Source organism: Pseudolactococcus insecticola (genome assembly GCF_011170065.1).
GTDB lineage: Bacteria > Bacillota > Bacilli > Lactobacillales > Streptococcaceae > Pseudolactococcus > Pseudolactococcus insecticola.
The window spans coordinates 1-57,671 of record NZ_BLLH01000007.1 but is presented as its reverse complement, the minus strand read 5'-3'; the positions used below and the strand labels follow the sequence as shown (position 1 = coordinate 57,671).

Annotated in this window: 52 protein-coding genes (1 of these 52 running past the window's edge); 38 read left to right on the top strand and 14 right to left on the bottom strand. The window is 43.3% G+C overall.

All coding sequences use genetic code 11. The features are described 5' to 3' along the window. The 4 genes in view from Hs20B_RS06885 to Hs20B_RS06870 are tightly spaced (at most 28 nt apart) and all read left to right on the top strand, a layout consistent with a single transcriptional unit that may run on beyond the window. Positions 1-753 carry the 3' portion of a metallophosphoesterase family protein gene (locus Hs20B_RS06885; protein WP_172356939.1) on the top strand. The gene continues 408 nt to the left of window position 1, outside the view, so only the last 753 of its 1,161 coding nucleotides appear in the window; its start codon lies beyond the left edge, outside the window; the stop codon is at positions 751-753. Further along, entirely contained in the window at positions 743-2,899 is a 2,157-nt protein-coding gene (locus Hs20B_RS06880) for an ATP-binding protein (RefSeq protein WP_172356937.1), read from the top strand. The genes Hs20B_RS06885 and Hs20B_RS06880 overlap by 11 nt, the downstream gene beginning before the upstream one ends. Further along, positions 2,896-3,837, top strand: coding sequence for a 3'-5' exoribonuclease YhaM family protein (locus Hs20B_RS06875; RefSeq protein ID WP_172356935.1), 942 nt, complete (start codon positions 2,896-2,898; stop codon positions 3,835-3,837). Before Hs20B_RS06880 ends, Hs20B_RS06875 begins: the two co-directional genes overlap by 4 nt. A 28-nt stretch (positions 3,838-3,865) precedes the next feature. Next, entirely contained in the window at positions 3,866-5,155 is a 1,290-nt protein-coding gene (locus tag Hs20B_RS06870) for an XcbB/CpsF family capsular polysaccharide biosynthesis protein (protein ID WP_172356933.1), read from the top strand. A gap of 37 nt (positions 5,156-5,192) precedes the next feature. Here Hs20B_RS06870 and Hs20B_RS06865 read toward each other — a convergent pair whose 3' ends face one another. Next, positions 5,193-5,759 carry a TetR/AcrR family transcriptional regulator gene (locus Hs20B_RS06865; protein ID WP_172356931.1) on the bottom strand — a complete coding sequence of 189 codons (567 nt, stop codon included), beginning with the start codon at positions 5,757-5,759 and terminating at the stop codon, positions 5,193-5,195. Between the two features lie 145 nt (positions 5,760-5,904). Between Hs20B_RS06865 and Hs20B_RS06860 the strand changes: the two genes are divergently transcribed. The 6 genes from Hs20B_RS06860 (at position 5,905) to Hs20B_RS06835 (ending at position 12,284) form a co-directional block, all read left to right on the top strand. Beyond that, a complete protein-coding gene (locus Hs20B_RS06860; protein ID WP_172356929.1) occupies positions 5,905-6,777 on the top strand; it encodes an aldose 1-epimerase family protein in 873 nt (290 codons plus the stop codon). Between the two features lie 151 nt (positions 6,778-6,928). Continuing rightward, positions 6,929-8,026: a cystathionine gamma-synthase gene (locus tag Hs20B_RS06855; protein ID WP_172356927.1), complete on the top strand. Its 1,098-nt coding sequence runs from the start codon at positions 6,929-6,931 to the stop codon at positions 8,024-8,026. Positions 8,027-8,033: 7 nt separating this feature from the next. Further along, on the top strand, positions 8,034-9,197 hold the full coding sequence (locus tag Hs20B_RS06850; RefSeq protein ID WP_172356925.1) for a MalY/PatB family protein: 1,164 nt from the start codon (positions 8,034-8,036) through the stop codon (positions 9,195-9,197). A 78-nt stretch (positions 9,198-9,275) separates the two neighbouring features. Further along, complete coding sequence (gene upp, locus Hs20B_RS06845) at positions 9,276-9,905, top strand: uracil phosphoribosyltransferase (RefSeq protein ID WP_172356924.1); 630 nt, start codon at positions 9,276-9,278, stop codon at positions 9,903-9,905. Continuing rightward, a complete protein-coding gene (locus tag Hs20B_RS06840; protein WP_172356922.1) occupies positions 9,905-10,228 on the top strand; it encodes a hypothetical protein in 324 nt (107 codons plus the stop codon). The genes upp and Hs20B_RS06840 overlap by 1 nt, the downstream gene beginning before the upstream one ends. Before the next feature lie 220 nt (positions 10,229-10,448). After that, complete coding sequence (locus Hs20B_RS06835; RefSeq protein WP_172357024.1) at positions 10,449-12,284, top strand: APC family permease; 1,836 nt, start codon at positions 10,449-10,451, stop codon at positions 12,282-12,284. A gap of 35 nt (positions 12,285-12,319) precedes the next feature. Here the strand turns inward: Hs20B_RS06835 and zwf are convergent, their stop codons facing one another. From zwf to Hs20B_RS06815, 4 genes are all read right to left on the bottom strand, one after another. Further along, positions 12,320-13,804 carry a glucose-6-phosphate dehydrogenase gene (zwf, locus tag Hs20B_RS06830; RefSeq protein WP_172356920.1) on the bottom strand — a complete coding sequence of 495 codons (1,485 nt, stop codon included), beginning with the start codon at positions 13,802-13,804 and terminating at the stop codon, positions 12,320-12,322. A gap of 63 nt (positions 13,805-13,867) precedes the next feature. Continuing rightward, positions 13,868-14,674, bottom strand: coding sequence for a TIGR03943 family putative permease subunit (locus Hs20B_RS06825; RefSeq protein ID WP_172356918.1), 807 nt, complete (start codon positions 14,672-14,674; stop codon positions 13,868-13,870). Further along, positions 14,671-15,579 (bottom strand): permease, encoded by a 909-nt coding sequence (locus Hs20B_RS06820; protein ID WP_172356917.1) that lies wholly within the window; start codon positions 15,577-15,579, stop codon positions 14,671-14,673. Before Hs20B_RS06820 ends, Hs20B_RS06825 begins: the two co-directional genes overlap by 4 nt. Next, positions 15,569-15,766: an SPJ_0845 family protein gene (locus Hs20B_RS06815; RefSeq protein WP_172356848.1), complete on the bottom strand. Its 198-nt coding sequence runs from the start codon at positions 15,764-15,766 to the stop codon at positions 15,569-15,571. Before Hs20B_RS06815 ends, Hs20B_RS06820 begins: the two co-directional genes overlap by 11 nt. Before the next feature lie 196 nt (positions 15,767-15,962). Here Hs20B_RS06815 and tuf point away from each other — a divergent pair, with 196 nt between their 5' ends. Further along, positions 15,963-17,159: an elongation factor Tu gene (gene tuf / locus Hs20B_RS06810; protein ID WP_172356915.1), complete on the top strand. Its 1,197-nt coding sequence runs from the start codon at positions 15,963-15,965 to the stop codon at positions 17,157-17,159. A gap of 140 nt (positions 17,160-17,299) precedes the next feature. On the opposite strand, the gene Hs20B_RS06805 is transcribed toward tuf, so the two are convergent. The 3 genes from Hs20B_RS06805 to Hs20B_RS06795 are packed head-to-tail and all read right to left on the bottom strand — an operon-like array spanning position 17,300 to position 19,774. Beyond that, positions 17,300-17,641, bottom strand: a complete 342-nt coding sequence (locus Hs20B_RS06805; RefSeq protein ID WP_172356913.1) for a DUF1831 domain-containing protein — start codon at positions 17,639-17,641, stop codon at positions 17,300-17,302. A gap of 15 nt (positions 17,642-17,656) precedes the next feature. After that, complete coding sequence (locus Hs20B_RS06800) at positions 17,657-18,778, bottom strand: cysteine desulfurase family protein (protein ID WP_172356911.1); 1,122 nt, start codon at positions 18,776-18,778, stop codon at positions 17,657-17,659. Positions 18,779-18,808: 30 nt separating this feature from the next. After that, on the bottom strand, positions 18,809-19,774 hold the full coding sequence (locus tag Hs20B_RS06795) for a ribose-phosphate diphosphokinase (protein ID WP_172356909.1): 966 nt from the start codon (positions 19,772-19,774) through the stop codon (positions 18,809-18,811). A 239-nt stretch (positions 19,775-20,013) separates the two neighbouring features. Here Hs20B_RS06795 and Hs20B_RS06790 point away from each other — a divergent pair, with 239 nt between their 5' ends. From Hs20B_RS06790 to Hs20B_RS06755, 8 genes are all read left to right on the top strand, one after another. After that, positions 20,014-21,147, top strand: coding sequence for a hypothetical protein (locus tag Hs20B_RS06790; RefSeq protein ID WP_172356907.1), 1,134 nt, complete (start codon positions 20,014-20,016; stop codon positions 21,145-21,147). Positions 21,148-21,270: 123 nt separating this feature from the next. Next, positions 21,271-22,035: an SseB family protein gene (locus tag Hs20B_RS06785; RefSeq protein ID WP_172356905.1), complete on the top strand. Its 765-nt coding sequence runs from the start codon at positions 21,271-21,273 to the stop codon at positions 22,033-22,035. Between the two features lie 43 nt (positions 22,036-22,078). Then, positions 22,079-22,672 (top strand): serine O-acetyltransferase, encoded by a 594-nt coding sequence (gene cysE, locus Hs20B_RS06780; RefSeq protein ID WP_172356903.1) that lies wholly within the window; start codon positions 22,079-22,081, stop codon positions 22,670-22,672. 50 nt (positions 22,673-22,722) lie between these two features. Further along, the gene (gene cysS / locus Hs20B_RS06775; protein WP_172356901.1) at positions 22,723-24,111 is read left to right on the top strand and encodes a cysteine--tRNA ligase; all 1,389 of its coding nucleotides are present in this window, start codon (positions 22,723-22,725) and stop codon (positions 24,109-24,111) included. After that, the gene (locus Hs20B_RS06770) at positions 24,104-24,505 is read left to right on the top strand and encodes a Mini-ribonuclease 3 (protein ID WP_172356899.1); all 402 of its coding nucleotides are present in this window, start codon (positions 24,104-24,106) and stop codon (positions 24,503-24,505) included. The genes cysS and Hs20B_RS06770 overlap by 8 nt, the downstream gene beginning before the upstream one ends. 50 nt (positions 24,506-24,555) lie before the next feature. Continuing rightward, positions 24,556-24,927 carry a DUF1033 family protein gene (locus Hs20B_RS06765; protein WP_172356897.1) on the top strand — a complete coding sequence of 124 codons (372 nt, stop codon included), beginning with the start codon at positions 24,556-24,558 and terminating at the stop codon, positions 24,925-24,927. Positions 24,928-25,023: 96 nt separating this feature from the next. Further along, entirely contained in the window at positions 25,024-26,028 is a 1,005-nt protein-coding gene (locus tag Hs20B_RS06760; RefSeq protein WP_172356895.1) for a SpaA isopeptide-forming pilin-related protein, read from the top strand. A 220-nt stretch (positions 26,029-26,248) separates the two neighbouring features. Continuing rightward, positions 26,249-26,857 carry a nitroreductase family protein gene (locus Hs20B_RS06755; RefSeq protein WP_172356893.1) on the top strand — a complete coding sequence of 203 codons (609 nt, stop codon included), beginning with the start codon at positions 26,249-26,251 and terminating at the stop codon, positions 26,855-26,857. A 66-nt stretch (positions 26,858-26,923) separates the two neighbouring features. Here the strand turns inward: Hs20B_RS06755 and Hs20B_RS06750 are convergent, their stop codons facing one another. Further along, positions 26,924-27,229 carry a metal-sulfur cluster assembly factor gene (locus Hs20B_RS06750; protein WP_172356891.1) on the bottom strand — a complete coding sequence of 102 codons (306 nt, stop codon included), beginning with the start codon at positions 27,227-27,229 and terminating at the stop codon, positions 26,924-26,926. A gap of 171 nt (positions 27,230-27,400) precedes the next feature. Here Hs20B_RS06750 and Hs20B_RS06745 point away from each other — a divergent pair, with 171 nt between their 5' ends. The 7 genes from Hs20B_RS06745 (at position 27,401) to Hs20B_RS06715 (ending at position 44,939) form a co-directional block, all read left to right on the top strand. Then, positions 27,401-28,072 (top strand): metal-dependent transcriptional regulator, encoded by a 672-nt coding sequence (locus Hs20B_RS06745; protein ID WP_172356889.1) that lies wholly within the window; start codon positions 27,401-27,403, stop codon positions 28,070-28,072. A gap of 33 nt (positions 28,073-28,105) precedes the next feature. After that, positions 28,106-29,446: an Nramp family divalent metal transporter gene (locus Hs20B_RS06740; protein ID WP_172356887.1), complete on the top strand. Its 1,341-nt coding sequence runs from the start codon at positions 28,106-28,108 to the stop codon at positions 29,444-29,446. 333 nt (positions 29,447-29,779) lie between these two features. Beyond that, positions 29,780-31,735, top strand: coding sequence for a threonine--tRNA ligase (thrS, locus tag Hs20B_RS06735; RefSeq protein ID WP_172356885.1), 1,956 nt, complete (start codon positions 29,780-29,782; stop codon positions 31,733-31,735). Positions 31,736-31,911: 176 nt separating this feature from the next. Beyond that, positions 31,912-32,697: a trypsin-like serine protease gene (locus Hs20B_RS06730; RefSeq protein ID WP_172356883.1), complete on the top strand. Its 786-nt coding sequence runs from the start codon at positions 31,912-31,914 to the stop codon at positions 32,695-32,697. Positions 32,698-32,854: 157 nt separating this feature from the next. Then, positions 32,855-42,616 carry a KxYKxGKxW signal peptide domain-containing protein gene (locus tag Hs20B_RS06725; RefSeq protein WP_172356846.1) on the top strand — a complete coding sequence of 3,254 codons (9,762 nt, stop codon included), beginning with the start codon at positions 32,855-32,857 and terminating at the stop codon, positions 42,614-42,616. A 140-nt stretch (positions 42,617-42,756) separates the two neighbouring features. After that, positions 42,757-43,638 carry a class II fructose-bisphosphate aldolase gene (locus Hs20B_RS06720; protein ID WP_172356881.1) on the top strand — a complete coding sequence of 294 codons (882 nt, stop codon included), beginning with the start codon at positions 42,757-42,759 and terminating at the stop codon, positions 43,636-43,638. 116 nt (positions 43,639-43,754) lie between these two features. Further along, complete coding sequence (locus tag Hs20B_RS06715; RefSeq protein WP_228407523.1) at positions 43,755-44,939, top strand: MFS transporter; 1,185 nt, start codon at positions 43,755-43,757, stop codon at positions 44,937-44,939. 69 nt (positions 44,940-45,008) lie between these two features. On the opposite strand, the gene Hs20B_RS06710 is transcribed toward Hs20B_RS06715, so the two are convergent. Both Hs20B_RS06710 and Hs20B_RS06705 read right to left on the bottom strand, forming a co-directional pair. Further along, complete coding sequence (locus Hs20B_RS06710; RefSeq protein ID WP_267130154.1) at positions 45,009-45,299, bottom strand: GNAT family N-acetyltransferase; 291 nt, start codon at positions 45,297-45,299, stop codon at positions 45,009-45,011. Between the two features lie 8 nt (positions 45,300-45,307). Beyond that, complete coding sequence (locus tag Hs20B_RS06705) at positions 45,308-45,622, bottom strand: (4Fe-4S)-binding protein (protein WP_172356877.1); 315 nt, start codon at positions 45,620-45,622, stop codon at positions 45,308-45,310. A gap of 116 nt (positions 45,623-45,738) precedes the next feature. Here Hs20B_RS06705 and Hs20B_RS06700 point away from each other — a divergent pair, with 116 nt between their 5' ends. Next, entirely contained in the window at positions 45,739-45,858 is a 120-nt protein-coding gene (locus tag Hs20B_RS06700; RefSeq protein WP_172356875.1) for a DUF4044 domain-containing protein, read from the top strand. A gap of 37 nt (positions 45,859-45,895) precedes the next feature. Here Hs20B_RS06700 and Hs20B_RS06695 read toward each other — a convergent pair whose 3' ends face one another. From Hs20B_RS06695 to yycF, 3 genes are read right to left on the bottom strand one after another with little or no spacing between them, the layout of a single operon-like run. Beyond that, positions 45,896-46,717 (bottom strand): MBL fold metallo-hydrolase, encoded by an 822-nt coding sequence (locus Hs20B_RS06695; RefSeq protein WP_172356873.1) that lies wholly within the window; start codon positions 46,715-46,717, stop codon positions 45,896-45,898. 18 nt (positions 46,718-46,735) lie between these two features. Then, on the bottom strand, positions 46,736-48,178 hold the full coding sequence (locus Hs20B_RS06690) for an ATP-binding protein (protein WP_172356871.1): 1,443 nt from the start codon (positions 48,176-48,178) through the stop codon (positions 46,736-46,738). Further along, positions 48,168-48,872, bottom strand: a complete 705-nt coding sequence (gene yycF, locus Hs20B_RS06685) for a response regulator YycF (RefSeq protein ID WP_172356869.1) — start codon at positions 48,870-48,872, stop codon at positions 48,168-48,170. The genes Hs20B_RS06690 and yycF overlap by 11 nt, the downstream gene beginning before the upstream one ends. A 184-nt stretch (positions 48,873-49,056) precedes the next feature. On the opposite strand from yycF, the gene Hs20B_RS06680 reads away from it, so the two are divergent. From Hs20B_RS06680 to Hs20B_RS06630, 11 genes are all read left to right on the top strand, one after another. Continuing rightward, complete coding sequence (locus tag Hs20B_RS06680; protein WP_172356867.1) at positions 49,057-49,797, top strand: amino acid ABC transporter ATP-binding protein; 741 nt, start codon at positions 49,057-49,059, stop codon at positions 49,795-49,797. Between the two features lie 26 nt (positions 49,798-49,823). Beyond that, the gene (locus tag Hs20B_RS06675) at positions 49,824-50,630 is read left to right on the top strand and encodes a transporter substrate-binding domain-containing protein (RefSeq protein ID WP_172356865.1); all 807 of its coding nucleotides are present in this window, start codon (positions 49,824-49,826) and stop codon (positions 50,628-50,630) included. A gap of 39 nt (positions 50,631-50,669) precedes the next feature. Next, complete coding sequence (locus Hs20B_RS06670; protein ID WP_172356863.1) at positions 50,670-51,353, top strand: amino acid ABC transporter permease; 684 nt, start codon at positions 50,670-50,672, stop codon at positions 51,351-51,353. A 12-nt stretch (positions 51,354-51,365) separates the two neighbouring features. Next, positions 51,366-52,034, top strand: coding sequence for an amino acid ABC transporter permease (locus Hs20B_RS06665; protein WP_172356861.1), 669 nt, complete (start codon positions 51,366-51,368; stop codon positions 52,032-52,034). A gap of 69 nt (positions 52,035-52,103) precedes the next feature. Further along, positions 52,104-52,793: a CBS domain-containing protein gene (locus tag Hs20B_RS06660; protein ID WP_172356860.1), complete on the top strand. Its 690-nt coding sequence runs from the start codon at positions 52,104-52,106 to the stop codon at positions 52,791-52,793. A gap of 48 nt (positions 52,794-52,841) precedes the next feature. After that, entirely contained in the window at positions 52,842-53,489 is a 648-nt protein-coding gene (gene tmk, locus Hs20B_RS06655; RefSeq protein ID WP_172356858.1) for a dTMP kinase, read from the top strand. Next, positions 53,489-54,349 carry a DNA polymerase III subunit delta' gene (locus Hs20B_RS06650; RefSeq protein WP_172356856.1) on the top strand — a complete coding sequence of 287 codons (861 nt, stop codon included), beginning with the start codon at positions 53,489-53,491 and terminating at the stop codon, positions 54,347-54,349. The genes tmk and Hs20B_RS06650 overlap by 1 nt, the downstream gene beginning before the upstream one ends. A gap of 15 nt (positions 54,350-54,364) precedes the next feature. Further along, the gene (ricT, locus tag Hs20B_RS06645; protein WP_172356854.1) at positions 54,365-55,135 is read left to right on the top strand and encodes a PSP1 domain-containing protein; all 771 of its coding nucleotides are present in this window, start codon (positions 54,365-54,367) and stop codon (positions 55,133-55,135) included. After that, positions 55,135-55,494: an initiation control protein YabA gene (locus Hs20B_RS06640; RefSeq protein ID WP_172356852.1), complete on the top strand. Its 360-nt coding sequence runs from the start codon at positions 55,135-55,137 to the stop codon at positions 55,492-55,494. Before ricT ends, Hs20B_RS06640 begins: the two co-directional genes overlap by 1 nt. A gap of 11 nt (positions 55,495-55,505) precedes the next feature. After that, complete coding sequence (rsmI, locus tag Hs20B_RS06635; RefSeq protein ID WP_172357020.1) at positions 55,506-56,375, top strand: 16S rRNA (cytidine(1402)-2'-O)-methyltransferase; 870 nt, start codon at positions 55,506-55,508, stop codon at positions 56,373-56,375. Between the two features lie 120 nt (positions 56,376-56,495). Then, positions 56,496-57,332 (top strand): transporter substrate-binding domain-containing protein, encoded by an 837-nt coding sequence (locus tag Hs20B_RS06630; RefSeq protein ID WP_172356850.1) that lies wholly within the window; start codon positions 56,496-56,498, stop codon positions 57,330-57,332. Positions 57,333-57,671: the final 339 nt, after the last annotated feature.

Below are 57,671 nucleotides of genomic sequence, written 5' to 3'. Positions count from 1 at the left end.
GAGGATAAGGTTAGTGACTATCCTGCAAGAAATTTCGCCTGTGACTATCATATTGGCGTTTTCCACGGTGAGATGTCAGGGAGCCAATATGCGCCAGCTAGCTTGACTGATATGTTATCAAAAGACTATGATTACTGGGCTTTGGGGCATATTCATCTGGCGAGTCAACTATCAGAGCGTGTGATTTATCCAGGGACACCGCAAGGGCGGACAAAAAAAGAAATCACGAATTTTGTTGTGCTAGGCACACTTACGAAAACGACATTTGAGACGGATTTTCATGACTTGGCAGATGTGCATTTTGAGACGTTGATGCTTGATTTATCAGATTGTCAGAACCTGTCTCAGGCCTTGCGATTTATCAGAGAAAACTTAGACGCAACACAGCAGATTTTTTACAGTTTGATTTTTGAAAATTATGACAAGATTGCAACTGCCCTGACTGAAGTTGTGGCAAATGACGAACTGATTGAAGAACTCAGACAGGACCATGTGATTGTCAAGATAAAACTCGCACGGCTCAATACTGACACAGATTTACCTCGTCTTGTTGTGCCTGATTTTCAGGCGCCAGCAGTTGATTTTACAGCTATTTTTGAGATGTTGCCGCGGCAAGAAGTCCTGCAGGAGATTTTAGAAGATCCTGATTTTCATAGTGATGTGCTTGCGCAAGTCGCACTTTTTGAAAGTGAACAGTTTGTTTTTGATAATTCAAATGACTCAAAAGAGGAAGGCAACTCTGATGAAAATTAACCAACTCAAAATTGAGGGCTTTGGTAAACTTGTCAATAAGACCTATGATCTAACAGATCTGACGATAGTTATCGGGGAAAATGAGGCAGGAAAATCGACGATTTTAGCCTTTATCAAATACATGCTTTTTGGCTTTGAAAACGCAACAACAAGTAATCGAAATTTCAATCCGTTGGCAGTTAAAACCTACGGCGGTCAGATTAATCTGACGCATGACGGCAAGTCGATCGACATTGAACGGCTAAAGATTTTGCGTAGTGGCAAGCCAAGTTTTTCTTGTCAGATCGATGGAAAAGATACGAATGAAGCAGAGTGGCTAGCCTTTATCAAACCGATGACGGCGACGCTTTTTGATGAGATTTATTCAGTGACGCAGGAAAATCTGCAGATTGCATCCGTCAAGGATTATAATGCGGAAAAACTAGATGCCGAATGGCGTTTGTCCGCGACAACAGGCTCAGTCATCTTGTTTGACCAGATTCAATCACTTACGAAATCGCGCGATGCCCTGTTTACAACAACTCGAGCTAGTAAAAAACCGATTAACCAAGTGTTGAGCGAGATTGACAGGCTAAAGGCAGATATTGCAGTAAAAACAGCAGAAGAGTCTGCCTTGCTGCCACTTATTTCAGAAAATGATCAGCTGAAAACGCAGATAGAGACGCTTAGAGATGAGCAAGAGCAGCTTGATTTGGCACTAGCTGACACCAAGCAAAAACTCAGCTTTTTGCCAGAATATCAAGAATACCGTGCGTTACTTCAAAAAGAATCGCGTAATATGCTGACAAATGATGAGGCAGATCGCTTGCGGGACAATCACGATAAGCATGAAGACTATGCCCGTGAAATCACAAGCTTAACGCAAAAAATAGCGGAAAATCAAGCGGCGCTTGCAAAACTTGCAACACCTAGAAATGATTTTTTGAAAGCGACAGAAACGCTAAAAAATCTGCGTCAAATCAAGTCGGATTCAGCTCAGGCACTAGTTGCAGAGCAAAAAATCAAGCAGATGCAAGCGCCGAAAAGATTTCTTTTTGTAGCGATAGCAAGCTTTGCGCTGATGCTTATAACAGCAGTTTTTGTCAATCCGTTAGTTGCTATGATTTTCATGGTTATAGGCGTTGTGATGAGCTATTTACAGCTGAGAAGTACACGTCAAACGAAGTTGGCGCTTGAAGATAGTCAGGAAATTCTGACGGCATTTGAAGCAGAACTTCAGTATTTTTCAGATTGGTTAGCACTTGGCAATAACAGCTTATCAGAAAAGTTAGCAGGCATTTCACAGCTTGAAGACGAGGCGCAAACTTTGCAAGTAACGCTCGCACGCCTTGATCAGGGTGTAGATAGTGCGCGTCTTGCAGAGATAAAGGTATTTGATGAGGCGATTTTTGCAGAAACTCCCGATGTTGATACGGCGCCAGAACTTTTGGCAAAATGGGTGCAGCAATCGCGTGACATGCAGCGTTTAACAAGACTCAAAGAGCAGCTCTCAGGCATTTTTGACTTATCAAAACCATTTGATGAAGTTGCAGCACAAGTCAGCCTCAATCAAAAAACGTCAGAAAAAATCCAGCGCAGCTCAGAGCTGACACGCCTGATTGACACGCATTCACAAAGGTTAGCCCGCATCAATCAGAAAAAAACAGATGGCAGTCTGTTAAGGTTGAATGCAGCATTGGCACGACAAAAAGAGAGTTTACGAGATTATTTGATAGCGTTCACAGCTCAATCAGCGCAGATTACGTTGACTGAGCAAGTAATGGCTGCGCTTTCGTCAGAAACATTGCCAGATATTCTAAGCCGTGCAAGCGATAGCTTGCGTTTGCTGACGAATGGCGCTTGGCAGGAGATATATCTTGATAAGGACATCCTGTGGGTGTCAAATGAAGAGAAACAACATTTGCGGTTGCTTGATTTGTCAACAGGTACACGTGATCAGCTGCAGTTTGCGCTTCGAATGGCATTTATCCAGTCAAAAAAACTTGATTTTCCGCTATTTCTAGATGATAATTTTCTGCGCTTTGACAAAAGTCGTCGGAAAAATTTTGGTCAACTGCTTGCTGAAATTGCGAAAAATCGGCAAGTTATCCTACTCACGAGTGACCCGTCGCTCATTATTGAAAATGAAGGAGTCATTACATTATGACGCAGTTAAAAGAATTACAGGTTGGCGATTCGTTTGAAGGGCTCTACCTGATTAAACAAGCAGATTTACGACAAACTCGGGCAGGAAAACCGTTTTTAGCCATGATTTTCCAAGATCGAACAGGACAAATCGCAGGAAATCTCTGGGATGCTGACGAACATATGGTTGAAACCTTTACAAAAGGAAAAGTCGTCTATATGCGGGCAACAAAAGAACTGTACCAAGGTACACCGCAGGTTAATAAAATTTTTCTGCGCCTACCTGAAAATACAGAGCCAAATAATCCGAAAGATTTCAAACCAAAATCCCCAGCAAATGAGCAGGATTTGCGCGATTACATCTCAAAAATCATGTTCAAGATTGAAAATGCGACTTGGCAGCGAATTGTTCGCTATATTTTCAAAAAATATGACAAGGAATTTTTTGAGTACCCAGCAGCTAAAACGAATCATCATGCCTTTGAAGGTGGTTTGAGTTATCATACGGCAACCATGGCGCAACTTGCTGAAAAAATCTGTGAAGTCTATCCAGCGCTCAATGAAAGCCTGATGTTAGCGGGTATTTTGCTACACGATATGGCAAAAGTCATCGAGTTTTCGGGCTCTGAAAATACGACCTATACACTGCGTGGAAATCTCATCGGTCACATTGTCTTGATTGATGAAGAGGTGTCTGAGGCTGTCCGTGAGCTCGAGATTGATAATAGCAAAGAAGATGTGACACTTTTACGCCATGTGTTGTTAGCTCACCACGGTTTGCTTGACTATGGTAGTCCCGTTAGACCGCAAATCATGGAGGCAGAAGTCATTCATCAGATTGATATGATGGATGCAAGCGTCATGATGATGCAAACGGCGCTCAATCAGGTTGCACCGGGCGAAATGACACCACGCATTTTCCCGCTTGATAATCGTAATTTTTATAAACCTAATGTTTGAGAAATTTTTAGATAGAAAGGAGAATATTGTGACACAAGGTCAAGAGGCTTCGTTTTGGGAGACATTTCCTGATGATAAAAAGGGTTTGAGGACGTTTACACGTCAAAATAATCTGACGAACTATCAAAAGCTAAAAGGCTACGCAAGAAAGGGCTATACATTAAATGGTTATGCTGGTAGAGGTAAATATCAGTTTACTAAGATAGCGAGTTTGGATTTTGGCTATGAACGTTTTGGCAATATTCAGTATCGCCTGACGCCACCGAAAAAAGAAATTGATTTTTTTAATAAAAAGTTAGTTGTCATTTTTAATTCACTTGGCCTTTCGGCCGTTAAAGCTAGTACCAGAATGTTTTCTGATGGCGCTGAATTTCACATTGGTGAATCGGTGTTTGCGCGAAATACCTATATTTTAAGGCTGGCTGATAGTAATATGACAGTTGGATCAATGTATCTCAATACGCCAAATTACCCAACATTTATCGAAGAAACGGATTTACTAATCAAAAAAGTGATGCGTGACTTGGCGCTTTCAATAGATGATGTCGTTTTGATTGGGTCAAGTCGCGGCGGTTTTGGTGCTATTCTACATGCTTTTGTGGGTGGCTATAGAGCAGTTGTGACAGATCCAATCGTTTCGCTCGTTTATGACTATAACTTGGATGACCGCTTTTTTCTGCGCGATGATATTGAGCCCGACTTGATTAACTACATCAAGCCTTACTTTAAGGCAACTGACTCAAATCGGAAAATTACGATTGTGACAAATTCTGAGGTGCCCATCACCTATCCTTATTTGACACGGCTTCCCAACGATCGCCTGGATATTATCGACTTAGATGCTAAACTTTTTAGTGAGATGAAACATGGTGAGTTGATTGCTGGAAGTATTCCTTATTATAATAGCGAGATTAATCAAGCGCTGCTTGAGATTGATCGTGGTGAGATTGCCAAAAATACAGGCAAGTTATCTGATGATTTTGATATTGAGTACCCGATTGATACCCGATATTTTAGATTTTCAGCCGAAAATGGTCAATTAGTTATTGAAAAAAAACAAGATGTTGCAGAAAATAAATCGTCATTTTTGGTACTCAAAAGCGCCATCTCAAATGCCGATAAGATCGAACTTCAATCGGATAGTCCAGTTAAAATTAGCGTTACAAATGGTCGAAAAGCGGATATTGGTCTCAATTTTTCTGATCAAGGCATTGCTGAGCTTGGCATTGGCGGTATTTGGTTTATGTTAAAAATCAATACATCAGATTATGAAGTCGGAAAAAAATATCGTATTTCAAAATTAAGAATTACAAAATAAAAGAATCCAATCAAAATTGGATTCTTTTGTTTAGACATCAAGGCTTAATAATCCGCATCTTTAAAACATCATGGATGGCATCTTGTAGGAATGAGACGATTTCAGATTGGCTGGGGTTAATGGTATCGCTTGCAATGAGATTTGCAAAGCCGGTTGAGACGATCCAAGTGCCAGTAAGGAGACTGTTAATCTGTTGTTCTGGCAAATTTGCATAGCTTGGCGTGTCTTTGATGAGACTACGAAAAATGTTATAAGAAAATTCATTGATGGAGTTGTCTTCACCGCCATGTTTTTCCAGATAGATGGCTCGAAACAGCTTAGGATTTTCCTGAGCAAAATTGATATAATTCAAAGATAAATTGATAATTGGATCATCGTGTGTTTTTTTATTAAAAACTTCTGTTTGCAAACGGTAATAAATATGAGAAAATAACTCATTTTTGAGTTCTGCCATATTTTCAAACTCAGCATATAGAGGTTGTGTTGAAATCTTCATATATTTGGATAAAGCACGAGCTGTTAGTTCACGTGGACTTTTTTCGAGAATGAAGCGCTCAGCCGCATTTAAAATATCTTCCTTAAAAATTGTTTTATTTCTTGCCATTTTTCTCTCCAGGTATTTGTTATTTATTATACAATAAAATAACGAATAAAGCAAGTTTTTACAAGACATTTTTAAAAGACAATGACTGATAATAAGTGTTATAATAGACTTAAATCACTTACAACATCACAAAAGGAGCATTTTTATGACCACTAGTAAACTTTCAAATGACAGCTTAACGCTCGCCATAGACACCTTTGGCGCAGAATTACACTCAATCAAAAAAGACAATGTCGAATACCTCTGGCAGGGAAATCCTGAGTTTTGGGGACGTCAAGCACCTGTCCTATTTCCAATTGTTGGCAAGCTAAAAAACGGGACCTACACGCTAGATAAAAAATCCTATCAGCTATCAGGGCACGGTTTTGCACGTGATAACGAGTTTGAATTGATTGACAGCGATAAGGATGAGCTAGTCTACGAACTCAAAGACAGCAAAGAAACAAAACGAGTCTATCCCTATGATTTTCGTTTGCGTGTTAGCTATAAACTCACAAAAAATCGCTTGAGCGTTAAATGGGAGGTCAAAAATCAAGATGATAAAGACTTGTATTTCGGGATTGGTGCGCATCCAGCTTTTAATGTGCCGCTTGAAAATGGCAGTTTTGAAGACTATAAATTAACCATTAGTCCAGCTCAAAAACGGGAATTTATCCCACTTGATGCCGCAGCGGGCACGATTAAACTCGATGAAAAGCACACAGTGACAGCAAGTGAGTTTCCGCTGACACGTGAGTTGTTTAAGGATGACGCCCTGATTTTTGAGACGCCCGGTGCCACGCAAGTGACTTTATCAAACTCTGTTAATAGCCGATCAGTTAAGATTTCGTGGGAAAACATGCCTTTTGTCGGTCTCTGGAGCCCTTATCCGAGAGAAGCGCCATTTGTCTGCATCGAGCCTTGGTGTGGCATTGCTGATGATGAAAATACCGACGGTGAGTTATCAACGAAATTTGGGATTAACACCCTTGCGCCAGGTAAAAAATTCAAAGCGGGCTACACGATTGAAATCAATTAAATCAAATCAATAAGAGTAAGTTTGTCGCAAGATGGGCTTGCTTTTAATATTCTAAAGTTGGCCATAATTTTTTTTTATGACGAGCCTATTTATTGCCACCTAAAAAGTGGTAAAATATAACGATAACAAAGGTTAGAACACGAGGTAAATCATGACAACAACTCCTAAAAAAATAGATACGATTTTGTCCCACATCGGTATTAACCATGATGAAGCGACAGGTTCCTTGATCTCACCCATCCATTTTTCAACAACCTATCAGCATCCAGAGTTTGGGAAATCAACCGGCTTTGACTACACGCGGACAAAAAATCCGACACGTGCGACTTTAGAAGAAGCGCTTGCTGCGATTGAGGCAGGTAATTTTGCCATTGCCACAAGCTCAGGTATGTCAGCTATCGTGCTCGCACTTGAAATCTTTCCTGTTGGCTCGAAAATCGTTGCATCACGTGACCTCTATGGTGGCTCTTTTCGTTGGTTCAATGATCAGCAAAAACGTGGTATTTACAGCTTTGACTATGTCGTGACAGAAGCTGAAATGCTTGCTGCAATCACACCTGAAACAGATGTTGTCTATATTGAGACACCGACAAATCCGCTCATGATCGAAGTTGATATTGAAAAAGTAGCCAAAAAAGCACATGAAAATGGTGCAAAAGTCATTGTTGACAATACTTTTTACACGCCGATTTATCAGCAGCCACTTGTTTTAGGGGCAGATATTGTTGTACATTCGGCGACAAAATACCTGTCTGGTCACAATGATGTACTGGCTGGAGCGGTCATCGTCAAGGACGAAACGCTCTATGAGAAGCTCATCTATAACCTCAATACGACGGGTCCTGTTCTCTCACCTTTTGATAGCTACCTCGTCATGCGCGGTCTCAAAACATTGTCCTTGAGAATGAAGCGCGCGACTGAAAATGCTAGTAAAATCGCTGATTTTCTTGCGCACAACGCAGCCGTAAAGGAAGTGCTGTTTACCGGACGTGGCGGGATGATTTCGTTTAAGGTGGTTGATGAAAGTAGGATTCCGGCTATTATCAACGGCCTTTCTGTCATCACTTTTGCCGAAAGTTTAGGTGGTGTTGAATCGCTGATCACCTATCCGACGACGCAAACTCACGCCGATATCCCTGCTGATGTGCGTGCAAGCTATGGTTTGACGGATGATTTGCTGCGCCTATCGATTGGGATAGAGGATGCAGATGACTTGATTCAGGACTTGGCGAACGCCTTGAAAGGATAGCAGATATATGAGCAACTACGACTTTACAACATCGCCCAACCGTCTGGGCAACCATTCGGTAAAATGGCGAGAAACTGAGGCTGATAGTGAGATATTGCCGATGTGGATAGCCGATATGGACTTCAAAACTTTTCCAGAGATGACCGAAGCCTTTGAAAAATTTGCAGACTATGGTGTTTATGGCTATGCCTATCCGTCAGAAAGCATTTTTGACGCAATCATCGACTGGGAAAAAACACAGCATGGTTATGCCGTTGGCAAGGATGCAATCGTCTTGATAGAAGGTGTTGTGCCTGCGATTTCGGTAAGTGTGCAGGCTTTCACGCAGGAAAATGATGCCGTACTCATCAACACACCTGTCTATCCACCATTTGCCCGAACAGTTAAGCTCAATAACCGCAAACTCGTGACGAATTCTTTGGTCGTTTCTGACGGCCTATTTACCCTTGATTTTGATCAGATTGAGCGTGATATTGTGGACAATCAGGTCAAACTTTATGTTTTTTGTAGCCCCCACAATCCTGGAGGCCGTATTTGGACGTCTGACGAACTCACAAAAGTTGCTGAGATTTGTCGGAAACATGACGTTATCTTGGTTTCTGACGAAATTCATCAAGATTTGGCTTTGTTTGACAATCAACAACACAGTATTAACACGGTCGGTGATTTCAGCGATTTTACAGTGATTTTGACTAGTGCGACAAAAACGTTCAACATTGCTGGGACGAAAAATTCCTTTGCAATCATTGAAAACGATGAACTTAGAAAAACTTTCAAGGCGCGTCAACTCGCCAATAACCAACACGAAATTTCGACGCTTGGGCTCATTGCCACAGAAGTTGCTTATCGGTATGGTGAACAATGGTTGCAGGAACTTAAAACAGTGCTTGAAGCCAATGTCAACTATGTGATTGATTACTTTGCCGAACACGCACCGCGCGTGACAGTCATGAAGCCGCAAGGGACCTATCTAGTTTGGCTGGATTTCAGTGACTATGGCATTTCTGACGAAGAATTGCAGTTGCGTCTGCGCACGACAGCAAAAGTCATCTTAAACGACGGGTCAAGCTTTGGACCTGAAGGTGTCGGACACGCCAGGTTAAATATTGCAGCGCCATTTGAACATGTGAAAGCAGCAACGGAGCGCATTGTCGCCTGCCTGCCTGAGTAAGGACACAAGAAAAACTGCCAATCCGCAGTTTTTTTGATATAATAAAGTAAATACAATCAGAAAGTTGGTCTCACTAAAATGGGAAAATTTCAAGTTATTACACATCCGCTGATTCAACACAAACTTACAATTTTGCGTCAAACGTCAACAGGAACTAAGGATTTTCGTGAACTGGTCAATGAAATTGCCATGCTCATGGGGTATGAAGTTTCCCGCGAATTGCCGCTCGAAGACCTTGAAATCGAAACACCAATCACAAAGACTGTCCAAAAAACATTGTCTGGGAAAAAATTAGCCATTGTGCCGATTTTACGTGCTGGGATTGGCATGGTTGACGGCATTCTGTCATTGGTGCCCGCAGCAAAGGTCGGTCACATCGGCATGTACCGTGATGAGGAAACATTGCAACCAGTTGAGTATCTGGTCAAATTGCCTGAGGATATTGACCAACGTCAGATTTTTGTTGTTGATCCTATGCTTGCGACGGGCGGCTCAGCCATTTTGGCTATTGACTCACTCAAAAAACGTGGGGCATCAAACATCAAATTCGTCTGCTTGGTTGCGGCGCCAGAAGGCGTAAAAGCCTTGCAAGAAGCACATTCAGACATTGACATCTACACTGCAGCGCTTGACGAAAAACTTAACGAACACGGCTATATCGTGCCAGGTCTGGGAGATGCGGGCGACCGACTTTTTGGGACAAAATAATGGTGGATAAACTCCGATATGTGCTGACACATTTTAGCGACAGCAGGGTTTTCATCTCTGACGGTTATTATCGCGTGCAGCAGTTTGACAATGACATCTATGAGTTGGAGTTTTCCGTGTCAGGTTACTGTGGGACTTTTGAAAGTAAGCCCGCAATCAAATTTCAGCTGTCGTCAGACGATGACATCACATTTTTGCTCTACCGAGATATGACGGCAACTCCTATCAAGTTTTTCACGCCGGATGATAGCAATAAAGCAGCCGTCAGAAGTGAATTTGAGGCTTTGGTAGAGCGATTTTATCAAGTGAAGGACAACATTTAGTAGAAAGTCATGCAAGTGTCAAAAAAACACGGCATGATTTTTTTAGATATGAGTAAATAATTTTCGCTCCGATGTCCTAATATTAGCTAATATTTCCTAAGCAAATACTTTAATTTTCCCCCTTGAGGTGTTATAATATTTAGATAGGCTGGGGTAAAAATAGACAGCTTTTTTTATCGAAATTGGTCTAGTAATCAAAACGGAGTGAACTTTGAAAAAAATAAATGTGAAACAACTTTTGGTCGGAAAGCCGCTCAAATCGACGGATGATGACAGTCATCTGTTGACAAAACTGCAGGCTTTGGCCATGTTATCGAGCGATGCGCTGTCGTCCATTGCCTACGGGACTGAGCAGATTGTCACGGTCTTACTGACCTTGTCGGCAGCAGCCATTTGGTATAGCTTGCCGATTGCTGGTGTCGTGTTGATCTTGCTTGCGGCCCTTACGCTCAGCTATCGGCAGATCATCCATGCTTATCCGCAGGGTGGCGGTGCCTATGTCGTTTCGACTGAAAATCTCGGTGCCAATGCGGGCCTTGTTGCAGGTGGTAGTTTGCTTGTTGACTATATGCTGACCGTTGCGGTGTCAGTGTCTGCGGGAGCAGATGCCATTACCTCAGCGATTCCTGGTCTCCATCCCTATAACCTGCTCATTTCGATTATCCTCGTACTCATGCTCATGTTTATGAACTTACGTGGCTTGCGTGAGTCCGCAGGTTTTCTCATGGTGCCAGTTTACACCTTTGTCACGATGACTGTGCTTTTGATTATTGTGGGCTTCCTGCGTGTTCTGACTGGCGATTTGTCCTATAATGCCACTAGCCACGTCGGGAGTGCTGTGCCTGGTATTTCAGTGATTTTACTGTTGAAAGCCTTCTCTAGCGGGTCAGCCAGTCTGACAGGGGTTGAAGCGATTTCAAATGCTGTGCCATTTTTTAAAAAGCCTAAGGCGCGTAACGCTGCGGGAACTTTGGTGCTTATGGCAAGTATTTTGGGGATTTTCTTTGTCGGCATTACCTTTTTGAACTACTATTTAGGGGTTGTACCTGGTGGTCATTCGACAGTTTTGTCCCAAGTGGCACATGATATTTTCGATTTTTCGGGTGTTGGTAAAGTCTTTTACTACATTTTTCAATTTTCAACGGCAATGATTCTCGCTGTTGCTGCCAATACAGGTTTTTCAGCTTTTCCCATGCTCAGCTATAACTTAGCTAAAAACAAATACATGCCTCACATGTATATGGAAAAAGGCGACAGACTCGGTTATTCTAATGGCATCATTAGTCTTGCTGCGGGTGCTGCGGTGCTGCTCTTGATTTTTAACGGATCGACCGAGCGCTTGATACCGCTCTATTCGATTGGTGTGTTTATACCATTTGCCTTGTCGCAAACTGGCATGGTGGTCAAATGGCGCCGTGAGGCGGGCAAGCTGTTTTGGCGCCGCGCAACATCAAATATTGTCGGTGCAGCGATTTCTGCTGTGATTGTCCTGATTTTACTGGTTTTCCGTTTAGCAGACATCTGGCCATTTTTCGTGGTTATGCCGATTTTGATTGCCATATTTTATGCGATTAAGCGCCATTATACCGAGGTTGCACGTCAACTTCGGCTGGAAGATCGCGTTGTTGCGCAGACTTTTACAGGCAATACCGTTATCGTCCTAGTTGGAAATATGACAAATGTTGCCGTTGGTGCGATGAGCTATGCGCAGTCTATCGGCACAGATGTTGTCGCAGTCCACGTTTCCACCAAAGAAACACTTGAAAAAGATAGAGAAGTTCAAGCAGATTTTAAAAAAATGTATCCAGACGTCCGATTTTCGATTGTTGAGTCAAGTTATCGAGATATTGTGAAGCCTGTCGTACGGTATGTTGACTTGATTTCTAAGTCAGCACAGAAAAAAAATCACACGGTGACCATCGTCGTGCCACAGTTTGTACCAAAGCACTCATGGCAAAATGTCCTGCACAATCAAATGTCAGTTCGCATGCGATTTTACCTGAGCTGGCGTGATAATGTCGTCGTGTCAAACTATTCTTACCATTTGAAAAAATAAGAAAAGCTGATTTCAAATTTGAAATCAGCTTTTTATCATTGTAATAAATCACGGTCACGATACCAAACATCTGGCTGCCAAATCCAGCTGGTGCCGTATTTTTCAAGCAAGTCAAAGCTTTCACGTGGTCCCATTGACCCAGCTTTGTAATAGCTAAGCGGCGTTTTATCAGCTTGCCAAGCCTTGACTACCTCATCAATCAGAGTCCATGACGCCTTGACTTCATGCCAATGGCTGAAGTTGGTTGAGTCGCCATTTAGCACGTCGTACATGAGTTTTTCATAGGCTTCAGGTGAGTTGCCAAGCGCATCTGCGTCATGACGGAAATCAAGTTTGACAGGTTCAATAGCAAAATTTTTGCCGACTTCTTTACCATTGACTTGAAGAGAGAAACCTTCAGTTGGCTGGATGTAGATCGTGAGGATATTTTGTGCGACCTCTTGTGAGAAGATATTGGCATCATTTTTGAAAACGATATTGATCCGCGTTCCTTTTTCAGTCAAGCGTTTACCTGTTCTGAAAAAGAAGGGAACGTCTTGGAATCGCTCGGTGTCTACAAAGAATACACCACTTGCAAATGTTTCAGTTTTAGAGTCAGGAGCGACAGATGCCTCATCAATATAGGCAGGGTAGTCATTTTCGTTGATATGACCCGCCTGGTATTGACCACGGACAAAGTTTTCAACGATGAGTTTGTCATCTGGCATGCGTAGATTTTCTAGGACCTTGATCTTCTCAGGTAGCACATCAGCGCTTGAAAATGACGCTGGTTTATCCATGGCGAGGATTGAAAGCACTTGTAAGATATGATTTTGCACCATGTCTTTTAAGGCGCCAGATTGATCATAATAGCCACCCCGGTCTTCAACACCGATAGACTCTGCAAATGTAATCTGGATATTGTCGATAAAATCTCGGTTCCAGACATGTTCAAATAAAATATTTGCAAAACGAACGGCGAAAATATTTTGAATCATTTCTTTGCCGAGATAGTGGTCGATTCTGAAAATCTGATCTTCGTTAAATGTCTCAGAAAGTGCCTGGTTAAGTGCTTTTGCGCTAGTTAAATCAGTGCCGAAAGGTTTTTCGATAATCAGGCGCTCAAAGCCTTGCCCATCAACAATAGCTTCAGACTTGAGATGACTTGCAATGGTTCCGAAAAATTGAGGCGCCATGGCTAGAAAGAAGACTTTGTTATGATCAGTTTCGTATCGTTTGCAAAGGTCTTCTTGCAGGACTTTTAGTGTATGATAATGTGCAGCGTCCTCAACATCATGACTTTGATAGTAGAAGTGTGAGGCGAACTGCTGGGCCTCAGTTTTTGATGTTGTCAAATCAGCAATCGCATCCAAGACAACGCCCTCAAAAAAGTCCTTAGTCCAAGGTCTGCGAGCTGTCCCAATCACAGCAAAGTTCTCCGTCAGAACGCCAGATTTGTAAAGACGAAAAAGTGACGGATAGAGTTTGCGCTTAGCTAAGTCACCGCTTGCGCCAAATATTGTAAACACTGCTTTACTCATGTATTTTCTCCAAAATTGTTTATATCTTCTTTTAATTATACCAAAAAAACCGCTAGATAGCGGTCAAAAAGTACGGTAAACGTACGGATTTTCAGGTTTTTGGATTTTGGCAATGTGTTCAGGCTTGACAATCGGAATTTCACGCTTGAACGGTGCATAATAAGCCATCTGAATCTGACCTGTAATCTTAATCCAAGTATTGTTAGGATAAGAACTGCCGTCAGAAAGCGTTCGCAAGCCGAAAACACCAGAGTCAGCAATACAATGAATAATCCCAAATCGAAAGAGGAATTGGGCACTAGTGTCGGTCGGATCATTGTAGACAAAGCCGGAGTAGCTGACTGTTTTTCCTTCAAATGTCCCTGGAAAGTTATAAATCAATTCCATGATTTCCATGTAATTTGCCGTGGTAATCGTAATATCGGACTTATCCTCGTACTTGGCAAGCTCTTTTTTCATAATCTTATCATAGGCAGATTTTGTGAAATAAAGGCTTGTATTTGGCTGCAAATACTGAATCTGCGTGCCATCAGAGGAGTCGCCAGAGCCTTCTGCTAGCGGAAAGTTAAAGCCTTTAGCTGAGACAATCGTCGCATCAAGCGTTTTAGACGGAATGGCAACAGATGAAAGTAGCGGCAAAGCAAGCAAGATAATTGAGATAACCTTTGCAGAACGTGTTAAACCGTGACTATCATGCGTCGTGCGTCGCATCCAATTAATCAGCTGTACAATCGCTAAAATCAGGGATAGGATGGCAGAAAGCACCGCAAGATAGCTGTAATGTGTATTGATGTACTGGTTGAGCTTACCTGTGAGCTGTAGATACATCATGAGCTCAAAATAACCCGATAAAATCAAAAAACGAATCATAGGAAGCTCACCCCCATTCCAATCATAATCACGAGAAATGAGACGCCGAGCACGTATTTTACGATAAAGCGTGAGCGGAAATAGCGTTTCATCATGAGTAAGTTTTTAATGTCGATGATGGGCCCGAAAAGCAGAAAGGCAATAATCGGTGCTGTACCAAAAAGGTTGAGTAAACTAGCGCCGATGAAGGCATCTGCCTCGCTACAAAGTGATAGTAGTAAGGCAAAAAGCATCATGAGCAAAATCGCCGTAAAGGGGTTGTGCGTGACACTGGTCAGCCATTTTGTTGGCACAAAAACCTGTATCGTTGACGCAATAAGACTCCCAAAAATCAGGTAGCGTCCTGTGTCGAAAAATTCATCGACTGCGTGCGACAAGGCGGACCAGAACTTTTGACCACGATTAAGGCTGTGAGTGTGGTCATGATGATCGTGTGCATCATGAGATTGAGTTGCAAGAAGAATCGGTTCATCCCCAAGCAAATAAGCCAGTACAAGTCCGACCACTAAAGCAATGATTAAGGCACCAGACAGACGCAAAAAGGCAAACTTAAAGGAATTGCCAAAAGCAACAAACGTTGCAAAGAGCACGACAGGGTTGATAATCGGCGCCGCAATCAAAAAAGGAATACCTGTATAAGATGGGACTTTCTTCTCTAAAAAACGGTTAACGATGGGCACAATGCCACATTCGCAGGATGGAAAAAAGAAGCCCGCGATAATGCCCACAATCACACGTAAAAAGCGTTGTTTGGGCAAAAACTTGTAGACAATCTCGGGTGAGAGGTAGGTCTCAATAAAACCAGACACCAGGCAACCAAACAGGACGAAAGGCAAAGCTTCTATAATAATAGATAGAAAGATCGCAGCTAGTTGTGAGACCGCATCTGGTAAATTACTTAGCATTTTGCACGTTATCTTCTTGTGATTCTTGCGTATCGGTGTTTTTCAGAAAGTCTTCTGGAGATTTGACCTTCTTATCAGAAGTTTTTTCGATTTTTTCAAGATCGTTGATTTCAACTTGGGGCGGTAGTGCTGCCAAGTCACCCAAAACTTTGTCCAAATCATCACGTTTTTTGAATGTTAGTGCCATTTTTTTCTCTTTTCTAGTAGGTCTTATATGCTTATTTTACACCATTTTCCTGAAAATAGACAAAAAATAATCTTTTTATCGCTAAATGCTTGCTTTTTTTCAAAAATCCTTTATAATTAAGAGTAATGGTAGATTGTCGTAATGCGCAGTCTGTCTAAAAAATATATTTTTTATTCTAAAGGAGACATTTTTAAAAATGGCTAAAGAAAAATACGATCGTTCGAAACCACACGTAAACGTCGGTACTATCGGACACGTTGACCATGGTAAAACTACACTTACTGCTGCAATCACGACTGTTTTGTCACGTCGTTTGCCTTCATCAGTAAACACACCTAAAGACTACGCATCAATCGATGCTGCGCCAGAAGAACGCGAACGTGGTATTACAATCAATACTGCTCACGTTGAGTACGAAACTGAAAAACGTCACTATGCCCATATCGATGCGCCAGGTCACGCGGACTACGTTAAAAACATGATCACAGGTGCTGCCCAAATGGACGGTGCGATCCTTGTAGTAGCTGCAACTGACGGTCCTATGCCACAAACACGTGAACACATCTTGCTTTCACGTCAAGTTGGTGTTGGTAAATTGATCGTTTTCCTTAACAAAAAAGACCTTGTTGACGATGAAGAATTGCTTGAACTCGTTGAAATGGAAGTCCGTGACCTCCTTTCAGAATACGACTTCCCAGGCGATGACACTCCAGTTATCATCGGTTCAGCTCTTAAAGCCCTTGAAGGCGACACTGAATACGAAGATATCATCATGGAATTGATGGATACTGTTGACTCATACATCCCAACACCAGAACGTGACACTGACAAACCTTTGCTTTTGCCAGTCGAAGATGTCTTCTCAATCACTGGTCGTGGTACCGTTGCATCAGGTCGTATCGACCGTGGTACAGTTCACGTCAATGACGAAATCGCAATCGTTGGTATCAAAGAAGATATCGCAACTGCAGTCGTAACTGGTGTTGAAATGTTCCGTAAACAACTTGACGAAGGTATGGCCGGCGATAACGTAGGTGTCCTTCTTCGTGGTGTTCAACGTGACGATATCGAACGTGGTCAAGTTATTGCTAAACCAGGTTCAATCACACCTCACAAACAATTCAAAGGCGAAGTTTACATCTTGTCTAAAGAAGAAGGTGGCCGTCATACGCCATTCTTCGATAACTACCGTCCACAGTTCTACTTCCGTACAACTGACGTAACTGGTTCAATCAAACTCCCAGCTGGTACTGAAATGGTAATGCCTGGAGATAACGTTTCTATCGACGTTGAATTGATCCACCCAATCGCCGTTGAACAAGGTACTACTTTCTCTATTCGTGAAGGTGGCCGTACTGTTGGTTCAGGTATCGTAGCAGAAATCGAAGCTTAATTCATTTTAGACTTCCGTAACTATCTATTGGTCGGACAATGGATACGAAAAGCACTCAGACTTTGGTCTGGGTGCTTTTTTGCGTCGGAAATATAAGCAATCAAAAAGAGAAGCTCACTTGCGAGTTTCTCTTTTTTGGGTCATTCCTTGGTAAAAATATTGCGATCAACCAGTGCATCTAGCTGAAAATAGAATTTATCTTGGATGATTTTGTTATCGACAGATTTGAATATATTGATATTTCTAAGACCTGACTTGTCAGTGATTGACAGCTTGAAGCCTGTCAGATCAGATTTTACTGTGATTTTAAGCAGCGGTCCTTCGCCAGAGTTTGGGACGTTTTCCAAAACACGGCTGAGTTCAAAGTTGCCGACTTTATTTTTCATAAAAGTCGTATCAGCAAGTGTATATTTTTTGATTTTTGGTGACAACTTATAAGTATAGCGGCTGTCATCGAGGTGTTTCTCAGTTACGAAAGCCATGAGATGAGGCTCCTTTCATCCTTGTAAAATATCGGTCAGAATCTTGATGAATCCGTGGATCTCATCAGAAGTGGTCATATCAGACAGAGAAACTCTGACGGATTCTTTGAGCTTGATGTCATCATCTCCATAGACTGCCGCAAGTACGTGTGATGGCTCAATTGCCCCTGCCGTGCAAGCTGATCCAGTCGAGATAGCAACGCCTTGCAAATCGAGTTTCATCAGCAGTAAGTCTTGATTGACACCGGGAAATCCGAGATTTAAGACGTGTGGCATGACGGCTTCGCCGAAATGGTTGGTGTAGAAGTCAAGAGTTTGCAATTCTGACAAAAGTTGCGTCTTGAGCGCAGTGACCTTATCAAAATTAGTCTCAAGATTTTCAGCTGAAATAGCAAGTGCTCGTGCCATGCCAACAATACTGTGAATATTTTCAGTACCAGCACGCCGCCCTTCTTCTTGGTCACCGCCGTGAATGAGGTTATCAAATTTTAGGTCGCTGTGATAAAGAAATCCAACGCCTTTTGGTCCGTGGAACTTGTGGGCTGAGGCAGATAAGAAATCAATGCCAAGTGCGACGGGTTCAACCGCAATTTTTCCCATGACTTGCACGGCATCAACATGATAAACTGCCTGATGCGTGGTAAGTAGCTGCGAAATCTCAGCAATTGGCAAAATCTGTCCTGTTTCGTTATTGGCATACATGGTTGAAACTAATATCGTATCATCTCTCAAAGCATCTGCAATCAAATCAGCAGTGAAGCTACCATCGGCGTGCGGTTTGACAAATGTCACCTCAAAACCATGGCGATCACGCAGGTATTCGACTGCGTGAAGTACAGAATGGTGTTCGATAGCGGTTGTTAGAATATGGTTGCCTTTGTCGCGGTTAGCAAGCGCATAGCCGATGATGGCTTGGTTATTGGCCTCAGAGCCACCTGATGTAAAAATCAGGTTTCTGACGGGTACGTCAAGGATGGTTGCAATCGTTTTTCTGGCATCACGAACAACCTTACCAGCAGCCCGACCGTAGCTATGAATGCTTGACGGATTGCCAAAAGTAGTGGTCAGAACGTCAAACATATCTTGTGCCACTTCAGGTAGAACTGGTGTGGTTGCAGCATTATCGAGGTAAATCATATGATGACCTCCTTTATAGGTATAAATGAGTTAGTCAGCGCTTTTATTGTAGTTGAAAAGCGGGCTGACGGGTTTGTTTTCGTGGATGCGAATGATGGCGTGGGCAAGGAGCGGCGCTGCGCTCAGATACTGCACTGCCGCAGGTTTTGGTGTCTCAGTCTTAACGGAGTCTGTAACGAGGACTTCCTTGATGTCAGCAGCGTCAAGACGCGCAGCAGCACCAGGTGTGAAAAGACCATGCGATGAAACAGCGTAGACTTCTTTTGCACCAGCGTCACGAACAATCGCAGCAGCACTTGAAAAAGTTTTGCCAGTGTTTAGGATGTCATCGATGAGAATGACGTGCTTATCCTTGACATCGCCAATGACATAACCATTTTCACGCTGTTGATCATCGTCAGCATAATCAACGATGGCAATCGGACTTTCCAAGTATTCTGCAAGGGAGCGAGCCCGTTTGATACCAGAATTTTTAGGAGCCACAACGACAACGCCATCACCAGCGAGCCCTTTCGCACGGTAGTACTCAGCAAAAAGTGGCACGGTGAAAAGGTTGTCTGCAGGGATATCAAAGAAGCCTTGAACTTGGACGGCGTGAAGATCAAGCGTCAAGATACGATCAGCACCTGCCTCAGTCAGCATATTTGCAACGAGTTTTGCTGTGATAGGTTCACGTGGTGACGCTGTACGGTCTTGACGCGCGTAGCCGTAGTAAGGCATGACAACATTGACAGAGTTAGCACTTGCACGTTTACATGCGTCAATCATAATCAGCAACTCCCAGAGGTAAGTGTTGACAGGGTAAGAAGTTGATTGGATGATGAAAATGTCGTAGCCACGCACACTTTCTTCAATATTAATCTGGATTTCACCGTCAGAAAACTGCTTAGATGAGATTTTTCCAAGGGGAATACCTGAGTTATCAGAAATTTTTTGAGCCAACTCCAAGTTGGAATTGAGTGAGAAAAGTTTGAGGTGCTTGTCTTTGTAAGTCATTTTCGTCCATTTCTACAAATAAATTTACTGATTCTATTTTACCAAAAAAATGGGGAAAATAGTAGTGCTACCTATAGTCAAATAAAATAACAAGTTTGTGACCTTTGTGAAAACCTTAATTATAACTTGACAAGATTTTTAAGACGTGATAAAATTGTTATTGTAAACGATTTCAGAAATCAAAAAACGTTTCAGAAATTCGGACTATACCAAATTGGAAAAAAGGAGATTTTTTAACAATGAAAAAATCTAAACTCATCTCACTTCTTGCAGTTTCTGCATTGTCAGTCACTATTTTGACAGCTTGTGGCGACTCTGACAGCAAATCATCTGATGATAAAACAACAGCAAGCTCAACTGCGAAAACTGCTGAAGCATTCACTGGCGCAACAGCTGGAACTGACAGCTTTGATACGCTGACAAAAGCTGTTGCTGCTGATGGTGCTTGGCTGAATGGTATCACGAAAGACCTTGATGCGTCTGGCAAAACTTTGACAGTTAATGGTCTCTTTGCAGGTGACGGTCAAGTCAATCGTGAACTTGCGCTTTACAAATCTAATCCGACAACACACAAACCTGACGCAACTTATACACTGACAGTTGCAAAATTGGTCGTTAAATCACCAAGCTTTACCATTGCACAAGGGACAGTCAAAGGTGACGTTTATGTCAATGCACCAGGGTTCAAAATTGAAGGAACTGGTAAAGTTGACGGCAACTTGATTTTTGCTTCTGACGACCTTAAAACAGCTTATGAAGCACTTGATGCTACTGACAAAGGAACTGTAACAGGTACTGTCAAAGTCGAAGCTGCTGATGTGACTGCTGTTAAAGCTGGTGCCATTTCAGTTGCTGCAAAAGGTGGCGAAATCACTTACAATAAAATCACTGATGCCAAAACTGGTGCAACAGCTGGTACTGACAAATTTGCAACATTGTCTGACGGTTTGAGCAAAAACGGAGGCTGGCTTGGTGCTGCAAACACTGACATCGATGCGTCTGGTAAAACATTGACAATCGATGGAACTTTCATTGGCTCTAAAGGTACTATCGCGCGTAAAGTGGCGCTTTATGATCAAAACTCTGATCACCAAGTGACAAAAACTTACACAGTAACTGTGGCTAAAGTAGTTGTCAACTCACCATATACTGTTATCGCAAATGGTGGCATCAAAGGTGATGTTTACGTGAGCAAAACAGCAACAGGTTTTGCCGCACAAAATGGTAAAGACACAACTGGTAAACAAGTCACGGCTAAAATTGATGGTAACTTGTACTTTGCAACACAAGATCAACTCGACGCTTACAACAAACTTGACGCAACTGCTAAGTTTGATGTAACAGGTGAAACTGCCGTTAAAGCTGCAAACTAATCACGTACATGAAACATCTAAAAACGCTCTCGGGCGTTTTTTTATTGACCGAAAACAGGGAAAAATAAGCGATTTTGTGGTAAAATAGGACTAATCATATAAAATCCAGAAATGAGAAAATAAATGACAGATTATCAATTTTATCCTGAGTTGGATGCGCGTGTACAGGGCTTTGTGGCGCGTGCAGGTAATTTTATCGATGATATTGGCTTTGTGCATGCCCTTCATGCCTTTCCAGTGGTCGCAGTCGCAGAACCGTTTGTCGTACCAATCGAAGACAAAAAACTGATCCCAGTTTTTACAACGGCTGAGGCACTTGAGACATTTAAATCAAATATTACTGAGCAGCTGACTTATGTCAATAAAAACTTCATGTCAGTCGTTAGTGACTTGGTTGACCAAGAATTTGACGCGATTGCATTCAATCTTCAGCCAGCAGGACAAGATGCCGCTAACACGACCATGTTACCACGTGAGCACCTGGTGCCTTTTATCAATCGCTATACTGACGTTTTGAACAAGCTTTTTTCACCAGAAAATCAAGCAGCAGCACAGGCTGACAAGTACTATCTGATGCCAGCATTTACAAGAACGACACCTGAAGATGAAGTCGCACGTATCTTTGCTACCTTGTCAAATCCGAGTGGTGAGAGTTTTGTTCCAGTATTTAGCAACCTGCTTAGTTTTGCCAAATGGTACAATAACGAAAACTTTGGTCAACCTTTCCAAGAAAATAATGGCGTCGTGCTGACTTGGCAACTCAAAGACATCCAAAATCCATCGACTGGTTTCAATGAATTAGACGATGTGATTGGTGTCGCTGTCGATCCATTTGACGCAGAAAACTATGACGAATCTGTTATTTTATGGGCGGATTTGAACAAGTAAGGCTGGGAAGAACAAGTAGAAAACTAAAGAAAGGGGCTAGCTTATGGGATTTTGGCAAGAGGCGTTTGCAGCAGTCAAAGAAAATGACCCTGCTGCACGCTATAATCTAGAAATTATCTTGACCTATCCAGGCGTCAAGGCACTTGCTGCGCATAAAATTTCACATTTTTTGTGGCAGCATGATATCAAGCTATTGGCGCGGGTGCATGCACAGTTTTGGCGTTTTTTGACGCAGATTGAGATCCACCCAGGTGCTGAGATTGCAAACGGTGTCTTCATTGACCATGGCTCAGGCCTTGTCATCGGCGAGACGGCTGTGGTAGAAACAGGCGTTAAACTCTATCACGGCGTGACGCTTGGTGGCACTGGAAAAGATACGGGGAAACGGCACCCGAGCGTTCGGCGTGGTGCGCTGATTTCAGCCCATTCACAACTGTTAGGGCCGATTGAAATCGGTGAATATGCGCGTGTTGGTGCCAGTGCTGTCGTGACAAAAGACGTCCCTAAGCGCGTGACGGTTGTCGGTATTCCGGCAAAGATTGTGCGTGTCCATGGTGGGGATACACCTGAGCGCAACTGTGCTCAACTTGAGCGTGAGCGCCATGTGAGTTTTTATGATCATATGGGTGGGATTTAGTTGATTTTTGGGAAAAGCTGGTCAAATTGGGGATGAATTAGGAGAGAAATATGATACAACTTTACAACACATTAACCAGAGAAAAAGAAGTTTTCCAGCCGCTTGAGGCGGGTAAGGTCAAGATGTATGTGTGTGGTCCTACGGTTTACAACTATATTCATATTGGCAACGCCCGTTCTGTTGTCGCTTTTGACACCATTCGCAAGTATTTTGAATACCGTGGCTTTGATGTGACTTTTGTGTCAAACTTTACAGATGTGGATGACAAAATCATCGCAGCTGCAAGTAGTCAAAATATCTCAATTGACACACTTGTTGAGAAATTTATCGCAGCATTTTATGACGATACACAAAATCTTGGCGTAACAAAAGCAACGCGTAATCCGCGCGTGTTGGAGTTTATGCCTGAAATTATCACCTTTGTGCAGACGCTTGTCGATAAGGACTTTGCCTATGTCGATGAAGCGAGTGGTGACGTGTTTTTCCGCGTTAAAAAATTTCCAGACTATGGTAAATTAGCCAATAAAAATCTTGATGAGCTTGAAATCGGCGCATCTGGACGGACGGACTCTCTCGTGCTTGCAAAAGAAGATCCGCTTGATTTTGCTTTGTGGAAATCAAGCAAGCCTGATGAGCCTGCCTGGGACTCACCTTGGGGAGCTGGACGTCCTGGTTGGCACATTGAGTGTTCAGTCATGGCAACTGAGATCCTGGGTGATACGATCGACATCCATGGTGGTGGTGCTGACCTAGAATTTCCGCATCACACCAATGAAATCGCACAGTCTGAAGCGAAAACAGGTCATAAATTTGCTAATTATTGGCTGCATAATGGTTTTGTTACAGCAGCTGACGGCGAAAAAATGTCGAAATCTTTGGGAAATTTCAAGACGGTTCATGACATGTTAGACGTGATTGACGGGCAGATTCTGCGTTTTTTCTTAGTGAGTCAGCACTATCGTAAGCCACTTGCGTTTACAGATGATACTATAAAAGATGCTGAAAATAATTACACAAAAATCAAAAATGCCTATGAAAAATTGACTTTTGAAATCGCACAAAATCAAGTCGCATCACAAGTGCCAGATCAAAAAATTGCTGATTTTAGAGCTGAGTTTATCAAAGAAATGGACGATGACTTCAACATTGCAAATGGCTTGAGCGTTTTTTATGATTTGATCAAATATGTGAATTTAGGACATTATTCGACAGAAGCGCTTACTTTTTTCGAGGAGGTACTTGCGATTTTGGGCCTGTCATTCGCTGAACCTGATCTGCTTGACGATGAGGTAGCTGAGATTGAAAAGCTGATTGCGGAGCGTCAGATTGCACGGGAAGTCCGCGATTTCGCGCTTTCTGATAAAATACGAGATGATCTGAAAGCACAGGGCATCTCGCTCTTAGATACACCAGACGGTGTGAGGTGGACACGTGACTAATTTTGACCCAAAGTTGCTAAATGGCATTGCGCTTGCCTATGCGGGGGATGCTGTTTACGAAGTTTTTGTCCGTGACTATCTGCTTTCACAGGGGATTACAAAACCTGGTGCCCTTCAAAAAAATGCTGTCCGATTTGTTTCAGCAAAAGCGCAGGCCTATTTGATCTCTGAGATGGAAAAAGAAGATTTTTTGACGGAAGAAGAGCTTGTCTATTTTAAGCGTGGGCGTAATGCGCATAGCAAAACGACTGCTAAAAATACAGATGTCGTTACCTATCGTATCTCGACAGGATTCGAGGCTGTCTTTGGCTTTAACCATTTGACGGGAAATGGTGAGCGGGTGGTAATACTCGCTAACTACTGCATTTCGAAAATTTCTGAGCAAAATTTATGAAAAATCCCAACATTTTCTGTAAAATAGAAAATAACAAGAGGTTGGGACATATGTATAGAGTAGTTGAGATGCACGGGGACAATGAACCGTGGTGGTTTTTTGAAGATTGGCAAGACGATATTGTTGCAAAGCATGAGTTTGAAACTTTTTATGAGGCGCTCAGCTTTTATAAAGAAGAGTGGCAACGTTTGTCGCAAGAATTTTCAGATTTTAAGAGTCAGGCAGATTTTATGTCAGCCTTTTGGACGAAGTCAGAAACGCGATGGTGTTTGGAATGTGACGAGTTTTTACAGCAGTATCATGGCCTAGCTCTTCTTGAAGACTGGCATATGGTCGAGTCTTTTCCAAAAAGAATGCCCTATGATAGAAGATCTGGCGCCGCACCGCACAATCATTGTAGTTTGAAAAGATTAGAATTCTAGATTCTAGTCTTTTTTGTTGCTGTCTCGGATTTTATTTTAAATATTGCTTATTTTATGAGATAATTATGATAGAAAGAATAATAGAAGAGGTCTAGGATGGAAAATAGAATTCAAGTAAAAAAAAGCCTACTTATGTTTAGTGTCATCACAATCGCCCTAGTCATCGGTTTTCTCACCTTTCAGACGGGGCGTGTGGATGCGGATACGACGTCAGAAAACAGCTACCAACTGTCAGCTGAGTTGTTTGACGCGGATTTTCAGACTGATACCTTGATGGGTGCGGAGTTTGGTTTGTCAGAGACGCCAGATTTCTCAAATCAAATCATCTTGACAAGTAATCAAAAAGGTCTTCTGACGGATCATACGGGACAGAAAACAGAATTACTTGCAGATAAAACGTATTATTTGCGGGAAAATTATGCACCGATTGGCTTTGAAAATCTGCTCTATCTCTATCAGATAAAAATCGCTCAGGATGGTAAGGCGCAGGTGTCGCTCGTAAAGTCTGACGGTACAAGTCTTGAAAAGGTACCTGAAAATATCGATCTTGGCAGTGTCACAGCAGACAAGCAACTGACACTTAACCTGCTCAATACGGCACCTTACCGCGTGAATCTCGCAGGTGCGCTCAAATCTGAATTTACCATCAGAAGCTACACGCGACCTGCACCAGAGACATTGGACGCGAAAAAGCTGGCCTTGAGTGACGCAGCATTTAACAAAAAAGCGACCTATACACCACGCAAGCTTGCGCGTGGTACGGTCTATCTGCTCACGCCAAAAGATCAAACGCTTGCCGATTATTCGATTGCCCTTTACAAAAATGAGGCGCAACAAATCGAGGTTAAAAAAGCCATTCTGGTCAATGGTAGCTGGCACTTTGAGCGTTATGACGACAGTTTGATTGAATCGAACATTGACACGCAGACTACTGAGGCAATCATCATTTTAGAAACGGTCATGAAGACACCGATATTGCTAAAAACCACTATGGTGAGTCTATCTAAAAGTTCAATCGTTGTGATAATTCTTGCCATTATGAGTGGTGCAGGTATCGTCTATCTCTGGAAAATAGGTAATCAAGTCAATCAAACAAAGTAAAACACAAGTAAACACAGTAAAAATGCTGTGTTTTTTGCCGCCAAAAAAAATCTTGAAATTTTCGTACAAAATAGTTTACAAGTGTAAATTATTGTGATAAAATTACATTTGTAAACATAAGACGAGGGTATTAAAGAGTTCATCGAAATAGTTTAAAGGCTAGCGGTGAGCCCACAAAGAAGACGTTCTAAAAATTTTATTTAATCATAGGAGAAAAATTATGTCATTCTTGGAATCACTTGCAAACCGCCGCTCAATCTACGCATTGGGTAAAGTCGTTGACGCAAAACAAGCAACAGAAACAATCAAAGAAGCAGTAAAATTGTCACCATCAGCTTTTAACAGCCAAACATCACGTGTTTTGGTGCTTGCTGGTGCTGAACATGACAAACTTTGGAATGAAATCGTAGCAACTGATCTTAAAGCTGAAATGGACCGTCAAGGTGTGCCTGAAGCTGCTTGGGAAGGTACTAAAGCTAAACTTGATGGCTTTGCTGCTGCTGGTTTGACTGCCCTTTTCTTTGAAGACACTGATGTTGTGAAATCACTTCAAGAACAATTCCCGCTTTACGCTGATAACTTCCCTGTTTGGTCAGAACAATCAACTGGTATCGCATCAGTTAATGCTTGGGTTGCCTTGAGCGAACTTGGTCTTGGCGCTAACTTGCAACATTACAATCCAGTTATCAACGATACTGTTGCTAAAACTTACGATATTCCTGCGTCATGGAATCTTCGTGGTCAACTCGTTGTTGGTTCACCAGAATCAGGCGTTGATGCTAAAGAATTCATGAACGATGACGATCGTTTCAAAGTATTTGGTGCTTAATTAACACACTAAATTTCGGACAGAAAAAGCCGACCACATGTTTGTGGCTGGCTTTTTTAATGCCTTTTATGATAATAACCGGTTGACAGCCGCAACTGACAGCCGTTCTTGCGTCCAAACGCGGTCAGACTTGTGAAAATTGATGGTAAAGCCGTCAAATTCGTGATAGTTTTTGATCAAGAGTTCGATTTCGGACTCGATTGAGTTTAGAAACATGCAAAACGGTGTTGTCGGAAGCATGGTGATGTCGATTTGCTTCTTAGCTTCATCGACTGTCACTGCCTCAACAATACCCATATCCACGATATTAAGGTGGGTACAAGTGTCAACGACATTTTCTAAACATTCTTCAACGTTATCTTTTAGGTTCATAGACTTCCCTTCTTTCATATTCATTTTTTAATCTTAATTTCATTATACCTTGTTTGTGAAGGCTTTCAAAGTGATATAGTATCTGAGGAAAGTCGGATTTTTTGATGGCAACTTGACAAATAGTTTAGCACGTGTTAAACTATTTTTAGTAAAATATCTAGAAAGTATCACATGGCCGAATTTTCAAAAACTGAGCAAGATTATCTCAAAGCCATCTACCAACTTCAGCAGTCGCAAGAGACGGCAGATGAGTTGGTGGGGGTGACGGATATTGCAAACTACCTCAAGGTTTCTGCGCCGAGTGCGACGGAGATGATCAAGCGTCTTGCCAAAAAGGACTTGATTGAACATAAAAAATATTACGGTGTATGTCTCAAGTCTGAGGGATACAAAGAAGCACGTTTTATCCTCAAATCTCATCGGGTTTGGGAGACATTTTTGGTGGCAAAAGCTGGCTATGACTTAGACGAAGTTCATGCTGAGGCTGAAAATCTGGAGCATTCGTCATCACGAAAATTGATTGAGCGCTTGCATGCGTTGATGGCCTATCCAGCGACAGATCCGCATGGCTCAGAGATTCCACAGGAACATTTTTGGCAGGATGAAATCATCCAGCTGAGCTTAACTGCGGCAAGTGTCATGGTGGGTGAACGCTACGAGGTCAGAGCGCTAACTGCAGCCGTACGTGAGTTTCTGTCAGAACTCGAGCTCTCAGAGCCAAAGTTCATCACGCTTTTGAGTATCTTAGCTGATGGCTCATTTGTCGTCAAAACTGATGACAATGCTAGATTTGTCATCCCGCATTTTCAAAAAAAGGACTGGCAAGTTAATTATTATAAATGATGTTAAAAAACGAAAGATTAGAAATTAGGAAACATGACTGAACACAAACATTTCATAGAATACGCAAATGGTCCGAGCCTTGCTGAGATAAATGAAACGGTTGAGGTCCCCCAAAGTGGGAATTTCTGGCGGAATTTGCTCGCTTTTTCTGGCCCTGGGGCGCTTGTTGCCGTGGGTTATATGGATCCGGGTAACTGGGTCACGTCTATCGGTGGTGGCGCTCAGTATGGCTACCTGCTATTATCTGTCGTATTTGTGTCGAGCCTGATTGCCATGCTGTTACAGTATATGGCATCAAAACTTGGCATTGTGACAGGACTTGATCTGGCGCAAGCGACACGCAAACATACCGGAAGAAAGCTCGGTCTAGTCCTTTGGATCGTGACAGAGCTTGCCATTATGGCGACAGACATCGCAGAAGTTATTGGTGGTGCGATAGCACTCAATCTACTTTTTGGCATCCCAATCGTCTGGGGCGTTGCGCTCACTATACTTGACGTCTTTTTGCTCTTACTGCTGATGCGACTGGGCTTTAGAAAGATAGAAGCGATTGTCATTACGCTTATCACTGTCATCATGGTGATTTTCATCTATGAGGTTGCAATTTCAAACCCTGCGATTGCCGACGTCATGAGCGGATTTATCCCACAAAAGGAAATCCTCAACCGTGGTCAGTTGACCATGGCGCTGGGGATTGTCGGTGCAACCGTTATGCCGCATAACCTCTATTTGCACTCGTCTATCGCGCAGTCTCGCAAGTATGACCGCAGAGATGAAGAAGCCGTTGCGCGTGCCGTTCGATTTTCGACTTGGGACTCAAATATCCAGCTGACCATCGCTTTTATCATCAACACCTTGCTCCTAGTCCTTGGTGCATCTATGTTTTTCGGGCGTGGCGAAGGTCTTGGTACTTTTACGTCATTGTACAATGCTCTTCAGGATAATAAACTTGCAGGTGCTGTCGCAAGTCCGATTTTATCAACGCTATTTGCCGTAGCCCTGCTCGCATCTGGTCAGAACTCGACGATCACAGGCACACTTTCTGGTCAGATCGTCATGGAAGGTTTTATCAATCTCAAAATCCCGTCTTGGGCACGCCGGTTGATCACGCGAAGCCTATCTGTGATTCCCGTTCTGATCGCAGCGATTTATTATCATGGCAGTGAAGGCGGGCTTGACAGACTCATGGTCAACTCTCAAGTCTTTCTATCAGTTGCACTCCCAGTATCTATGATACCGCTTGTTTACTTTACAAGTAGCGAAAAAATCATGGGCAAACGCTTCAAAAATAACAAAGTCATTGCCATACTAGGCTGGCTTGCTGCAATCGGTCTGACGCTTTTGAATGTCAAGCTGATTCTCACGATGTTTTGAGTTGACAACTGTCAAAAAAGCGCTATAATAATGAGTGAGATATGTCAGATATAAGTTGATAGCACAAGCGAGCAAGGGACGGTGGAAGCCTTGCCACGTAACGTATCTGATACTACTCGGCTTGACCTATGCATCATTTAATAAAAATGTAAAGCAAGACTTGTAACTAATCCTTACACGCTAACCACGTTACGGTCATATGAGTTTTTTATCAGCAATGATGAAAATAAATTCAGGTGGTACCACGTTTTGACAAGCGTCCTGTGTTCTTTATTTGAAGAATGCAGGACGTTTTTGTATGATTTTGTAAGTAAAAAGAAAGAGGTTTTTTATATGTTAAACATTACTTTTCCTGACGGTGCTGTCAAACAGTTTGACAGTGGCGTTACAACACTCGAAATTGCTGAGTCTATCAGCAAATCACTCTCAAAAAAAGCACTCGCAGGCAAGTTCAATGGTAAGTTGATTGATGTGACACGTGCCATCATTGAGGACGGCACAATCGAGATCGTCACACCTGATCACGAAGATGCTCTGCCACTTTTGCGTCACTCAGCAGCACATTTATTTGCCCAAGCAGCACGCCGACTCTTCCCTGAGATTCATCTAGGGGTGGGACCGTCGATCCAAGATGGTTTCTACTACGATACTGACAATGCCGCAGGCCAAATCTCTGATGAGGATCTGCCACGCATTGAAGCAGAAATGATGAAAATCGTCAAAGAAAATCACCCGTCTACTCGCCGTGAAGTTTCAAAAGCTGAAGCGCAAGAAATCTTTGCCGCTGATCCTTACAAGCTTGAGCTCATTGATGAGCATAACGAAGATGAAGGCGGCCTTACCATCTATACCCAAGGCGAATACACAGACCTCTGCCGTGGGCCACACGTGCCGTCGACTGGTCGGATTCAAGTCTTTCACCTGCTCAATGTTGCGGGTGCTTACTGGCGTGGTAATAGCGACAATGCCATGATGCAACGTGTCTACGGCACAGCTTGGTTTGACAAAAAAGACCTCAAAGCTTATCTGAAAATGCGTGAAGAAGCTAAAGAACGTGATCACCGTAAACTCGGTCGCGAACTCGATCTCTTTATGGTCAATCCTGAAGTAGGCTCTGGCCTGCCATTTTGGCTGCCAAACGGTGCGACAATTCGCCGGACGATTGAGCGCTATATCGTCGATAAAGAAATCGCACGTGGCTATCAACATGTCTACACGCCAATTATGGCGAGCGTTGATTTTTATAAAACATCTGGTCACTGGGATCACTATCATGAAGACATGTTCCCACCAATGGACATGGGAGACGGGGAACAACTTGTTTTGCGCCCGATGAACTGCCCTCACCATATCGAAGTTTACAAAAACGATGTCCACTCATATCGTGAGCTGCCGATTCGTATTGCTGAGCTTGGCATGATGCACCGCTATGAAAAATCTGGTGCACTTAGCGGCCTGCAACGTGTGCGTGAGATGACCCTCAACGACGGTCACGTCTTTGTTCGTCCAGATCAGATCAAGGACGAGTTTAAGCGCACACTTCAGCTCATGACAGACGTCTATGAAGACTTTAATATCACAGACTACCGTTTCCGCCTATCATATCGTGATCCCAAAGACACGCATAAATACTTTGACAACGACGAGATGTGGGAAAATGCCCAAACCATGCTCAAAGCAGCCATGGACGAGCTTGAGCTTGATTACTTTGAAGCAGAGGGCGAAGCTGCCTTTTACGGACCAAAACTCGATGTTCAGGTCAAGACAGCCCTTGGCAACGAAGAAACACTCTCAACGATTCAGCTCGACTTCCTATTGCCAGAACGCTTTGAACTTGAGTATATCGGTAAAGACGGTGAAGGACATCGTCCTGTCATGGTTCACCGTGGCATCGTGTCAACCATGGAGCGCTTTGTTGCCTATCTGACAGAAGTCTACAAAGGTGCCTTCCCGACGTGGCTTGCACCAACACAAGTAACGGTTATCCCCGTTTCAAACGAGGCGCATGTTGACTATGCTTGGCAAGTCGCTGATGCCCTAAAAAACGTCGGTATCCGTGTCAATGTGGATGAACGCAATGAGAAAATGCAATATAAAATCCGCCAATCACAAACGCACAAAATCCCTTACCAAATCATCGTTGGGGACAAGGAACAAGCTGAAAACACAGTCAACATCCGACGCTACGGCAGTAAAGAAACTGCAGAGTACAGTCTAGCTGATTTTGTCAAAGCAATCAGCGAAGACGTCGCCAACTATTCCAAAGTGGCAGAAGTTACTGAAGATTAAATCGCAAAAACACCAGCTGGCGTGATAAAGTTGACTTTGATCAGCGGTATCAGACAATCATATCTGGTTTTGCCTACTAAAAAACGCGGGTCTTTTTGAAACAGTTAAAATCAAGCAATGGGCTTGATTTTTTTGTTATAATGAGATTAAGATTAACCTTTTCAAAAGGAGGGTGTATGGCAAAGAAAGTCAAGTTTTATCAGTTTTTCTTGTTAGTATTTTTGGTCTTATCTCAAGTGCTCGGTGCTGTGTCTACTTACGCTTTTATCATCGGTAGTGACAATCGCCGTATCATCACGGATTATAGCAAACAGCCTTATGCGGCAACGGTGGCGATCACTGTGCGGTTTTCTGACGGTTCAAGGCGGAGTTCGACGGGGGTCATGGTGGCAGACGACTTTGTTTTGACGGCGGGTCATGTCGTTTATAAGTCTGCAAGCGGCGGCTTTGCGGTGGCTGCAGAAATCACGACGGGCGCGGGTGGTAGCAAAATGCCAGGTAAGGCGCATGCTGAAGGCAAGTCAAGTTTTCGTGTGCTTACAGCCTATGCGTCGGGGGACCACAGCAGTGCGCACGATATTGGTGGCATCAAGCTCGATAAACACTTCAATGATAAGGTCGGGAAACTCGAGTTCGCAAAGACGGTGTCAGTCGGTGAAAAGGCGCGGTTGTCAGGTTTTTCGCATGATTTAAATGGCAAGCTTGGAACGTCAATCGGGAGAATCATAAGCGTCAGTCCCGATAATATCCGATACGACATGGACTCAACCGCCTCTGCCTCGGGAGCTGGGATTACAAATATGAAAAATCAGCTGCTCGCCATTCACTCGGGAGGCAATAATCACTCAAATGTCGGTGCTAGGTTGGCCGGGGAAAATCTCAAAGAAGTACAGTCTTGGTTGCCAAAGGAAAAGCTGAACTTTTGGGATCGACTGGTCGCATTTTTGAAACATCTATTTTGATCAGAAGCTACTACGGTAGTTTTTTTATGTCGTTATTTTATGATATCTATGTAGTTATTTTATCTGCTAGTTTTGCCTAGTATATCATTTTTTTCTAGTCTTTTTATGTTATATAATGGTAAATAGATAAGAATAATATGAGGTTAAAACGGGTAAAATGAAAATAAAAGTCAAAAAAGATAATCAAAAAATGGGTAATCATGAGCTGAAACAGACACATTTCAGGCTCTGGAAGTCTGGGCGGCAGTGGCTTTTTGCGAGTTCTGTCCTTGCTGTATTGGTATCGGGAGGTGTGCTTGTCAGTGCGACAGCTGCTAAAGCTGATGAGACACAGCAGGTTGAGACGGTGCTTGAAAATAAAGAGAAGCAGCAGACTGATCTTGCAAATGCGAGCAGTCCTATTTTGCGCTACACCCCCATTGTCACTGAAACAAATGCACTGCAAGTGGCGAGTATCCTAGATGATCCGTTGCGCCGTGGGGCATTTGAGGCGCAGCTGGCTGAAAATGATGCCATTTATGGCGTTGGCAATGAAGCGGGTAATGCCAGACCATCGTCGACGTCTGTTCATGTGAGCCTGCCTGACGCGATTTTAGGGGTGCATGACGGTAGTGGGGAATCGGCGGCGCGTGCGGCGAACAGTTTTGCTGAAGTTTCGGACTATGCTGGTTTTAAGCTTGCTTATCAAGATCAGAGTATTCGTTATATCAAAATCACGAAGAATTTTGCGACGGGTGTGACTGCGATTGATGATTTGGCACCACGTACGAGCGATTTGACTATTGCAGGTGGCGGTCACACGGTTGATATGCAAGGCGTTCAGATGCGCTTAGGAAATGCTGCTGCTACGCTGTCGATTTCTGGTGTGCATTTTCTTGCGACGCAGGCGGCGGATACGAGTTTGATTGCGGCAGCAAGTGCGAGTGATAGTAATGCTTGGCAGGTAAATCTGGATAATGTCACGGCAAATGCAGGTGTTGCTGAGGATGATGACGCGCGTCAAATGGTGCGTGTAGTAAATGTCATGGGGCGCAATAGCAAGCTTGTGCTATCAGGACGGATTTCAAGTCTGCAGAAAAAAGAGTTTGCCAAGGCTTCAAATATTGACATCGTAAATGGTGCCGAAATTACGGCGAAGAGTCCAAAAAACGGTGAAACAGAGGCTTTTGTGCATAATTCGGTAGCGACTGATGGCGAGGTCAATATCGGTGATGGCAGTCAGATTTCTGCAGTCAACACCTATCATGACAGTGCGCATGACCTGTTTCGTGATAACTTCCGTGTGATGACGGTCGGTGATAATGTCATCTGGCACCAAGACGGCTTTAATGCGCTGATCGAGGGTGTCGGACGCAGGACCTACACCTTTGGGAAAAATTTCAAGATGACAGCGCTTGGCATGAAGGCAGGGTACTCGATGAGTACAGGCTACGACAGTCGATTTGTCTTTAATGCGGGGACGACGCTTGAGATTCAGCAGTATAACCAATCACCGATTTTCTATATAGGTGGGCAGTCGTCAATCAAGTTCATTACGCCTAAGTCGTTGCATTTATCAAAATTTAACTATGATGGCTCAATCAGTAATGATACGACATCAATCATCAATGCAGAAAGTGCATCAAGTGAGTTTGTCCTTGAAAACTCGTCTGTCTCTGTTTGGCAGCCTGGGACTGCTCATGCAAATGGAGATGCACCAGCATTTTTCAATCCTAGTGATCCAACATCTCAAACACTGGCATTTGCACGGATGACCCTAACCAATGAAAATGGGGCACAAAAAGTCACGATAGATCCAAAAGGGGACGGAAAAACGGCGCAGGTCGTGACCATGCCGACGCATCGTGAGTTCAAGACAAATGCGCTTGACAATGGTAATATCGTGCTGAATTATGTGACACGTGACGGGCGTGTGCTCAAGTCTGTGACTGAGGACTTGTCTAGCTATTCGATTGGTGAGGAGATTTATCTCAAACGCTCGAAATATGTGCGTGATCAGATGCCTGCTGGCTATCTGTGGGCGCTTGATGAGCAGGTGGCTGCGGGGGCGCTTGCGGATAAACAAAGTAAGGGCTCGATTACCAGTGACATTGACAATGGTGATGCATCTGGGCAGGCTGAGATAGCGCTTGTGCCACGTGAGGGTGTTGGCTTTAGCTACAATATCTACGTTCAGGGCAAGCCTAGCGAGGTTAAGTATCAGTACGTGGACGTGAAAACAGGTGAAGCACTTGATATGTCAGGCGTTTCTGCGGGTGCTGAGAGCTTTGATCATCTCGTCACGGCAAATGTCGGCAACGACATTGACTGGACAAATCCTTACTATACGCGTGATAATGTGCCAGCAGGCTATGTGCTTGCGCGTGGGGAACGCTATGAGCAGCCAGAGCGCATGACTGTGGCTGAGTCTGGTAATCCTGTGACGGTGTTTTATGTGACGACGCCTAAGCAGATTGTGACGCTGACTTTGACTTACTCTGATGGGCAGGAAAGCGTCAGTGTGGACGTCGAAGGTGATAGTGGTGAGACGCTGACTTATGCGGAGCTTTTGGCGCGTGCTGAGGCTGAAGGTTTGATTGCGTCTGGTTACCATTTGCAAGATGAAAACTTAGACGAGCAGATCTTTACCTTTGATAACACGGCCAATGCGCCAGATGAGGCAGATACGGTCAAACAGTCGCTTGAGCTGATGCTGGATCCTGATTTTCAGGATGCCGTGATTATCGCAGGCGGTGAAGGCAATCCGCAAGGCTTGCCTGACTCAGCTGAGGCAGCAAAAAACACGCCTGGCTACAGCTTGACAGGTCAGACGAATGGTCAGATGGACGCCAGTCAAGTGATTACAGATGAGCAGATTCGCGAGGGTCTGCCTGATCATACGTGGTCATATACGGTAGTTGGTCCTGACGGTGTCGAATATGCAACGCTTGCTGAGGCAATCGCTGCTGTTGCAACATTTGATCGCACGTCAAATGGTAAAAACAAAAATGATAGTGACAGTCAGACATTTACCATCAAATACGAGCAAGATGAGGAGTTGTCGGATTCTGAGTTTGATTCGGACTCGGTGTATGACTCGGAGCAGGCGTCGGATGATGTTTTTGATTCGGAGTCGGCGTTTGATTCTGAGGTGGAGTCTGATTCGTTGTTTGATTCGGATTCTTTAGCAGATAGTGTGTCAGATGAGGCTAGTGATTCTAGTTTTGACAGTGATTCTTCGGAAGATAGTGATTCATCAGAAGATTCAGACTCATCTGAAGGTAGCGATTCCTCTGAAGACTCGGATTCATCCGAAGATAGCGATTCATCAGAAGATAGCGATTCATCAGAAGATAGTGATTCATCCGAAGATAGTGATTCGTTAGAAGATAGTGATTCGTCGGAAGCCAGTGACTCATCCGAAGATAGCAATTCATCAGAAGACTCGGACTCATCCGAAGATAGTGATTCGTCAGAAGACAGTGATTCGTCAGAAGCTAGTGACTCGTTAGAAGACAGTGACTCATCCGAAGATAGCGATTCGTCAGAAGACTCGGACTCATCCGAAGATAGCAATTCATCTGAAGCCAGTGATTCAACAGAAGATAGCGATTCAACTGAGGATTCAGACTCCGATGAAGATTCAGATTCATCCGAAGATAGCGATTCCACAGAAGATTCAGATTCATCCGAAGATAGCGATTCCACAGAAGATTCCGATTCATCCGAAGACAGCGATTCCTCAGAGGATTCCGATTCATCAGAAGCCAGTGATTCCACAGAAGATTCCGATTCATCTGAAGACAGCGATTCATCTGAAGACAGCGATTCATCAGAAGATTCCGATTCATCTGAAGACAGCGATTCCTCAGAGGATTCCGATTCATCTGAAGATAGCGATTCAAGCGAAGATTCAGATTCATCTGAAGACAGCGATTCAAATAAAGATTCAGATTCATCCGAAGACAGTGATTCCTCAGAAGACTCAGATTCAAACGAAGATAGTGATTCCACAGAAGACTCAGATTCAAACGAAGATAGTGATTCCTCAGAAGACTCAGATTCAAACGAAGATAGTGATTCCACAGAAGACTCAGATTCATCTGAAGCCAGCGATTCTACAGAAGATTCAGATTCAAACGAAAATAGTGATTCCTCAGAAGACTCAGATTCATCCGAAGCCAGTGATTCCACAGAAGATTCAGATTCATCCGAAGCCAGTGATTCCGCAGAATATTCCGATTCAAGCGAAGACAGCGATTCTAGTGAAGATTCCGATTCATCTGAAGACAGTGACTCCACAGAAGATTCCGATTCATCTGAAGGCAGTGAGTCATTAGAAGATTCCGATTCATCCGAAGACTCAGATTCATCCGAAGCCAGCGATTCCACAGAAGATAGCGATTCCTCAGAGGATTCAGACTCTGCTGAAGATAGCGATTCCACAGAAGATTCCGATTCATCCGAAGATAGCGATTCAAGTGAAGATTCCGATTCATCCGAAGATAGCGATTCCACAGAAGATTCCGACTCATCTGAAGATAGCGATTCAAGTGAAGACTCAGATTCAAGCGAAGATAGCGATTCAAGTGAAGATTCCGATTCATCTGAAGACAGCGATTCCACAGAAGATTCCGATTCATCTGAAGATAGTGATTCCACAGAGGATTCCGATTCATCCGAAGATAGCGATTCAAGCGAAGATTCCGATTCATCCGAAGCCAGCGATTCCACAGAAGATTCCGATTCATCCGAAGCCAGCGATTCCACAGAAGATTCCGATTCATCTGAAGATAGTGATTCCACAGAAGATAGCGATTCATCTGAAGATTCAGACTCATCCGAAGATAGCGATTCCTCAGAGGATTCAGACTCATCCGAAGATAGCGATTCAAGCGAAGATTCAGATTCATCTGAAGCCAGCGATTCCACAGAAGATTCCGATTCATCTGAAGCCAGCGATTCCACAGAAGATTCAGATTCATCTGAAGCCAGCGATTCCACAGAAGATTCAGATTCATCTGAAGCCAGCGATTCCACAGAAGATTCCGATTCATCCGAAGATAGCGATTCAAGCGAAGATTCAGATTCATCTGAAGCCAGCGATTCTACAGAAGATTCCGACTCTGCTGAAGATAGCGACTCCTTAGAAGATTCCGATTCATCCGAAGCCAGCGACTCCACAGAAGATTCCGATTCATCCGAAGATAGTGATTCCACAGAAGACTCAGATTCAAGCGAAGACAGCGATTCTAGTGAAGATTCCGATTCATCTGAAGACAGCGATTCCACAGAAGATTCCGATTCATCTGAAGATAGTGATTCCACAGAAGATTCCGACTCATCTGAAGCCAGCGACTCCACAGAAGATTCCGATTCATCCGAAGACAGCGACTCATCAGAAGACTCAGATTCATCTGAAGACAGTGATTCCACGGAAGATTCCGATTCATCTGAAGACAGCGATTCCACAGAAGATTCCGATTCATCCGAAGATAGTGATTCCACAGAAGATTCCGACTCAAGCGAAGACAGCGATTCCACAGAAGATTCCGATTCATCCGAAGATAGCGATTCAAACGAAGATTCAGATTCATCCGAAGATAGTGACTCCACAGAAGATAGCGATTCATCCGAAGATAGTGATTCCTTAGAGGATTCCGATTCATCCGAAGACAGCGACTCCACAGAAGATTCCGATTCATCTGAAGACAGCGATTCCACAGAAGATTCCGATTCATCTGAGGACAGGGATTCCACAGAAGATTCCGATTCATCTGAAGATAGTGATTCCACAGAAGATTCCGATTCATCCGAAGACAGTGATTCAAGTGAAGATTCAGACTCATCTGAAGGTAGCGATTCAAGTAAAGATTCAGATTCGTCAGAAGATAGCGACTCATCAGAAGATAGCGACTCATCAGAAGACTCGGACTCATCAGAAGACTCGGACTCATCAGAAGCCAGTGATTCGACAGAAGACTCAGGTTCAACCGAAGATAGTGATTCAACAGAAGATTCAGATTCAACCGAAGATAGTGATTCAACAGAGGCTTCAGATTCATCAGAAGCCAGTGATTCAAGTGAAGATTCAGACTCATCTGAAGGTAGCGATTCAAGTGAAGATTCAGATTCATCAGAAGACAGCGATTCATCAGAAGACTCGGACTCATCAGAAGACAGCGATTCAAGCGAAGATTCAGACTCATCAGAAGACAGCGATTCAAGCGAAGATTCAGACTCATCAGAAGATAGCGATTCAACAGAGGATTCAGATTCATCAGAAGACAGTGATTCAAGCGAAGATTCAGACTCCGATGAAGATTCCGATTCAACAGAAGATTCAGACTCATCTGAAGACAGTGATTCAAGTGAAGACTCAGATTCAAATGAAGGCAGTGATTCCTCAGAAGATTCAGACTCATCCGAAGGTAGCGATTCTAGTGAAGATTCAGACTCAAGCGAAGCTAGCGATTCCTCAGAAGATTCGGATTCGACGGAAGCCAGTGATTCCTCAGAAGATTCAGATTCAGCCGAAGCCAGCGACTCCTCAGAAGATTCGGATTCGACGGAAGCCAGCGACTTCTCAGAAGACTCAGGCTCCGACGAAGACAGTGATTCAACAGAAGACTCAGACTCGTCAGAAGATAGCGATTCCACTGAGGATTCAGACTCAAGCGAAGCTAGCGATTCCACTGAGGATTCAGACTTAAGCAAAGATAGCGATTCCACTGAGGATTCAGATTCATCAGAAGACAGTGATTCAACAGAAGATTCCGACTCAAGTGAAGCTAGTGATTCAACAGAAGACAGTGATTCAAGTGAAGATTCAGACTCATCTGAAGGTAGCGATTCAAGTGAAGATTCAGATTCGTCAGAAGATAGCGACTCATCAGAAGACTCGGACTCATCAGAAGCCAGTGATTCGACAGAAGACTCAGACTCAAGCGAGGATAGCGATTCCACTGAGGATTCAGACTCAGATGAAGACAGCGATTCAAGTGAAGATTCAGATTCGATGGAAGCCAGCGAATCGACAGAAGCTAGCGATTCCTCAGAAGATTCGGATTCGACGGAAGCCAGCGATTCAAGTGAAGACTCAGATTCAAATGAAGACAGTGATTCCATAGAAGATTCAGACTCATCCGAAGGTAGCGATTCCACAGAAGATTCCGATTCATCCGAAAATAGTGATTCCACAGAAGATTCCGATTCATCTGAAGGCAGTGACTCATTAGAAGATTCCGATTCATCAGAAGATAGTGACTCATTAGAAGATTCAGATTCATCTGAAGACAGCGATTCTACAGAAGATTCCGACTCTGCTGAAGATAGCGACTCCTTAGAAGATTCCGATTCATCCGAAGACAGCGACTCCACAGAAGATTCCGATTCATCTGAAGACAGTGATTCCACAGAAGATTCCGATTCATCTGAAGACAGCGATTCCACAGAAGATTCTGATTCATCAGAAGATAGTGATTCCACAGAAGATTCCGATTCATCCGAAGACAGCGATTCCACAGAAGATTCCGATTCATCCGAAGACAGCGATTCCACAGAAGATAGCGATTCAAGTGAAGATTCAGACTCTGCTGAAGATAGCGACTCAAGTGAAGATTTAGATTCAAGCGAAGATAGCGACTCAATTGAAGATTCAGATTCAAACGAAGATAGCGATTCAAGTGAAGATTCCGACTTTGCTGAAGATAGCGATTCTTCAGAAGACTCAGATTCATCCGAAGACAGCGATTCCACAGAAGATTCAGACTCTGCCGAAGATAGTGACTCAATTGAAGATTCGGACTCTGCTGAAGATAGCGACTCAAGTGAAGATTCGGACTCTGCTGAAGATAGCGATTCAAGTGAAGATTCGGACTCTGCTGAAGATAGCGACTCAATTGAAGATTCGGACTCTGCTGAAGATAGCGACTCAATTGAAGATTCGGACTCTGCTGAAGATAGCGATTCAATAGAGGATTCAGATTCTGCCGAAGATAGCGACTCAAGTGAGGATTCGGACTCTGCTGAAGATAGCGACTCAATTGAAGATTCGGACTCTGCTGAAGATAGCGACTCTGGTGAAGACTCAGATTCATCCGAAGACAGCGATTCCACAGAAGATTCCGATTCATCTGAAGACAGCGATTCCACAGAAGATTCCGATTCATCTGAAGACAGCGATTCCACAGAAGATTCCGATTCATCCGAAGATAGCGATTCAAGCGAAGATTCAGATTCATCTGAAGACAGCGATTCTACAGAAGATTCCGACTCTGCTGAAGATAGCGACTCCTTAGAAGATTCCGATTCATCCGAAGACAGCGACTCCACAGAAGATTCCGATTCATCTGAAGACAGTGATTCCACAGAAGATTCAGATTCATCTGAAGACAGCGATTCCACAGAAGATTCTGATTCATCCGAAGATAGTGATTCCACAGAAGATTCCGACTCATCTGAAGACAGCGACTCCACAGAAGATTCCGATTCATCCGAAGACAGCGACTCATCAGAAGACTCAGATTCATCTGAAGACAGTGATTCCACGGAAGATTCAGATTCATCTGAAGACAGCGATTCCACAGAAGATTCCGATTCATCCGAAGATAGTGATTCCACAGAAGATTCCGACTCATCCGAAGATAGTGATTCCACAGAAGACTCAGATTCAAACGAAGATAGCGATTCTAGTGAAGACAGTGATTCAGATGAGGATTCAGATTCAACAGCGGATAGCGAATCAGCAACTGCGCTAGATTCTACAGAAGATTCGGACTCATCCGAAGATAGCGATTCCACAGAAGATAGCGATTCCTCAGAGGATTCCGATTCATCTGAAGATAGTGACTCTTCAGAAGACTCCGAATCATCCGAAGATAGCGATTCTACAGAGGATTCAGATTCATCCGAAGCCAGTGATTCCACAGAAGATTCCGAATCATCCGAAGCCAGTGACTCCTCCGAAGATTCAGATTCAACAGAGGCTAGCAGCACCGTAGATGCTCCGGGTAATAATCCGCAAACGCCGCCTGAAACTGCACCCGTTTTCGCAGCTCAGCAGCCATTTTCTGCGCCAACACCGGTGCAGATCGTCATGCCACAGGGGCAAAATGCGCCTGTCGATGCACCTGCAAATGGTAATGAGCCAGTAGCAATAGCAGACGCACCAGCTGAAGATGTACCGACGACCCCAGCGCCGTCTAAAACTGCTGATTCAGAAGAGACAATCACCCTCCCAAACACTGAAGGTGACACGGGTCTCATGCAGAAGCTCATCCCAGGTCTACTAGCAGGTCTGATTGCAGCGGGAGGCCCTGGCGCACTGCTTTTGATGCGCCGCAAGGATGTGCTCGTTAGTATGAGTCAAGCTTGTGATGTTAAGCGGACGCCTATGCGTAAGATGACAGGCGATGATCTTGAAAAGCTACGCAAGGACAAGGAATTACGCTTTGCGGAAATGGCAAGAAAATCTGACTATCTCTTGATTTTTACGGATATGGGTAATGTGATTTACCGCAAGGTTAAGATGTTGAAAAATCTCAAGATAGATGAAGAAGGTGAGGTGATAAGTGCGCTTTCAAAGGCGATTAACGTCAATGAAACGCCAGTATTTACAACGATTGTCAAAGATTTCAAAACGGATGACAAACTCGCAGTCATAACAAAAAATGGTTTCACAAAGCAAATTAACCTTGCAGATTTGGCACCAAATCAGTCAGGAAATCGGGATAGCCAGAGCTTTGAGAAGCTGACCAATCAAGATCGTGTGATTTTATTGGCACCTGTTTCAAATGCAGAAAAGCTGAACTTACTCACTGAAAATGGTCAGCCTATTTCAGTTAATCCGGCAGATTTTCCAGTCAGATTATTAGCAGAAAAAGGTGTGAAACTCAAAAATCTACCCAAAACAATGAAATTTAGCAAGATAAACAGCTAAAAACAGGACATAAACGCCGATTTCGGATTAGAAATTGGCGTTTATTTTTGTCTCAAACAAATAATAATAGTTTATACTAGAATAATCTTTCACAAAGTGATATAATAAGTTCGTAAATAAATTTTGGAGGAACTTAAGAAATGGCAATCGTTTCAGCAGAAAAATTCGTTGCAGCAGCACGTGAAAACGGCTATGCAATCGGTGGATTCAACACAAACAACTTGGAGTGGACACAAGCTATCTTGCGCGCAGCAGAAGCTAAACAAGCTCCAATCCTTATCCAAACTTCAATGGGTGCTGGTAAATACATGGGTGGTTACAAAACTGCTAAATATATTATCGAAAACCTCGTTGAATCAATGAACATCACTGTTCCAATCGCAATTCACCTTGACCATGGTCATTTTGAAGATGCAAAAGAAGTTATTGAAATCGGCTATACATCATTGATGTTTGACGGTTCACATCTTCCAATTGCTGAAAACCTTGAAAAAACAAAAGAAATCGTTGCACTTGCTCATGCTAAAGGCATCTCTGTCGAAGCTGAAGTTGGTTCAATCGGTGGTGAAGAAGACGGTATCATCGGCGAAGGCGAATTGGCACCAATCGAAGATGCAGTTGAAATGGTTAAAACTGGGATTGACTTCCTTGCGGCTGGTATCGGTAACATCCACGGTCCTTACCCTGCAAACTGGAAAGGTCTTCACCTTGACCACTTGCAAAAATTGACTGACGCTGTTCCTGGTTTCCCAATCGTCCTTCACGGCGGTTCAGGTATCCCTGACGATCAAATCAAAGCAGCCATCAAGATGGGTGTTGCGAAAGTCAACGTTAACACTGAAAGCCAACAAGCATTCGCGGCAGCAACACGTAAATTCGCTGCTGAATACGAAGCTAACGAAGCTGAATACGATAAGAAAAAATTGTTTGACCCACGTAAATTCCTTAAACCAGGTATTGACGCAGTTCAAGCAGCAGTCGAAGAACGCATCGACGTTTTCGGTTCTGCAAACAAAGCTTAAGACCGGATTATATCTGATTAAAAGTAAAAACGCCCGTTTGGGTGTTTTTGCTTTTTTATTCATAAACTTGACCTGTCCTATTTGAGACAGGGATTTTACCAAAGAAAAGAGGATTCGTGGAAACAGATCATAGTAAACATGTTGTCACAAAGATATTTAATCAATCATTTTTAGAGATTTTTCTGATCAATTTTTTGGTCATGATTACCTTTTATAGCCTGACCGTGGCGATTGGACCTTATGCAGTCGATGCGCTTGGCTTATCGCAGGCAGTTGGGGGGCTTCTCGTTGGAATTACAGTGATTGGCTCGCTTTTTGCAAGATTATCGAGCGGCATCCTCATGGAAAAACTCAACACCAAACAGATTTTGTTTGTTGGTGCGGGAATATTGCTTATCAGCTTGATTTCCTATCCGCTCATCACAAGTTTGAGTTTGCTTGTCATCATGCGGTTCGTCCAAGGGATTGCGATTGGCCTGATTGGAACGATTACGAACACAGCGATTGTCCTTGTTGTGCCGCCTGATCGCAAGTCTGAAGGCATTTCTTATTTTAGCTTGTCTACGATTATAGCGACAGCTTTTGGGCCATTTTTGGCACTGATTTTGATTGACAGTATCGGGTTTAAAAATCTGTTTTTCCTCGAAATTATCCTTGGTATTTTGGTTCTTGCGGCGATTTTTATGGTGCATGAGTCAGCCGTTGACCTGCCAAATAAAGGCAAGCATCAAAAAATCAGCATCCATAGTTTTGTTGAGCCAAAAGTCTTGCCTATTGCACTAGTTATGCTGATTGCAGCGATTTCTTACAGTGCCATCCAAAGTGATCTCAGCTTTTTTATGAAGTCTGAACACATGGCCAAGTATTCGAGCATTTTCTTTGTTATCTATGCGGTTTCAATCCTTGCTAGTCGGCCATTTACAGGTGTGCTTGCAGATAAGAAAAATGAAAACTATGTTGCCTATCCGTCCTTCATTCTTTTGATTTTAGGCTTTGTTGCACTCAGTCAGGTCAATGGCGTCTTTCTCTTTATCGTGTCTGCGATTCTGATTGGTGTGGGATTTGGTAACTTACAGTCAACGATTCAGTCAACTATTGCGAAAATGGTGCCAATCGATCGACTCGGTGTCTCAACCTCGACCTACTTTATCCTGTTTGACCTAGCTTTTGGGATTGGACCTGTGATTTTAGGGATTATCGCACCAATCATCGGTTTCAAAGCACTGTTTGAACTCATGATTTTCGTTGTTGCGGTGTCGCTTGTTCTATACTATTTTGTCCATGGCAAAAAGATTCAGTAAAACGGGTGTGAAAAAAGCACTTTGACTAATGAAAAGTCAAAGTGCTTTTTGATTTCAGTCTTGAATAGTTCAGACGTCAGCGCGTAACACGTCGCCGTATTCTGCTTTTTGGTCAAATTCCTTGCGGGCAAATGGGCAGATTGGGAAGATTTTCTTGCCTTCACGTCTTGCTTTTTCGACCACTTGGAAAACGAGTTGTTCAGCTAAACCTTGGCCACGGTGGTCAGGATTGACACCAGTGTGAACAACGATGAGGGTATCCTCAGCTTCCATAAAAGCGATTTCGCCGGCCTGTTGCTGTGTTTTTTCGTCAATGAGAACGATTTGGTCCCCTTGATCTTGAAATGAATAGTCTGCCATGTGCTGTGTTATCCTTTCGTAGTTGCTTGTGCGCTTTGATTTTGTTCTTGTTCTTGATTGCGACGGAGCCATTTGAGTGCGCCTGATGGGCATGAGTTTACGACGGCAATTGAGTTTTCAGTGGATTCGCCGTTGTCTGTGATGATCCAAGGCCTGCGGCCGACTTCAAAAACGCCAGCATCACCACGTACGCAGTTACCGACGTGGGCACAGATATCCTTGTGATAGAAAATATCAAGTTCGTCACCATAATATTTGCGATACCCCAAGGCGAGTAGTTCTTCCTCGGTTACAGCATCACCATTGACTTGATTTCCTTGCATGATTTACCTCTTTCTTGTTTTCCTTCATTTTTTCAAATATAGGAAATTTTCATACATTCATTATAACATTTTATCCTGCACTTGAAAAATAGATAGTTTTGCGGTAAAATTTGACTATGGCTTATAAAAAACAAAAAAAGACGACTTTTCAAAAAGTCGTCATGGTAATCGTATGGCTGATGTTGATTCTGACGATTTTTGCAGCAATAGCAACGGCAGTATCAGTCTTTCTTTAATCGACTTTGTCCCCGTGACAAGGTCTTTTTTTTTATACTAAATTTGATATAAAGGACTTGCCTGAACATGGCTCGTGTCAAATACTTTGACATCATTTTTGGCGTCAATGTCGTGTTGCATGAGTGTATTTTCCATGGTCATATGCGCCAGTTCTTTGAGATTGTTTTCCTGACTGCGGTGACCCAGCAGGATTTTTTTGGTTTTATTGCCAATGACTGAAAGTGCTGTGCCAGCGCCATCCTCGTTTGATAAATGGCCGTGATCAGACAAAATACGCTGTTTCAGGCGCCAAGGATAGTTGCCCATGCGTAAAATTTCGACATCATGATTGCTTTCCATGAGATAAGCGTCGGCATTTTCAATCGTTCCACGCATGCGATCACTCACGTAGCCTGTGTCAGTCAGCATGACAAAACTCTTATCATCTTTCATAAATTTGTAAAATTGTGGCGCCGCCGCATCATGACTCACGCCAAAACTCTCAATATCAATATCGCCAAATGTCAGCATTTTTCCCATGTCAAAAATATGTTTCTGGCTAGGATCAATCTTGCCACAAGACTCACCAATCGCCTGCCAAGTATCAGCATTGGCATAGAGATCCATCTTGTACTTGCGGGCAAGCACGCCAAGGCCAGCAACGTGATCCTTGTGCTCGTGCGTGACAAGGAGGCTGTCAACATCAGAGAGACTGCGGCCAATTTCGTTCATCAGACCTTCTATTTTTTTGCCAGACAAGCCGGCGTCAACCAAAATCTTACGCTCAGGCGTTTCGATGTAAGTGACATTACCTGTTGAGCCACTGGCAAGGATGCTGTATTTGAAACCTTTTTCTTCTGTCAATTTATCTTCTTTCATTGTGTGAATTCATCTAGGTTAGTCGTGATCTGCCCAGTCGTCAGTATCAGAGCCGTTTTCAGCGTCATCAAGCGGTGCATAGGGGAGAACAACTGTAAATGTTGTGCCATGTTTACCATCAGACTTTGCCCAAACGAAGCCGTCGTGCATCTTGACGACGTCACGGACGATGGCAAGCCCAAGGCCTGAGCCGCCTTGTTCGCGGCTTCGCGCCTTATCAACACGGTAAAAGCGGTCAAAAATCTTTGGCAGATCTTTTTTAGGAATTCCCATCCCTTCATCAGAAATCTTGAGCAGGATTTGCGTATTGGTCTGCTCTAGACTGACCGTGATATTACCACCGTCAGGGCTGTATTTGATGGCATTATTCATGAGATTATCTATGACTTGGCCCATCTTATCGGTATCAATTTCCATCCAGATCGGCTGCAAGGGAATTTGACGAAGGATTTTGAAAGTTTTTTGGTCTTCATCAGAAGTGCCAACGATTTGGTCAAAGCGATTAAGCTGAAAATGAAGAAAGGCAACAACATTGATCACTTCTTTTTCGAGGGCAATGGTATCAGAATCCATGCGAGACAAGCTTACCAAGTCGCGAATCATCCGAATCATCCGGTCGGTTTCTTTGAGTGAAACTTTGATAAAGCCTGGTGCGATGTCAGGATCGTTGATTGCCCCCTCATCAAGCGCTTCGAGATAGGATTTGACTGAGGTTAATGGCGTGCGTAATTCGTGAGAGACGTTTGACACGAAAAGTCTGCGCTCGCGCTCATTTTTTTCCTGCTCAGTGACGTCATGTAACACAGCCACAACCCCTGAAATAAAGCCAGATTCACGACGAAAGAGGGCAAATTTTATCCGCAGAGTCGTAAACTCGCCCACAGAATTTTCAGAGTCAAGCATAATCTCTGGCTCAGACTCAAGCAAATCTCGAAAAGTATAGTCAGCAGAAATATCAAGTGCATCAACGATTTTTCGAGATAAAATATCTTTTTCTTTGACGTTGAGATACTCAAGTGCAGCAGCGTTTGCAAGGACAATCTTGCCTCTGCGGTCAGTTGCGATGACACCGTCTGTCATGTAGGTCAAGATGCCGTTGAGGCGTGTGCTTGAAGACTCAAGCGTTTCCTGAGCATGTTCAGTCTTCTCGCCGAGATTAACCACCTGCTCATAAAGCCGATTGATTTCAGTGTTACCGGGGATTTGCTTTCTGACGGAATAGTTTTTTTCCGTAAAATCATCAATCTGATCAGAAATCTGCCCCAGACCGACGGAAATGCGGGAAATGAACCAGACCATCAAAATCAGCGAAATGCCATAAAAAATACCAAGTCGCGTGAAAGAGTCGTGGTTGCTGAGAAAGCCTTCTGCGTTCCAGGTAAACAGCATTGAAAAAAGCAGTAAATGCGAGATTACCGCTTTAAAAAGGATGGTGCTAGTAAAAGGGAGTTTATTTTTCATTTGGGTCACTCAGATAGTAGCCAACGCCGCGTCGTGTTGCGACGTATTCAGGACGGCTAGGGGTGTCTTCAACTTTTTCACGCAGTCTACGGATGGTCACATCGACCGTGCGCACGTCACCAAAATAGTCATAACCCCAGACCGTTTCAAGCAAATGCTCGCGCGTCATGACCTCACCTACATGTTGCGCGAGATAATGCAATAACTCAAACTCTCGGTGGGTCAGATCAATGTGTTTATCGTTTTTATAAGCGGCATATTTTTCTGGGGCAATGGTGATGTTACCAATGCGAATTTCTTTTTTGTCATTACTGGCAGTCGCATCAGGCGTCAGATTAGAACGACGCAGATTTGCCTTGACACGTGCTAAGAGCTCGCGATTTGAGAAAGGTTTTGTGACATAGTCATCTGCCCCGAGCTCAAGGCCAATTACCTTGTCAAATTCACTATCTTTTGCTGACACCATGATAATCGGTACTTCTGATGACTTTCTGATCTCACGTGCGACTTCTAGGCCGTCTTTTTTTGGCAACATCAGATCAAGCAAGATCAGATCAGGTGACTCGGCAACAAAAACTTCAAGTGCTGCTTCGCCATCAAATGCGGTCAGAACCTCATAGCCTTCTTTTGTCAAATTGAACTTGACAATGTCTGAAATAGGCTTTTCATCGTCAACAACGAGTATTTTTTTCATAGCAGTTTCCTCATTCATTAGTAGCTCTATTATAACGTTTTTTAGCATTTTCATCAATGATTTGCCATTTGGAAAACGTTTTCTAAAACAGATTGCAGTAAAAATTGTTTGACAATTCAGAAAATACGTGATAAAATAGGGTCATGTTATAACTTATAACACGAAAAAATGATAGGAGTTGAAAATGCCACTGATTGAATTCAAAAATGTCGATAAGTACTATGGCGACTACCACGCGCTGAAACATATCAATCTGGAAATAGAAGAAGGACAAGTTGTCGTTTTACTAGGACCTTCAGGATCTGGTAAATCAACCTTGATTCGCACGATAAATGCCTTAGAAGGTATTGAGTCGGGCGAGCTTGTGGTCAACGGACACCATATTGATCATGCCAGTAAAAAAGATTTAGTTGAGCTTCGCAAGGAAGTTGGCATGGTTTTCCAACATTTTAACTTGTATCCACATAAAACGGTGCTAGAAAATGTTACATTGGCACCCACACGTGTCCTCAAACAAGAATTACGTGACGCAAGTAAAACAGCTGAAAAATATTTGAAGTTTGTCAATATGTGGGATAAAAAAGACGCCTTTCCAGGTCAGCTATCTGGTGGGCAAAAGCAACGTGTCGCAATTGCGCGTGGCCTTGCCATGAATCCAAAGCTTTTGCTCTTTGATGAACCGACATCAGCGCTTGACCCTGAGACAATCGGCGATGTGCTTTCAGTCATGCAAGGACTTGCAAAAGACGGGATGAACATGGTCGTTGTCACGCACGAAATGGGCTTTGCAAGATCTGTTGCCGATCGTATCATTTTCATGGCGGAAGGTGAGATATTAGAAGATACAACAGACGTTGCAGGCTTCTTTGATAATCCACAAGAACCACGTGCTAAGCAATTCCTCAGCAAAATCATCAATCACTAAAATATAGGAAATATAGGAGAAAATATATGAAAACATCAGTAAAAGTATTAGCCGGAATCGCAGCAGCATTTGCTGCTTTTAGTCTTGCAGCATGTGGCTCATCTAAAGATGACGCCTCAAAATCAGCAACAGATAAGATTAAAGACAAGGGCAAAATCGTCTTTGGTGTCAAACAAGACGTACCAAACTTTGGTTACAAAGACCCTAAAACAAATAAATTTACAGGTGTTGAGATCGATATCGCAAACCAAATCGCAAAAAGTCTGGGTGTCAAAGCTGAATTTGTACCCGTTACTGCGCAAACACGTGGTCCTTTGCTTGATAACAAACAGGTTGATGCAGTTATCGCAACCTTTACCATCACTGATGAACGTAAAAAAACGTATAACTTCACAACGCCGTATTTCACAGATGAAGCTGGTTTCTTGGTCAATAAATCATCAAACTTCACTGACGTGGAAGATTTGAACGGTAAGACAATCGGTGTGGCACAGTCTTCTTCTACAAAAGAAGGCCTTGAAGCCTTGGCAAAAGAAAAAGGTATTTCATTCAAATATGCTGAGCTTGCTGACTATCCGACACTTAAAACAGCCTTGACATCTGGTCGTATTGCCGCATTTGCCGTCGACAAATCAATCTTGTCTGGTTATGTTGATAGCAAAACTGAGATTTTGGGTGAAGGGTTCGCACCTCAAGAATACGGTATCGCAACTAAGAAATCAAACACTGAACTTGCAAGCTACCTCAACAAAGAAGTGAAAACACTCAAAGACGACGGCGAACTTAAAAAATTGACTGCCAAATACAACCTGACTGACGCAACTGCAAAATAAGGCGTAGCTAAACAGGAACAAGTACTAGAAAGGTAATATATGAGTCCTTTTGCATTAGAACGCTGGCAGGCGTTTTTCTCAGACTTCGGGCAGTTCGCCAAGGGATTTCTCTACACGCTAGAGATTTCCATTGGCGCGTTGCTCTTAGCCATGTTGCTAGGTGTGATTTTCGGGTCGCTATCTGCAACACGAAATAAAGTCCTGCGTGCGATTAGTCGTGTCTATGTGGAAATTTATCAAAATACACCACTCTTGATTCAGTTTGTTGTGGTTTATTACGGTTTTCCATTGCTCAACAAACATCTGGTCATTTCAGCCTTTTGGACGGCCATCATCTGTGTGGGGCTCTATCATGGTGCCTATATCGCAGAAGTCATTCGCTCAGGTATCGAAGGGGTGCCAAAAGGGCAAACTGAGGCTGCTGAGTCACAAGGTTTTACCTATGGTGAAACCATGCGCTTGATTGTCTTGCCGCAGGCAGTTCGGATGATCTATCCGCCACTGACAAACCAGATTGTCAACTTGATCAAAAATACATCAACTGTTGCCATCATCTCAGGGGCTGACCTCATGTTTACAGCCAAGTCATGGTCTTCTATGAACATGAACTACATCCCAGCTTTTGTGGGAGTCGGTGCCCTTTACTTTATTTTATGTTTCCCGCTCGCATCACTTGCGCGTCGCATGGAAGAAAAGAACAAAAACGCTTACAGTGTCGGTTAGAGGGGGGAAAAGATGAGTTTAGCACAAGAAGCATCACAAGTTTTTACCGCGACAAATATCCGTTTTCTCTTTCAAGGTTTGGGACTGACACTATTTATCGCCTTGATTTCGATTGTTTTGTCAACGATTTTCGGCACGGTTTTAGCCGTTTTGCGAAATGGTAAAAATCCATTTTTGAAGTTTATCGCAAGTTTTTATGTTGAGGTTGTCAGAAATGTGCCCAACTTGCTGTGGATTTTCGTTATTTTCTTGATTTTTCAAGTTAAGTCAGTGCCTGCGGGGATTATCTCATTTACAGTCTTTACAACGGCTGCGCTTGCAGAAATCATCCGTGGCGGGCTAAATGGTGTGCCTGAAGGACAAACCGAGGCTGGTAAGTCACAAGGGTTTACAGATTTGCAAATTTTGACCAATATCGTGTTGCCACAGGCCATTCGCAAGATGTTGCCTGCGATTATCTCACAGTTTGTGACAGTGATCAAGGATACGTCATTTTTGTATTCGGTTATCGCCTTGCAAGAATTGTTTGGTAACTCACAAATCTTGATGGGACAATATTTCCAAGCGGGTCAAGTGTTCATGTTGTACGGTTTTGTGGCGGTGATTTATTTTGTCATCAACTTTGCCATTTCACAAGTGTCACGTCGCTTGCAAAAATCATGGGCTAATTCGCTGGAATAGTCTTGAATCAGTTTAAAAATGATAAAATAGAGCCGAGAGGTTCTTTTTTTGTAGAAAGAGAAAGTAAAAATGAACGAGACATTTATCGAGATTTACAAAGAAATAGAAGCATTTGCCAATAAAAAATTTAACCAAACAGGCAAGTACATGCCGATGTCGCAGCTGACAGATGAGTTGATTGAGCATGTTGCAGGTGCAAAGGACTTTGCTACAGATTTTGAGCTCTTCAATAATCTGAGAAACATGATGCAGCACAAGGCTTCTGACAAGTATTTTCTCATCCAGCCTGAGGTGGTGGACTTGATACGGCATGTTTATGAGGTGATTACACAGCCCTTAACTGTGGGCAGTTTATTTCGCTCGGAAGTGATCTTTGTGCCGTCAGATGCCGCATTTTCAGATCTGATGACGCTCGTCAGAACGCATCATCATACGCAGTTTCCTGTTGTCAAAAACGGTCGCGTACTTACGACACAGCTTATCACGGCAAATGCTATCGTTCACAGCTTGTCAGAAAATCCAAAAGCAGCACCAACAGTTGAGCAGATACTTGAAAACTCACAAGCAGTTATCCGATTTATCAAACCTGATGACTCGATATTCACAGCAGAAAATAGGCTACTTGATGAGATGAAAACAGGTCAGAAATCAGTTGTTTTGCTAATAACTGAGGTGGAAAATCTGCAAACACTCAAACCGTCAGATGTGCTTGGGGTGATAAATATCACGGATTTGCCTAAAATTTTGTCCCAAAAATGATTTAGTTTAAACATGTCTATTAACAAGAAAAAATGATATAATTTAAACATGTCTATTAACAAGAAAAAAGGTATTTTGATAAGCTTGGAGGGGCCTGAGGGCGCTGGCAAAACAACGATTTTACAGGAGATTTTGCCCCATCTTGAAAAAAATGGCGCTCAAGTACTCACGACACGTGAACCTGGTGGGATTCGGATTGCTGAAAGCATTCGCGAGATTATCCTTGCACCTGAAAATACCGCAATTGACGGCAAAACGGAGTTGCTGCTTTTTGCTGCAGCGCGCAGACAACATCTTAATGAAAAAGTGTTGCCAGCGCTTGCGGCGGGCAAAGTCGTCGTGATTGACCGTTTTATCGACTCATCTGTCGCCTATCAAGGCTATGCGCGTGGGATTGGCGTCGCAGAGACGATGGCAATCAATGACTTTGCGACAGACGGACTGCTACCTGATCTGACGCTGTATCTTGATGTGGCAACTGAGATTGGGCTTGCACGTGTCATGACGGGTGATCGCGAGATTAACCGTCTGGACTTAGAAGCCGCTGAGATGCACCGAAAAGTGCGTGCAGGCTACCAAAAAATCGCAGCTGAAAATCCAGATCGTGTCAAAACGATTGATGCTGGACAGTCTATTTCTGAGGTGGCAGAGGCTGCTATGACTGCGATTACAGCCAAATTTCCGGAGATTTTTTGATGACAATTTCTGAGTTGCAACCGGCGCTTTATGCCCGATTTGCAAAAGTTCTGCAGGCTGATATGCTGCACCATGCTTTTCTATTTTCAGGCGGGTTCGGAGCGATGGAGATGGCGCTGTGGCTGACGAAATCACGCTTTTGTACCAATTTGACGGACGGTTTGCCTTGTGGTGTCTGCAGGGAATGTAGGCTGATTGCTGACAATGATTTTACGGATTTGCATCTCGTGAAACCTGATGGTCAGACGATTAAAACTCAGCAGATACGCGATTTGTTGCTGACATTTTCACAGTCTGGCTATGAAACCAACCGCCAAGTCGTCATTATTGACGGTGCTGAAAAGCTACATGTCAATGCAGCAAATGCGCTTTTGAAATCAATTGAAGAGCCTGAGTCTGAAATCTACATTTTTCTATTGACGGCATCTGAAAATATGGTGCTTGACACGATTAAGTCACGGGCACAGGTCATTACATTTCCACATCAGACGCAACTCATCCAGCAGCATTTAGAAGCAGCTGGGACGCTGAAAACTGATGCACAACTGATTGCGCAAGTGACAAATTCACTTGAATCAGCGCAAACATTGGCAGAGGATAAGGCATTTTTGACCAGCCTTAAACAGATTGAAAACTTTGCAAAGACACTTGTCAGTAACAAAGACGAGGCATTTTTACAGGTTATGGGCCTTGCCGCAAATTTTAAGGACAAGTATCAGCAAGGCTTAGTATTTGAGCTGCTTAGCATTATCCTAGTTAAACAGCGCCAGTCGCAGCTTGCTCAAAAAGTGTTTATGGCGCAAAGCTATTTCCGTGCCAATGTCAACTTTCAAGCTAGCCTAGAAAAAATCGCTTTATAAAAATAGAGAGAACATATGAATTACGAAATCAAATTCGCCCATGGCGAAGAAAATATATTTGTGACCAGTAACAGCAGCTATACAGTGAGCGAAACGGTCATTGTCAAAGGTGAAAAAGGCAAGATGATGGGGCAGGTTGTCCGTGAAATTGCGTCAGAACTTGATGTAGATGGCTACATTGTCGCAAGTGCTAACTTGCTTGATTTTGAGTTATCTGACAAGGTGACGGCGGCTTCTGATGAGGCAAAAACCACTGTCAAAAAGCTTGTAAAACATCATGCCCTTGATATGAAAATCATCGAAGTCAAGTACACACTCGACTATAAACGCCTCTATGTCAGCTTTACAGCGGAACATCGGGTGGATTTTCGAGCGCTTTTGAAAGATTTAGCTAGCACGTTTAAGACGCGAATTGAGCTGCGTCAGATTGGGCCACGTGATGTAGCAAAAGCTTTCGGTGGTTTAGGACCTTGCGGACGTCCACTTTGCTGTGCGGAGTTCATGGGCGAATTTCCAAACGTCAGCATCAAAATGGCGAAAAACCAAGCGCTTTCACTCAATCAAAATAAGCTCAACGGCCTGTGTGGCAGACTGATGTGCTGCCTGAGCTACGAAGATGACTTTTACCGCAAGGCGCGCAAAAACTTTCCTGACTTTGGTGATACAGTCGTCTCATCAGATGGTCAGGGTCGCGTTATTGGCATGAACGTGCTATCAAACACCGTCAAAGTCCGTCAGAACAATGTGGTCAAAGACTATGAACTCGCAGAAATAGAGGTGGTTTAATGGCAGATAAAACTCCTTTTTTTGATAATCTATCAGAACTTGAAGAACAGCTAGTTGCGACACTGACGCAGGTTAGCGACATCAAAAGCACCTATCAAAAACTAATTTCCGAAAACACCAGTTTATTGATTGAAAATGCACGCCTGCGAGATCGAATAGCAGAGCTTTCGGACCTGTCAGAACAGGCAGAGTCGACAGCCGACAATCAGGACAAAGCTGCTAAAACTGCAAAAAAAAATCCAATGTCAAATCTACAAGAAATTTACGAGGATGGTTTTCACGTCTGCAGAGATTTTTACGGTCAGCGGCTAGAGCCTGGCGAAACTTGCCTGTATTGTGCGGAGATTTTGTATAGATAATGACAGTAAAAATGAGCTTACAACAGAGTTTCAAGGGCGTTAAAACAGCAGGCACGCTCTATCTGGTGCCAACGCCGATTGGCAACCTTGATGACATGACCTTTCGTGCGGTCGAAACGCTGAAAAACGCCGATCTGATTGCTTCAGAAGACACACGAAACACGCAAAAATTACTCAACCACTTTGAGATTACAACGCCTCAAGAAAGTTTTCACGAGCATAATAGTGTGCTGAAAATGGATAAAATGCTGGATTTTTTGAAGTCGGGAAAAGACATCGCTCAGGTTTCAGACGCAGGGATGCCATCAATTTCTGACCCAGGACATGATTTGGTGCTAGCAGCCATTGCTGAGCAAATTGATGTTGTGGCCTTGCCAGGTGCGAGTGCTGGGATTACGGCGCTGATTGCCTCAGGTATCGCACCACAGCCACACATTTTTTACGGCTTTCTACCACGTAAAAAAGCTGACCAAATCAGCTTTCTGACGGAAAAAATAGCCTATCCTGAGAGTCAGATTTTTTATGAATCACCCCACCGAGTGGCGGCTACCCTTACAAATATGCTCGAAGTCTATGGCGACAGGCAGATTGCCTTTGTGCGTGAGCTGACCAAGGTCTATGAAGAATATCGCCGCGGTAGCATTTCTGAGGTACTTGAAAGCCTTGAAGCGCAGCCAATCAAAGGCGAATGCTTGATCATTGTAAGCGGCTCGTCAGAAAGCAGCCATCAAAAGAAGGATCCGCTTGCTGATTTGTCTAGTCTTGATGCGGTTAAAGCGCTGATTGAACAAGGAGAAAAAACAAATACAGCGATCAAAACCATCGCAAAGTCACGTGGTCTTGTACGCCAAGAACTTTACCAAGATTTCCATGACCTATAAACTCTATTTTGAAAATAGGGTTTTTGTTTTCTGAAAACCCGTCATAAAAAATTCTAAAGTCGGACTAGACCAGTTTTATGGTAAAATTAAGTCTATTAAGATTGAAAAAGAGGAATTTATATGTCATTCAAAAAAGTAGCAGCAGTAGCCACAGTTGGTTTGCTCAGCGTCGCATTTCTTGCAGCCTGCGGCAAAAATGACAGCAAGTCAGATACAAGCAAAACAAAAGTTACAACGATTACCGTTGCACAAACTGCTGACTCAAAACCTTACGCTTATAAAGACGGCGACAAACTGACAGGATTCGATATTGAAGTCCTGAAAGCCGTTGACAAAAAATTGCCAGATTACAAGTTTGACTACAAAACCGTTTCTGACGAAGCGATTTTGACAGATTTGGATGCAGGTCGCAGTCAGATTGGTGCCAATAACTTTGGTAAAACACCAGAACGCGAAGAAAAATACCTGTTTACTTATCCAATTTCTGAAAATGTCAATGCTATCTTCTCAAGCAAGGCAAATAATTACACGTCAATCAAGGATTTGATTGGCAAGAAAACAGAAATCCCTGCCGGTACTAACTATGGTGCGATTTTTGAAGCTTGGAATAAAAAACACCCAGATCAAAAAATCAACGTGACCTACTCTGAACGCCCACTTGCTGACCGTTTAGCAGCCGTTGAGTCAGGCCAAATCGACTTCTTGTTTGCTTCAAAATCTGCCGGTGAAAACTTGGCAAAAGAGCATAACGTCACAGTCGCAAGCAATATCCCAGATTTGACAAAATACCCAACTTTCAAAACTTATGAGTACTATATCTTAGACAACTCACAAGCTAAATTGAAAAAAGAGATTGACAAAGAGCTCAAAGTTTTGTCAAGCAACGGAACACTGAAAAAACTCTCTGAAAAATTCTACGGTGGGGACTATGCACCCGCAGCTGATAATTTCAAATAAACCACAAAAGAACTAGCGTGAAAACGCTTTTTCTTGGTTTGAAAAACCTCTTCGCGACGTTGTCGCAAGTCCAGCGACTATCATTTCTTATCAGAAATATTGTCTACTGTACATAGCGTGGCACGTAATGCGCTAAAGCGCAAAGTGCCAATGCCAAATCGTTAAAGGAGTAGCCAACCCAACGGCTAAGCGGTAAAACCGCCAAGCCACGTTGTGCATAGCTACTTCCCTAAGTTCATCACGACTTCGTCGTTCTTCACTAAAGGAGTAGCCAGCCCAACGGCTAAGCGGTAAAACCGCCAAGCCTGTGCATAGCTACTTCCCTAAGTTCATCACGAC

Excerpts from the sequence above, each read along its gene's own strand:
- Hs20B_RS06880 (WP_172356937.1), top strand. The coding sequence starts at position 743 with ATGAAAATTAACCAACTCAAAATTGAGGGCTTTGGTAAACTTGTCAAT.
- Hs20B_RS06875 (WP_172356935.1), top strand. The coding sequence starts at position 2,896 with ATGACGCAGTTAAAAGAATTACAGGTTGGCGATTCGTTTGAAGGGCTC.
- Hs20B_RS06865 (WP_172356931.1), bottom strand. The coding sequence starts at position 5,759 with ATGGCAAGAAATAAAACAATTTTTAAGGAAGATATTTTAAATGCGGCT.
- Hs20B_RS06860 (WP_172356929.1), top strand. The coding sequence starts at position 5,905 with ATGACCACTAGTAAACTTTCAAATGACAGCTTAACGCTCGCCATAGAC.
- Hs20B_RS06855 (WP_172356927.1), top strand. The coding sequence starts at position 6,929 with ATGACAACAACTCCTAAAAAAATAGATACGATTTTGTCCCACATCGGT.
- Hs20B_RS06850 (WP_172356925.1), top strand. The coding sequence starts at position 8,034 with ATGAGCAACTACGACTTTACAACATCGCCCAACCGTCTGGGCAACCAT.
- upp (WP_172356924.1), top strand. The coding sequence starts at position 9,276 with ATGGGAAAATTTCAAGTTATTACACATCCGCTGATTCAACACAAACTT.
- Hs20B_RS06840 (WP_172356922.1), top strand. The coding sequence starts at position 9,905 with ATGGTGGATAAACTCCGATATGTGCTGACACATTTTAGCGACAGCAGG.
- zwf (WP_172356920.1), bottom strand. The coding sequence starts at position 13,804 with ATGAGTAAAGCAGTGTTTACAATATTTGGCGCAAGCGGTGACTTAGCT.
- Hs20B_RS06825 (WP_172356918.1), bottom strand. The coding sequence starts at position 14,674 with ATGATTCGTTTTTTGATTTTATCGGGTTATTTTGAGCTCATGATGTAT.
- Hs20B_RS06820 (WP_172356917.1), bottom strand. The coding sequence starts at position 15,579 with ATGCTAAGTAATTTACCAGATGCGGTCTCACAACTAGCTGCGATCTTT.
- Hs20B_RS06815 (WP_172356848.1), bottom strand. The coding sequence starts at position 15,766 with ATGGCACTAACATTCAAAAAACGTGATGATTTGGACAAAGTTTTGGGT.
- tuf (WP_172356915.1), top strand. The coding sequence starts at position 15,963 with ATGGCTAAAGAAAAATACGATCGTTCGAAACCACACGTAAACGTCGGT.
- Hs20B_RS06805 (WP_172356913.1), bottom strand. The coding sequence starts at position 17,641 with ATGGCTTTCGTAACTGAGAAACACCTCGATGACAGCCGCTATACTTAT.
- Hs20B_RS06800 (WP_172356911.1), bottom strand. The coding sequence starts at position 18,778 with ATGATTTACCTCGATAATGCTGCAACCACACCAGTTCTACCTGAAGTG.
- Hs20B_RS06795 (WP_172356909.1), bottom strand. The coding sequence starts at position 19,774 with ATGACTTACAAAGACAAGCACCTCAAACTTTTCTCACTCAATTCCAAC.
- Hs20B_RS06790 (WP_172356907.1), top strand. The coding sequence starts at position 20,014 with ATGAAAAAATCTAAACTCATCTCACTTCTTGCAGTTTCTGCATTGTCA.
- Hs20B_RS06785 (WP_172356905.1), top strand. The coding sequence starts at position 21,271 with ATGACAGATTATCAATTTTATCCTGAGTTGGATGCGCGTGTACAGGGC.
- cysE (WP_172356903.1), top strand. The coding sequence starts at position 22,079 with ATGGGATTTTGGCAAGAGGCGTTTGCAGCAGTCAAAGAAAATGACCCT.
- cysS (WP_172356901.1), top strand. The coding sequence starts at position 22,723 with ATGATACAACTTTACAACACATTAACCAGAGAAAAAGAAGTTTTCCAG.
- Hs20B_RS06765 (WP_172356897.1), top strand. The coding sequence starts at position 24,556 with ATGTATAGAGTAGTTGAGATGCACGGGGACAATGAACCGTGGTGGTTT.
- Hs20B_RS06760 (WP_172356895.1), top strand. The coding sequence starts at position 25,024 with ATGGAAAATAGAATTCAAGTAAAAAAAAGCCTACTTATGTTTAGTGTC.
- Hs20B_RS06755 (WP_172356893.1), top strand. The coding sequence starts at position 26,249 with ATGTCATTCTTGGAATCACTTGCAAACCGCCGCTCAATCTACGCATTG.
- Hs20B_RS06750 (WP_172356891.1), bottom strand. The coding sequence starts at position 27,229 with ATGAACCTAAAAGATAACGTTGAAGAATGTTTAGAAAATGTCGTTGAC.
- Hs20B_RS06745 (WP_172356889.1), top strand. The coding sequence starts at position 27,401 with ATGGCCGAATTTTCAAAAACTGAGCAAGATTATCTCAAAGCCATCTAC.
- Hs20B_RS06740 (WP_172356887.1), top strand. The coding sequence starts at position 28,106 with ATGACTGAACACAAACATTTCATAGAATACGCAAATGGTCCGAGCCTT.
- thrS (WP_172356885.1), top strand. The coding sequence starts at position 29,780 with ATGTTAAACATTACTTTTCCTGACGGTGCTGTCAAACAGTTTGACAGT.
- Hs20B_RS06730 (WP_172356883.1), top strand. The coding sequence starts at position 31,912 with ATGGCAAAGAAAGTCAAGTTTTATCAGTTTTTCTTGTTAGTATTTTTG.
- Hs20B_RS06725 (WP_172356846.1), top strand. The coding sequence starts at position 32,855 with ATGAAAATAAAAGTCAAAAAAGATAATCAAAAAATGGGTAATCATGAG.
- Hs20B_RS06720 (WP_172356881.1), top strand. The coding sequence starts at position 42,757 with ATGGCAATCGTTTCAGCAGAAAAATTCGTTGCAGCAGCACGTGAAAAC.
- Hs20B_RS06710 (WP_267130154.1), bottom strand. The coding sequence starts at position 45,299 with ATGGCAGACTATTCATTTCAAGATCAAGGGGACCAAATCGTTCTCATT.
- Hs20B_RS06705 (WP_172356877.1), bottom strand. The coding sequence starts at position 45,622 with ATGCAAGGAAATCAAGTCAATGGTGATGCTGTAACCGAGGAAGAACTA.
- Hs20B_RS06700 (WP_172356875.1), top strand. The coding sequence starts at position 45,739 with ATGGCTTATAAAAAACAAAAAAAGACGACTTTTCAAAAAGTCGTCATG.
- Hs20B_RS06695 (WP_172356873.1), bottom strand. The coding sequence starts at position 46,717 with ATGAAAGAAGATAAATTGACAGAAGAAAAAGGTTTCAAATACAGCATC.
- Hs20B_RS06690 (WP_172356871.1), bottom strand. The coding sequence starts at position 48,178 with ATGAAAAATAAACTCCCTTTTACTAGCACCATCCTTTTTAAAGCGGTA.
- yycF (WP_172356869.1), bottom strand. The coding sequence starts at position 48,872 with ATGAAAAAAATACTCGTTGTTGACGATGAAAAGCCTATTTCAGACATT.
- Hs20B_RS06680 (WP_172356867.1), top strand. The coding sequence starts at position 49,057 with ATGCCACTGATTGAATTCAAAAATGTCGATAAGTACTATGGCGACTAC.
- Hs20B_RS06675 (WP_172356865.1), top strand. The coding sequence starts at position 49,824 with ATGAAAACATCAGTAAAAGTATTAGCCGGAATCGCAGCAGCATTTGCT.
- Hs20B_RS06670 (WP_172356863.1), top strand. The coding sequence starts at position 50,670 with ATGAGTCCTTTTGCATTAGAACGCTGGCAGGCGTTTTTCTCAGACTTC.
- Hs20B_RS06665 (WP_172356861.1), top strand. The coding sequence starts at position 51,366 with ATGAGTTTAGCACAAGAAGCATCACAAGTTTTTACCGCGACAAATATC.
- Hs20B_RS06660 (WP_172356860.1), top strand. The coding sequence starts at position 52,104 with ATGAACGAGACATTTATCGAGATTTACAAAGAAATAGAAGCATTTGCC.
- tmk (WP_172356858.1), top strand. The coding sequence starts at position 52,842 with ATGTCTATTAACAAGAAAAAAGGTATTTTGATAAGCTTGGAGGGGCCT.
- Hs20B_RS06650 (WP_172356856.1), top strand. The coding sequence starts at position 53,489 with ATGACAATTTCTGAGTTGCAACCGGCGCTTTATGCCCGATTTGCAAAA.
- ricT (WP_172356854.1), top strand. The coding sequence starts at position 54,365 with ATGAATTACGAAATCAAATTCGCCCATGGCGAAGAAAATATATTTGTG.
- Hs20B_RS06640 (WP_172356852.1), top strand. The coding sequence starts at position 55,135 with ATGGCAGATAAAACTCCTTTTTTTGATAATCTATCAGAACTTGAAGAA.
- rsmI (WP_172357020.1), top strand. The coding sequence starts at position 55,506 with ATGAGCTTACAACAGAGTTTCAAGGGCGTTAAAACAGCAGGCACGCTC.
- Hs20B_RS06630 (WP_172356850.1), top strand. The coding sequence starts at position 56,496 with ATGTCATTCAAAAAAGTAGCAGCAGTAGCCACAGTTGGTTTGCTCAGC.